The 57,671-nt window shown below is 40.1% G+C and carries 46 protein-coding genes and 2 pseudogenes (2 of these 48 only partly in view); 21 read left to right on the top strand and 27 right to left on the bottom strand.

Annotated elements, in window-relative coordinates; translation table 11 throughout:
- From argS to BP861_RS14695, 4 genes are all read right to left on the bottom strand, one after another.
- Nucleotides 1-340 carry the 5' end (the start) of an arginine--tRNA ligase gene (gene argS / locus BP861_RS14710; RefSeq protein WP_292376750.1) on the bottom strand. The gene continues 1,370 nt to the left of window position 1, outside the view, so only the first 340 of its 1,710 coding nucleotides appear in the window; the start codon lies at nucleotides 338-340; its stop codon lies beyond the left edge, outside the window.
- Between the two features lie 130 nt (nucleotides 341-470).
- Nucleotides 471-1,718: a peptide chain release factor aRF-1 gene (prf1, locus tag BP861_RS14705; RefSeq protein WP_292376749.1), complete on the bottom strand. Its 1,248-nt coding sequence runs from the start codon at nucleotides 1,716-1,718 to the stop codon at nucleotides 471-473.
- 707 nt (nucleotides 1,719-2,425) lie between these two features.
- Nucleotides 2,426-3,475, bottom strand: a complete 1,050-nt coding sequence (gene twy1 / locus BP861_RS14700; RefSeq protein ID WP_292376748.1) for a 4-demethylwyosine synthase TYW1 — start codon at nucleotides 3,473-3,475, stop codon at nucleotides 2,426-2,428.
- 713 nt (nucleotides 3,476-4,188) lie between these two features.
- Nucleotides 4,189-6,240 (bottom strand): DNA-directed DNA polymerase II small subunit, encoded by a 2,052-nt coding sequence (locus BP861_RS14695; protein WP_394339184.1) that lies wholly within the window; start codon nucleotides 6,238-6,240, stop codon nucleotides 4,189-4,191.
- Between the two features lie 615 nt (nucleotides 6,241-6,855).
- Between BP861_RS14695 and BP861_RS14690 the strand changes: the two genes are divergently transcribed.
- From BP861_RS14690 to porB, 6 genes are all read left to right on the top strand, one after another.
- Nucleotides 6,856-7,413 carry a signal peptidase I gene (locus BP861_RS14690; RefSeq protein ID WP_292376747.1) on the top strand — a complete coding sequence of 186 codons (558 nt, stop codon included), beginning with the start codon at nucleotides 6,856-6,858 and terminating at the stop codon, nucleotides 7,411-7,413.
- 296 nt (nucleotides 7,414-7,709) lie between these two features.
- Nucleotides 7,710-8,669: a tRNA dihydrouridine synthase DusB gene (gene dusB / locus BP861_RS14685; protein ID WP_292376746.1), complete on the top strand. Its 960-nt coding sequence runs from the start codon at nucleotides 7,710-7,712 to the stop codon at nucleotides 8,667-8,669.
- 570 nt (nucleotides 8,670-9,239) lie between these two features.
- A complete protein-coding gene (locus BP861_RS14680) occupies nucleotides 9,240-9,788 on the top strand; it encodes a pyruvate ferredoxin oxidoreductase subunit gamma (protein WP_292376745.1) in 549 nt (182 codons plus the stop codon).
- 41 nt (nucleotides 9,789-9,829) lie between these two features.
- Nucleotides 9,830-10,117 carry a pyruvate synthase subunit PorD gene (porD, locus tag BP861_RS14675; protein WP_292376802.1) on the top strand — a complete coding sequence of 96 codons (288 nt, stop codon included), beginning with the start codon at nucleotides 9,830-9,832 and terminating at the stop codon, nucleotides 10,115-10,117.
- Nucleotides 10,117-11,325: a pyruvate synthase subunit PorA gene (gene porA / locus BP861_RS14670; protein WP_292376744.1), complete on the top strand. Its 1,209-nt coding sequence runs from the start codon at nucleotides 10,117-10,119 to the stop codon at nucleotides 11,323-11,325. Before porD ends, porA begins: the two co-directional genes overlap by 1 nt.
- Nucleotides 11,322-12,212: a pyruvate synthase subunit PorB gene (porB, locus tag BP861_RS14665; protein ID WP_292376743.1), complete on the top strand. Its 891-nt coding sequence runs from the start codon at nucleotides 11,322-11,324 to the stop codon at nucleotides 12,210-12,212. The genes porA and porB overlap by 4 nt, the downstream gene beginning before the upstream one ends.
- An 811-nt stretch (nucleotides 12,213-13,023) precedes the next feature.
- Here the strand turns inward: porB and BP861_RS14660 are convergent.
- The 9 genes from BP861_RS14660 to BP861_RS14620 form a co-directional block, all read right to left on the bottom strand.
- Nucleotides 13,024-13,479 (bottom strand): hypothetical protein, encoded by a 456-nt coding sequence (locus BP861_RS14660; RefSeq protein ID WP_292376801.1) that lies wholly within the window; start codon nucleotides 13,477-13,479, stop codon nucleotides 13,024-13,026.
- Nucleotides 13,480-13,993: 514 nt separating this feature from the next.
- Nucleotides 13,994-14,818, bottom strand: a complete 825-nt coding sequence (locus BP861_RS14655; RefSeq protein ID WP_292376742.1) for a metal ABC transporter permease — start codon at nucleotides 14,816-14,818, stop codon at nucleotides 13,994-13,996.
- Nucleotides 14,819-14,856: 38 nt separating this feature from the next.
- Entirely contained in the window at nucleotides 14,857-15,621 is a 765-nt protein-coding gene (locus BP861_RS14650) for a metal ABC transporter ATP-binding protein (RefSeq protein WP_292376741.1), read from the bottom strand.
- A gap of 112 nt (nucleotides 15,622-15,733) precedes the next feature.
- On the bottom strand, nucleotides 15,734-16,738 hold the full coding sequence (locus BP861_RS14645; protein ID WP_292376740.1) for a metal ABC transporter solute-binding protein, Zn/Mn family: 1,005 nt from the start codon (nucleotides 16,736-16,738) through the stop codon (nucleotides 15,734-15,736).
- Nucleotides 16,739-17,107: 369 nt separating this feature from the next.
- Entirely contained in the window at nucleotides 17,108-17,569 is a 462-nt protein-coding gene (locus tag BP861_RS14640) for a metal-dependent transcriptional regulator (RefSeq protein WP_292376739.1), read from the bottom strand.
- Between the two features lie 162 nt (nucleotides 17,570-17,731).
- Nucleotides 17,732-19,048 (bottom strand): GntP family permease, encoded by a 1,317-nt coding sequence (locus tag BP861_RS14635; protein ID WP_292376738.1) that lies wholly within the window; start codon nucleotides 19,046-19,048, stop codon nucleotides 17,732-17,734.
- Between the two features lie 243 nt (nucleotides 19,049-19,291).
- Entirely contained in the window at nucleotides 19,292-19,813 is a 522-nt protein-coding gene (locus BP861_RS14630; protein ID WP_292376737.1) for a chemotaxis protein CheW, read from the bottom strand.
- A gap of 28 nt (nucleotides 19,814-19,841) precedes the next feature.
- Nucleotides 19,842-21,911, bottom strand: a complete 2,070-nt coding sequence (locus BP861_RS14625; protein WP_292376736.1) for a methyl-accepting chemotaxis protein — start codon at nucleotides 21,909-21,911, stop codon at nucleotides 19,842-19,844.
- A 303-nt stretch (nucleotides 21,912-22,214) separates the two neighbouring features.
- Nucleotides 22,215-22,589 carry a response regulator gene (locus BP861_RS14620; protein WP_292376735.1) on the bottom strand — a complete coding sequence of 125 codons (375 nt, stop codon included), beginning with the start codon at nucleotides 22,587-22,589 and terminating at the stop codon, nucleotides 22,215-22,217.
- An 889-nt stretch (nucleotides 22,590-23,478) separates the two neighbouring features.
- Between BP861_RS14620 and BP861_RS14615 the strand changes: the two genes are divergently transcribed.
- The 3 genes from BP861_RS14615 to BP861_RS14605 all read left to right on the top strand — a co-directional run bounded on the left by BP861_RS14615 (nucleotide 23,479) and on the right by BP861_RS14605 (nucleotide 26,942).
- The gene (locus tag BP861_RS14615; RefSeq protein ID WP_292376734.1) at nucleotides 23,479-23,844 is read left to right on the top strand and encodes a response regulator; all 366 of its coding nucleotides are present in this window, start codon (nucleotides 23,479-23,481) and stop codon (nucleotides 23,842-23,844) included.
- Nucleotides 23,845-24,183: 339 nt separating this feature from the next.
- On the top strand, nucleotides 24,184-25,917 hold the full coding sequence (locus tag BP861_RS14610; RefSeq protein ID WP_292376733.1) for a chemotaxis protein CheA: 1,734 nt from the start codon (nucleotides 24,184-24,186) through the stop codon (nucleotides 25,915-25,917).
- 59 nt (nucleotides 25,918-25,976) lie between these two features.
- A complete protein-coding gene (locus BP861_RS14605) occupies nucleotides 25,977-26,942 on the top strand; it encodes a CheR family methyltransferase (RefSeq protein WP_292376732.1) in 966 nt (321 codons plus the stop codon).
- A 661-nt stretch (nucleotides 26,943-27,603) separates the two neighbouring features.
- Here the strand turns inward: BP861_RS14605 and BP861_RS14600 are convergent.
- Nucleotides 27,604-27,794 (bottom strand): annotated as a pseudogene (locus tag BP861_RS14600) (IS630 family transposase); the annotation flags it as partial.
- Between the two features lie 253 nt (nucleotides 27,795-28,047).
- Entirely contained in the window at nucleotides 28,048-29,694 is a 1,647-nt protein-coding gene (thsB, locus tag BP861_RS14595; RefSeq protein WP_292376731.1) for a thermosome subunit beta, read from the bottom strand.
- A gap of 615 nt (nucleotides 29,695-30,309) precedes the next feature.
- Here thsB and BP861_RS14590 point away from each other — a divergent pair.
- A pseudogene (locus BP861_RS14590) lies at nucleotides 30,310-30,492 on the top strand (IS5/IS1182 family transposase); the annotation flags it as partial.
- Between the two features lie 178 nt (nucleotides 30,493-30,670).
- Entirely contained in the window at nucleotides 30,671-31,693 is a 1,023-nt protein-coding gene (locus BP861_RS14585; protein WP_292376730.1) for a serine hydrolase domain-containing protein, read from the top strand.
- A gap of 143 nt (nucleotides 31,694-31,836) precedes the next feature.
- On the opposite strand, the gene BP861_RS14580 is transcribed toward BP861_RS14585, so the two are convergent.
- The 4 genes from BP861_RS14580 to BP861_RS14565 form a co-directional block, all read right to left on the bottom strand.
- Nucleotides 31,837-32,580: a DUF169 domain-containing protein gene (locus BP861_RS14580; protein ID WP_292376729.1), complete on the bottom strand. Its 744-nt coding sequence runs from the start codon at nucleotides 32,578-32,580 to the stop codon at nucleotides 31,837-31,839.
- Between the two features lie 27 nt (nucleotides 32,581-32,607).
- On the bottom strand, nucleotides 32,608-34,227 hold the full coding sequence (gene sepS, locus BP861_RS14575) for an O-phosphoserine--tRNA ligase (protein WP_292376728.1): 1,620 nt from the start codon (nucleotides 34,225-34,227) through the stop codon (nucleotides 32,608-32,610).
- 352 nt (nucleotides 34,228-34,579) lie between these two features.
- Nucleotides 34,580-35,215 carry a haloacid dehalogenase gene (locus BP861_RS14570; RefSeq protein ID WP_292376727.1) on the bottom strand — a complete coding sequence of 212 codons (636 nt, stop codon included), beginning with the start codon at nucleotides 35,213-35,215 and terminating at the stop codon, nucleotides 34,580-34,582.
- Nucleotides 35,216-35,852: 637 nt separating this feature from the next.
- Nucleotides 35,853-36,134 (bottom strand): UPF0147 family protein, encoded by a 282-nt coding sequence (locus tag BP861_RS14565; protein ID WP_229396491.1) that lies wholly within the window; start codon nucleotides 36,132-36,134, stop codon nucleotides 35,853-35,855.
- 256 nt (nucleotides 36,135-36,390) lie between these two features.
- On the opposite strand from BP861_RS14565, the gene BP861_RS14560 reads away from it, so the two are divergent.
- A complete protein-coding gene (locus BP861_RS14560; RefSeq protein WP_292376726.1) occupies nucleotides 36,391-37,020 on the top strand; it encodes an Sjogren's syndrome/scleroderma autoantigen 1 family protein in 630 nt (209 codons plus the stop codon).
- 182 nt (nucleotides 37,021-37,202) lie between these two features.
- On the opposite strand, the gene BP861_RS14555 is transcribed toward BP861_RS14560, so the two are convergent.
- Together BP861_RS14555 and glyS are read right to left on the bottom strand one after the other, a co-directional pair.
- Nucleotides 37,203-39,791 (bottom strand): DEAD/DEAH box helicase, encoded by a 2,589-nt coding sequence (locus BP861_RS14555; protein WP_292376725.1) that lies wholly within the window; start codon nucleotides 39,789-39,791, stop codon nucleotides 37,203-37,205.
- A 178-nt stretch (nucleotides 39,792-39,969) separates the two neighbouring features.
- The gene (glyS, locus tag BP861_RS14550) at nucleotides 39,970-41,775 is read right to left on the bottom strand and encodes a glycine--tRNA ligase (RefSeq protein ID WP_292376724.1); all 1,806 of its coding nucleotides are present in this window, start codon (nucleotides 41,773-41,775) and stop codon (nucleotides 39,970-39,972) included.
- 264 nt (nucleotides 41,776-42,039) lie between these two features.
- Here glyS and BP861_RS14545 point away from each other — a divergent pair, with 264 nt between their 5' ends.
- From BP861_RS14545 to surE, 4 genes are all read left to right on the top strand, one after another.
- Entirely contained in the window at nucleotides 42,040-43,449 is a 1,410-nt protein-coding gene (locus BP861_RS14545) for a pentapeptide repeat-containing protein (protein ID WP_292376723.1), read from the top strand.
- A complete protein-coding gene (locus BP861_RS14540) occupies nucleotides 43,392-43,910 on the top strand; it encodes a nucleotidyltransferase substrate binding protein (protein WP_292376722.1) in 519 nt (172 codons plus the stop codon). Before BP861_RS14545 ends, BP861_RS14540 begins: the two co-directional genes overlap by 58 nt.
- A gap of 557 nt (nucleotides 43,911-44,467) precedes the next feature.
- Complete coding sequence (locus tag BP861_RS14535) at nucleotides 44,468-44,656, top strand: hypothetical protein (protein ID WP_292376721.1); 189 nt, start codon at nucleotides 44,468-44,470, stop codon at nucleotides 44,654-44,656.
- A 902-nt stretch (nucleotides 44,657-45,558) separates the two neighbouring features.
- Nucleotides 45,559-46,362 carry a 5'/3'-nucleotidase SurE gene (surE, locus tag BP861_RS14530; protein ID WP_292376720.1) on the top strand — a complete coding sequence of 268 codons (804 nt, stop codon included), beginning with the start codon at nucleotides 45,559-45,561 and terminating at the stop codon, nucleotides 46,360-46,362.
- A gap of 122 nt (nucleotides 46,363-46,484) precedes the next feature.
- Here surE and BP861_RS14525 read toward each other — a convergent pair whose 3' ends face one another.
- Both BP861_RS14525 and moaA read right to left on the bottom strand, forming a co-directional pair.
- Nucleotides 46,485-46,652 (bottom strand): hypothetical protein, encoded by a 168-nt coding sequence (locus tag BP861_RS14525; RefSeq protein WP_292376719.1) that lies wholly within the window; start codon nucleotides 46,650-46,652, stop codon nucleotides 46,485-46,487.
- 91 nt (nucleotides 46,653-46,743) lie between these two features.
- Nucleotides 46,744-47,742, bottom strand: a complete 999-nt coding sequence (gene moaA / locus BP861_RS14520; protein WP_292376718.1) for a GTP 3',8-cyclase MoaA — start codon at nucleotides 47,740-47,742, stop codon at nucleotides 46,744-46,746.
- A gap of 655 nt (nucleotides 47,743-48,397) precedes the next feature.
- On the opposite strand from moaA, the gene BP861_RS14515 reads away from it, so the two are divergent.
- The 3 genes from BP861_RS14515 (at nucleotide 48,398) to BP861_RS14505 (ending at nucleotide 52,761) form a co-directional block, all read left to right on the top strand.
- A complete protein-coding gene (locus BP861_RS14515) occupies nucleotides 48,398-49,717 on the top strand; it encodes a cobyrinate a,c-diamide synthase (RefSeq protein WP_292376717.1) in 1,320 nt (439 codons plus the stop codon).
- A 455-nt stretch (nucleotides 49,718-50,172) separates the two neighbouring features.
- Nucleotides 50,173-50,637 carry a glyoxalase/bleomycin resistance/dioxygenase family protein gene (locus tag BP861_RS14510; protein WP_292376716.1) on the top strand — a complete coding sequence of 155 codons (465 nt, stop codon included), beginning with the start codon at nucleotides 50,173-50,175 and terminating at the stop codon, nucleotides 50,635-50,637.
- 690 nt (nucleotides 50,638-51,327) lie between these two features.
- Complete coding sequence (locus BP861_RS14505; protein ID WP_292376715.1) at nucleotides 51,328-52,761, top strand: methanogenesis marker 14 protein; 1,434 nt, start codon at nucleotides 51,328-51,330, stop codon at nucleotides 52,759-52,761.
- An 88-nt stretch (nucleotides 52,762-52,849) separates the two neighbouring features.
- Here BP861_RS14505 and BP861_RS14500 read toward each other — a convergent pair whose 3' ends face one another.
- Nucleotides 52,850-53,176: a DUF2098 domain-containing protein gene (locus tag BP861_RS14500; protein ID WP_292376714.1), complete on the bottom strand. Its 327-nt coding sequence runs from the start codon at nucleotides 53,174-53,176 to the stop codon at nucleotides 52,850-52,852.
- A gap of 278 nt (nucleotides 53,177-53,454) precedes the next feature.
- Nucleotides 53,455-54,414, bottom strand: a complete 960-nt coding sequence (mptA, locus tag BP861_RS14495; protein ID WP_292376713.1) for a GTP cyclohydrolase MptA — start codon at nucleotides 54,412-54,414, stop codon at nucleotides 53,455-53,457.
- A gap of 403 nt (nucleotides 54,415-54,817) precedes the next feature.
- Here mptA and BP861_RS14490 point away from each other — a divergent pair, with 403 nt between their 5' ends.
- The gene (locus BP861_RS14490; RefSeq protein ID WP_292376712.1) at nucleotides 54,818-55,102 is read left to right on the top strand and encodes a non-histone chromosomal MC1 family protein; all 285 of its coding nucleotides are present in this window, start codon (nucleotides 54,818-54,820) and stop codon (nucleotides 55,100-55,102) included.
- Between the two features lie 235 nt (nucleotides 55,103-55,337).
- Entirely contained in the window at nucleotides 55,338-56,237 is a 900-nt protein-coding gene (gene argB / locus BP861_RS14485) for an acetylglutamate kinase (protein WP_292376711.1), read from the top strand.
- A 60-nt stretch (nucleotides 56,238-56,297) separates the two neighbouring features.
- On the opposite strand, the gene BP861_RS14480 is transcribed toward argB, so the two are convergent.
- Entirely contained in the window at nucleotides 56,298-57,338 is a 1,041-nt protein-coding gene (locus tag BP861_RS14480; protein WP_292376710.1) for an archaeosine biosynthesis radical SAM protein RaSEA, read from the bottom strand.
- A 117-nt stretch (nucleotides 57,339-57,455) separates the two neighbouring features.
- On the bottom strand, nucleotides 57,456-57,671 hold the final stretch of the coding sequence (gene guaA, locus BP861_RS14475) for a glutamine-hydrolyzing GMP synthase (RefSeq protein WP_292376709.1). 702 nt of this gene lie beyond the right edge of the window; 216 of the gene's 918 nt are visible here — the last part of the coding sequence; its start codon lies beyond the right edge, outside the window; the stop codon is at nucleotides 57,456-57,458.

Below are 57,671 nucleotides of genomic sequence, written 5' to 3'. Positions count from 1 at the left end.
CCTTTGGGGCTCCGCAGCCAAATTTCTCCTTTTCTTCAAGAACTGCAGTAACTGTCCTATCCAGATAGTGCCTTCCTGCATGGAAGTTAATGTAAGGGCCAGAAGCACTTACCTCTCCTATGTATGAATTATCCGGAATTTCGATTGCAGAAACAATGCGGGTTGCAAGTTCTTTCGGGTTTTGCTTGTACAGACTTGCCAGCCTGAAAGCGGCCCTGCTTGCAAGGTCAGCGTAAGAAGAGGTTTCGAAATAAAGTTCGGAATCTTCAATTTCAAGTCCGACCTTTTGGATAGCGTCTTTTAAGATTGATGTAGCCTGAGCTTTTAATTCCAGGAACAAGATAAATCACCTGTAAAAACTACGAAAACAATGTGATAACTTTAATTTACTAATTTTGATTCAGTGATCTAAGGACAGTCTGATTAAAAAAGTATTGGATAAAAAATATTGGATAGGAGTCCGGATGAGATTAGACTCCAGTACTATACCTTAGAATTGCAGCAATGCCTCCGAAAGCGTTCATGAGTTGTGACCCTTCATCAAAGTCGGTAGACACGAAAACAACTTTTGCATTGCTTTTGTCAGCAAGGGCTGAGAACTCGTCAACGATATCGGTAACGTCCGTGACTTCAAGGGAAGCTCCACAGTTTGGACAATTCCCGGCTGTCGGGGCAGATTCTCCAGGTTTCCAGCGCCGTGTCCACTTATTTTCATATCCGCAAACACTGCACTTCGTGGTTACCCTTTCAGCCCGCAGATCTTCGGAAAGCAGGAGCACATCCACAGCGTTGATTTCAAGGTTTGCTCGTACCTGGGTCTCCCCATAGGCTACTTTACCTGAGTCGGAAATAAGTTCTTTGAAGAAGGCCCTGACAGCGTTCTTCTGCCCCATGAGTTCAAGATCCTGAAGCTTATCTGCGGCAGCATTCACGAGTTCCGAGAGCCCTGATTCGTCAGTATAAGCCGTATCAAAGAGCCCAAGGATCTTTCTCATAAGCTCGTGGTGCAGAAACTCTCCGGCATAGAACTCTTCCTTCGTAGGAGAAGGGCCTCCTATCAGGATACCTTTGAGATCTTTAGGCTCAACTGCTAGGAAAATATCATTTGCGGCGTCTCCTATCCTCTTATAGAATTCATGGATGGCAATTAGCCTGAGCTGCTGGAAACGATGAGAACTCTGACCACCTTTCCTCTGTTTTCCCGGAACTGTTGAGGTAAGGTTGCGAAAGGCCTCGATCCTTTTTCCGACCAGAAGCCCTACTGTGGCTTCCCTGCGGTCAAGCACCAGAAGCCCAAACGTGCCCTTATCCTTGAGCATATCCTCAAGAGGCTCAAGATAGAAAGAGGAGTCACAGTGATACTTATAAACAGTAATGGGTTCAGGAGGGACAATTACTTCGCTCTCCATACTCGTCTTGTTAGCTCCGATATCCACGGCCCCTGTGAAATAAACTATTCCGTTTTCAGGAACCTTGTCTAAATATCTGAGCCTTGAAAGGAGAGATTCAATGGCCCCCTGTACATTAGTCCTGGTAAGCTTAGACTTAATATTTGCAGCCTGCCCGTGTTCGTCTTTCAACTGGTTTGTAACGTCAAAAATCTGCTTGTCAGGAGGAATATAAAGCGAGATTAGCTCGGTACTTCTTCCTTTCTTATCCCTCAGGCTTTCAAGCTTCTTTTTAAATTCGTATTTTTCGTGTGCAGATTGTTCAGTCATTTTAAAAGTTCCCCATGAAGATAGCAAAATTCTGATATTTATGGTAAATTTGAAATTGAATCCGTTATTGAATTTGAGATTACTTTTTCGATTGAGATTGATAAATGTAAGGCAGATTAACTGGACTAGTGAATAAGTTTGAACTTTCAATTAATTTGAACTCAAATCGTCTTGAGCTTAGAATCAATTTGAACTACGGAATTTGAAAATACATTTAAGAATCTCACTTTTAACATTTTAAATATGAATCTTGGTAATTTTTGTTATTCAGTCCATCATTCGTTTAGCTTTTCGGTTAGCTCAACAAGGGTGATGAAAGATTTGATAACGACAAATCAACACAGAGAGTTCAGTCCCGACCGAAAGCTGAATGTAAAAACCGCTTTGAACATGAAAAACTGAAAGTAAGAGTACGCTGTCAGAAAAACCGACATTCCGAAATTTCGGAAAAAAGCCAGTGCCTATAAGGCGTAAACTTGTTCGTTTTCATGTTCTGTTGATATCACTAGATGTGAGACATAATTTTACTCAAACTGTATATGACTATAAAACTGGATTAATCCATGCTGGAACTATATCCTAATTGAAACATGAGTTTATATTTGTTTCTATCCCCCGACTTAGATTATATATTTATAGATATATAAGAATCATTCTGTATACTCTGAGGTTAATTATTATTAGTACTAATGGTAGAAAACTTGAGTTTAATCAAGATAGGAAACCCTTTTGACAGAAGATTTATTTCTGTTGACAGGGGACTTTTTCCCATCCTTTGATAACAGGACTACCCTGCTAATTTCAGATTCGTCTGCGATTTCATACCCAAGATGTTTTGCAAGTTCCTTTGAAAACTCTAAGACCTCTTCGTGAGTAGGCATTGCAGATCGGTCAAGCCTGAGCCTTGAAAAACCCAGATGCATATACGCTTTTATCTCCACAAAATCAGGAGAGGCTTTTTCCATTAGCTTGGCATAAGCCTCAGGCTTGAACAGGTTTTCACCTTTTACCAGGGTGGTTCTGATAACTGTCCTTGATTCTTTCTGTTTCATTAGGGACAGAGATTCATTGATCTTTTCCCATAGGGCAGGCGATCTGGGCTGGCAGACCTTAAGATAAGTCTCAAGATCCGGAGCATCGAGGCTCATGTAGAGCTGGGAAGGGGAAACTTTTGCAAGCATGTCGGGAACTGTGCCGTTTGTGACAAGAAATGTCGTAAAACCTCTTTTTTCGTACTCCTCGATAAGTTCAGGGAGATAAGGATAAAAGGTTGGTTCACCTGACAGGGAGATTGCAACATTGTTTGGTTCATTGCCCTCAAGCCAGCGTTCCTTAAGTGCATTAGGAGAACCGCCAAAGCCTGTAATTAACTTACGCTGGCAGACAATACTTTCTTCCACTATCTTCTCAGGTGAATCCCACTCCTCGGGCGCAGGAACAGGAACCTCAGTCGGGCGCCAGCAGAAAAGGCAACGTTGATTGCACATAAGCGTCGGAGTCATCTGAAGGCATCGATGAGACTGAACTCCATAAAACTTCGATTTATAGCAGAACCCCTGGTCATTCATAGCGTGTCTGAGCCAGAGACAGGTCTTAACGGCCGAGTGGCGGCCTGCCAAAGCATAGCCCTGCTTTTTCAGGAGAGTTTTGAAATCAGGAATGTCAAATGGAAGAACAGTAGATTCTCCTTCCAGATTTTCTTCCTGAATTTCCGGGAAATCTTTCCCGGCGTTTTCCTTTTTTTCTTCTAGCGGCATTTTTCGAATATTAAATCTTTGAGGTATATATAAGGATCGGAAAATAATTTTGGAGAGATTCAGAACTCTATACAAACCAACTGTAACCTGTAATAATTTAGATCTTACCAGAGGCTAAAAAAGTTCGACTCTCGATTAAAACTCAACTGAATCTTAATCAGTTGAATACAATTAATCTCAGATCTTGTCCGTGAGTTGTTGATTTTATTTGGAAAATCGGGCACATTCCCCACTTTGTGGAAAATGTATAGATATTCTTAAGCTTATGGTTTTCAATAACTTACGGACATGACCAGAAAAGAATTGTGTTTCTTTTCCAAAGTTGCTACAATATTCACATATTTTTGATAGATAGATGACGTTAATAAGCATTAACTAATATTTACGTAAAGTTATCCATATACTTTAATATTAGACTCCTCAAAAGATGATCAGTTTTTGAACATATATTAAGCCTTATTTACCTAATTAAACATAGCTTCAGTCCCTTCCCAATTAAATGTACTTTAATTGGACAAATAAGGTTTAATATCCCTTAAAAAACTCATCATTTTTCAAGGGGTCTAATATATAATAGTGTCCCTTCTGCAAAGATATATGCTATGATAAGCAAAATCATAACCTTAACACAAATATCTTTCAGTTCTGCATATTTATTAGACTACCTTAATAACTGATTTAGGGTAAGCTGAATAAACAAAATCCAATCAAAATCAGTCAAAAGCAAGAATTTTTACGTCAAAATTCTCTAAATCTACAATTGGGACTCTTGCAGGAACAGGCACCAGATTTACACGTTTTTGGAACTCTGTTTGGCCCTGCCAAGTTCCAGAATTGACCAGAAGGACGTTTTTATAACGTTGGACTCCAAGGGTGTGGACATGGCCTGTATGAATGATATCGGGCACAGGATCGATTATGAAATAATCCTTTTTCTCAGGAGATATGGAAACCCTGCTCCCATAGGTAGGAGCAAGGTGCCTGCGTTTTAGCATCTCAAGAACTGCACCCGCAGGTTCCTGATATGAGACTCCGGGGATGCTCGCCACAAGATCGTCAATCGACCTGCCGTGGTAGATAAGAATACGGACACCGTCAAGCTCCAGAAAAGCAGGATTACCAACAAAAACAATATTCTGAGGGAAATAAGCCTGAATATTTTCCGGCAGAGCGGGCTGGGGTTCTGCCTGGCGGACAGCATCATGATTTCCAGGGCTTATGATTACGCGAATGTGCTCGGGAATTTCCCTGAAATACTCGGCAGCTTTCCTATACTGTTCATAGACATCTAGAATTTCCAGTTCCATTTCTTGGTCAGGATAGATCCCTATTCCGTCAACAATGTCTCCTGCAACAACAAGATAACGAATACTGGCTGCAAGCTCTCGCATGCTTTCTGAGTCCGATTCTCCTTTCAAAAAATCCAGGAAATCAAGCCAGGCATCTTCCATAAACTGGGAACTACCCACGTGCACATCCGAAATCAGTACAGCTTTACCGTGGCTTCCGGTTCTGCGCTGGACATTATTCGGGATATCGGGTTGTATTAGCTTTGTGGCGAGCATGAGGCTTCCGTCATTTGTTACCGAACCCGTTACACCTATGATCTCATCGAGGAGAATTCTTGATGCAAATTCAAAAAGTTCTTTATCTGAATTCCGAATAAGAACTGGAAAAGAACCTGTCGGATCCTCTAACGAAAGAATTTTATGTCCATTTGTTGTGCTGCTGATGTCCGAAACCATGCCTATAATCGAGATTTCCTCAGAACCTCCGTCTCCTCCTCCTCGGCGAAAGCTTCTTCTTTTTAAGCTTTCGATGGGACGTGCATTGATCCTTCCCCGAATAATCTCTGAAAGCCTGCTGTATCTATCCCTGAAATACTGCACAAATTGCATGTATTCCCCTACACAGGTGGAATGCCCTGTTATATCGGAAAATACAGTCACAGGATTTCTGCCTGGATAGTGCTTGTATTCCTCGTTCTTAGAACCAGAAAGAAATCCGATTCCAGAAAAGGAGGAAGTTGACTCTTTCCTGAAAATTCTATTTGAAGGAGAGGGGGGAAGAGAGTTCCCTTGCCCAAAAAAAGAAGAAGATGACCTATTTATAGCCTGAGAGGGGAGAGAGGAGAAAGGCGGAGGCGCTGCCTTTACTGAAGAAAGGGAGGCAGAGGCAAGATGGGAGGCAGAAGCTTCGTCAGATGAAACCACATTTGATTGAGTATCCGGAGTATTCAGAATATCCGGAGCTGGTTCATAAGCCATATCTGGAACCATATCCGGAACTGAAATAGAATCAGGAACAGATTCTTGAAGTGATTTTATAATCGGCTCAGGAGCTGTAATAATAACATCAGGCTCTGAGGAAAGAATGGACTCTGAAAGAGAATTGGGCACTAAAAAAGAGTCAGATTCAGACGGTGGATTACTTGGTATGGAAGAAATTATGGGAGCTCCCGAAAGAATTTTCTTTTTCTCTGTATCAAGGGCATTTATTTTGTCCGAGGGGAACTTCCCTGTTAAAGTTTTGAAATCAGGTTTTCTTTCATATTCTGTGTCATCAGGGTTTTTTTCTTTCTTTGTAGAATTCAGCGTTGAAACCTTTCCGTAAGCGGCAAAGCCTTCAAGATCTATATGTTCAGTTCCTATGACAATAACAGAGTCATCTACAGTTGAGAGGATATATTTGAGCAGGTCTTCAGGAGAGTTACTGGAATAGATGAGCTCCACGGCTTCAGGGCTGATCTGATACTCTTTTTCCATAATAGCCCTTATAATATCCTTTCTTTCCATAATTCCAACCTGACCTTTCGAACTCATCTGAGCTCTTTCAAATCTTCGTGCCTGATCTGGCACTGTAACCGATCTCACTCAAGACTCGCAGAGACTAAAGCAAAAGCTGCTTAAAATATAAAAATTAATAAGATACGAAACTAATTTACTAAATTTACTTTGCTACCATAATAGAAGATTTTATGAAGCCTTTGTATTCTCGATAGAATACTTATAGTTATTAATTCCTATCTATTGTAGAATGAGTATTAGTTCCTATTAATATAGAATGAATCTGTTCATTATTTGTTTAAAAATTATAAAAGAATCAATTCAAAAGAGTCAGTTCAAAACTAATATAGATAAAGATAAGGTCTTCAATAAATTTAATTAAAAGGCTTAACAAATCAATTTTTGACTAATTTATATAAGTCAGAAAAGTAGAATGTATGACTGAAATAGTTCTGCGGCTGCATATAGTCTTAAAATCATATTAATCCTTGGGTCATAATAAATTCAATTAGATAAGATTCGGACAGAATAGGATAGAATATAACGCAGCACCTAGCACCTAAAAGAATAAAATCAAAAGAATAAAGGCTTAACATGAGCGAGATTAATAAGGAAAACAGTGTCCAGGAACAGGAAAAACCCTGGGTTTCCCTTGGGAAGGATTTGCTGTCTGTTGTAGCTGTCGTGATCATTTTCATGGTCCTTTCCAAGCTGGCATTCGGACTCTGGACTCCTATGGTTGCGGTGGAGTCGGGGAGTATGGAACCGCATATGCAAGTAGGAGATATTATCTTCATCAAAAGCGCCGACAGAGTGGACATTACCACAAATGAGGAAGGAAAAAATACAGACTATAAGTCTTTTTCAGATTACGGAGATGTGATTCTTTACCGCCCATATGGAGAGGAAGGAGTGACTCCAATAATTCATAGGGCCATGTACAGAGTAGAAGCGGGAGAGCCTATGTGGGAGAATGGCCCAGTTGCTCCGTATTCCGGTTATATTACCAAAGGAGACAATGTTATAACCAACACTCACTATGACCAAGAAGGACAGATAAGCTATAATATGCCTGTAAAAGACGAATGGATTATAGGAACCGCACAGTACAGGATTCCTTATCTGGGATATGTCAGACTGATCTTCTCATGAGCAAGGTCTATATCCACAACTTATCTTTTTAAGCTCTGAGCCAGTTTGTAAAGAAACTGGTTCAGACACTTGTTCTTTTAAAGCTTTGATTTCCTAGTTTATCCTTTTTATTTCTGGTTGATGCTTTTAACCATAAAAGACTTCAAGAAATTACAGGAAATATCACAATAAGACTACAGTCTTTGAAAGCAAAACAATTCCAAAACAGATAAATAAAGGTAAGAAATGAAAAAACCGTTAGAATAATAATTAAGAAACAATAAAAACAGAAAAATCAATAAAAAACATTCGGAAAAATGAAACTGAATAAATTAAAAATCGGCAAAACCGAAACCCCTGGAAATCTTCTTCTTGCACCTATGGCAGATGTGACAAATCTGGCTTTTAGGCTGCTCTGCAGGCAGAATGGAGCTGACCTTACCTATACCGAGATGATCAGCGCAGATGCCTTGCTCAACGAAAACCGAAAATCTCTTCTCAAAGGTATCTGTTCCCCTAAAGACCGACCTTTCGGAGTTCAGCTTGTAGGAAGTTCTCCTGAGAAATTGAGGGAAGCTGCACTCTTTATTGAAGAGGAGTACAGTCCTGAGATTATCGACGTGAATATGGGCTGCCCTGCGCAGCGCATTACGGGAACAGGATGTGGCTCGGCTCTTCTCAATTCCCAGAAACTTGTATACGAAATAATCTCAGAGCTAACCGATGTGCTGAAGACTCCTGTAACTGTAAAGATCCGAATTCTGAAGAGGGATGAAAAAACCCTTGAGATTGCGCGCCTGATCGAAAAAGCTGGAGCTTCGGCCTTGACCGTACATGGCAGGAGAGCAGAGCAGATGTACTCCGGAAGTTCGAACCTTACAGTGATCCGAGCCGTCAAACATGAAATTTCCATTCCAGTGATTGCAAACGGGGATATAAGGGATGAGGAGTCTGCCGAAGCTACCCTTGATTTTACAGGCTGTGACGGGCTTATGATAGGGCGCGCAGCAATGGGAAATCCCTTTATTTTTAAAAGGATAAGGCACTATCTGGAAACCGGGGAAAAGCTGGAATTTGACAGGCAGGCACGGCAGTTGAAGAACTTTGAGAACTATATCGCCTTACTTGAAGAATATAATCTTTACACATCTACAAATCTAAGAATGCACGCTCACTGGTTTACAAAAGGGCTGCGTGGCTCGCGGCAGATTAGGGAAAAGATTAATAATCTGAAAGATGGAAAGGCGATGATTGAGTTAATAAAGGATTCCTATTAGGAGAAATATTAAAATATTCCATATTTTTTAAAAGATCTTTGTTTACGGCCAATGTGTGACAAAACGTGAACAAGAGACAGGTTAACCTGGAAAATAACAAATATAATACGTTTAAAAAAAAAATTAGAGATTAGAAATATATATAATAATTTCTTTTAATTCACCGAAAGCCTAATAATATTCTACACTATTATCCATGAACTATCAGGCACAAAACAGCGTGAACCCAGAATTGAAAATAAATCTTTCGATATTAATTATAACTCAATGGTATGAAAGAGATCCAGGTTAACATTTGCCATTTAGGTTTTGGATCCCTGAAGTACATATACATTTTATATTTATTTTATATCGTAGTAGTGCCTGAAGAAAGAGTCAGACGCTGATTGATACCTATTATGTCTGACAAATTAGTAAATTGGATAACATTAGGTTGATTCGATTAGTATTCGATTAATAGCAGTGTGCCAGACAGCTAATTAAGACTTGCCAAACAGACTGCCGAGAACAGCAAAAATACAGAAAAATTAGAAAAACGATAGATAAAATCTCATTAAAAGGAGAATCCAGATGAAGGAAATCAGAATACACGGTCGAGGAGGCCAGGGTTCTGTTACCGCGGCTGAATTGCTTTCAGTTGCAGCTTTTGAAGATGGAAAGTTCAGCCAGGCCTTTCCCGCTTTTGGGGTAGAGCGTAGAGGTGCCCCAGTCCAGGCATTCACGAGGATTAGCAATAATCCTATAAGGCTACGAAGCCAGATTTACACTCCGGATTATGTTATCGTCCAGGATGCAACCCTGCTCGAAACTGTTGACGTTGCAAGCGGGATAAAGGATGATGGGATAATTATTGTTAACACAACTGAAAAGCCGGAAAGCCTGAAACTAGATACAAAAGCTAAGGTCATGACCGTGGATGCTACGAAGGTGGCAATGGATATTATAGGAGTTCCCATTGTAAACACCGTCCTTCTTGGTGCCTTTGCGGGTGCAACCGGAGAAATCAATGTTGAGTCAATCCAGCATGCAATAAAGGCTCGTTTTCCAGGAAAGGTTGGAGAAAAGAATGCAAATGCAATTCAGAAGGCCTACAAGCTTATAAAGGGGGAAGAAGCGTGAGTAACGGATCCGAACAAGACCGCAAGATACGACCCGAAGTTCTGAAAAATGAAGAGGAAGAGGAAGGTTTAAACATTTCACGCTGCAGAGTTTGTAAACCTGGGTCTACCCTTAAAAACAAAACCGGAGGCTGGAGAAACTTCCGTCCTGTTTATATTTACGAAAAATGTACCAAGTGCGGCATCTGCGAAATTGTCTGCCCTGATATGTCTGTCAAACCCAGGGAAGACGGCTTTTTTGAATATGATTATGATTACTGCAAAGGCTGCGGAATTTGTGCAAATGAGTGCCCTGCAGATGCAATTGAAATGATTCTGGAGGAGAAATAATGATTAATCCAGCTTACAAGAAAAAAATGGTCGTTGTAGAAGGTTCCTATGCTGTGGCCCATGCTGCAAAGGTCTGCCGTCCAAATGTTATTTCAGCCTATCCGATTACTCCCCAGACACATATTGTTGAAGACCTGTCACAGTTTATAGCAGACGGGGAAATCCCTAACTGTGAGTATATTAATGTGGAAGCCGAGTTCTCGGCAATTTCTGCCCTCATAGGAGCATCAGCAGTAGGCGCAAGAACCTACTCAGCCACAACTTCTCAGGGACTTCTGCTCATGCATGAAGCACTTTTTAACACTTCAGGCATGAGGCTTCCGGTTGTAATGACAGTGGCAAATAGAGCAATTAGTGCTCCAATCAACATCTGGAATGATCACCAGGATGCGATTGCGCAGAGGGATACAGGCTGGATCCAGCTCTATGTAGAGGATGTTCAGGAAGCATGTGACACTCTACCCCAACTCTATAAAATCGCAGAAGACAATGAGATAATGGTTCCAGGTATGGTCTGCATGGATGGTTTTATCCTGTCTCATGTTTACGAGCCTGTTGTCCTACTTGAACAGGAATTAACTGACAATTTCCTTCCGCCTTTCCAGCCCAATGATATTCTCGACCCTGAAGATCCCAAGACCTTCGGAGCCTTTGCAGCCCCAGATACTTATGAAGAGTTCAGATATCTCCATGAGCAGGCAATGCAGAAAGCTCTTCCGAAAATCGAGGCCGTTGCAAAGGAGTTTGAAGAAATCTTTGGTAGATATCACGGAGGACTTATTGATGGATATATGCTTGATGATGCCGAGATTATTATCATGTCTATGGGCTCTATTCTGGGCACTGTCAAGGATGTTGTTGACGAGTACAGAGCAAAAGGAGAAAAGATCGGTGTCTTAAAGGTCAGATCCTTCAGGCCTTTCCCGAAGGAACAGATCTGCGAAGCTGTTAAGAATGCTCATGCCGTCGTCGTACTCGATAAGAACATTTCCATAGGGACAAACGAAGGAGCGCTCTTTACAGAAACCAAGTCCTGCCTCTACAATAGTAAAGTCCGTGTACCTGTGATTGGCTATACTATAGGGCACGGAGGCCGTGACATTCGTGTGGAAAGTATTGCAAAGGTTATAGAAGAAACCAAAAAAGTTGCAAAGTCCGGAATCACGGTTGAAAGCCAGTTTCTGGATCTTAAGGAGGAGTTGCTATGAGTAAAACTGCACCAAAAACATATATCACATCCGGGCACAGCGGCTGTGCAGGTTGCTGTGATGCCTTTGCTGCAAAATTCACACTCATGGGCGCAGGCCCAAATACAATTGTAGTTAATCCGACAGGCTGCCTTGAAGTTATGTCCACACCTTTCCCGTATTCCTCCTGGCAGGTTCCCTGGATCCACTCCCTCTTTGAAAACGCAGGTGCAGTGGCTTCAGGTGTGGAAGCTGCTTTGAAGGCTCTTGGCAAAAAGGATGATATCAAGATTGTGGCAATCGGAGGAGATGGTTCTACTATGGATATAGGACTCGGTTCCCTTTCGGGCGCATTCGAGAGAGGCCACGACTTCACATATGTCTGTATGGACAACGAAGCTTATATGAATACCGGAATCCAACGCAGCAGTGGAACTCCTTTCGATGCAAGCACAACTACCACTCCACCCGGAAAAGTCTCCTTTGGAAACCCACGCCCCAAGAAGAACATGCCTGCTATTATGGCAGCTCATGGTTCTCCTTATGTTGCAACAACTTCAATAGGCTTCCCAAGAGATATGATGCGTAAGGTCAAGAAAGCCACCGAAATCGTGGGCCCAACTTATATACACTCTCACTGTCCCTGTACAACAGGCTGGGGCTTTGACACCTCCAAGACCCTAGAAATCGCCAAACTCGCAGTCGAAACCTGCCTCTGGCCAATGTACGAAATGGAAAACGGGGAAATTACCCAGGTCAGGAAGGTTAAGGACCCCAAGCCAGTTGAGGAATACCTGAGGACCCAGAAAAGGTTCAAACACCTCTTCACCATGGAAGGCGGTGAAGAAGAAATCAAGAAGATCCAGGCTACTGCAGACTGGAACATAAAGCACTTTGGACTTCAGTAAAAACTGAAGCTCTGCTTTTTTATTTTACTTTTATTTTTTAGTGAGTTCATCCCAAAATCCATTTTCATTCTCAATTATCAGAATTATCCTGGATTACTTTCATGATTTGAAGCTCGATTGATCACTTAAAATGTGGAAACCGAAGAAGCAAATTTTAGGTTTTGGGATAGGCTCGAAAACTAAAGTGAAAAGTAGCAAAATTAGAGTCTAAAGCTGGCTATGTGCATTAACATAGATTATATAAAAGTTCTCTGAATAAATTGAAATTTTACTGTGGATATTATATAGTCAACTTAGCGCCTTAAAAACTGAAAAAGCAATTTATGCAAAATAAGAAAGAATAAGACTATGAATAGGCTTCTCATTAAGTGTGATTAGGCATCTGTTTTTAATGCCGTTTTTTAAGAACTGTTTTTTAAGAACTGTTTTTTAAGAACCGTTTTTTAAGAACTGTTTTTTAAGAACTGTTTTTTAAGAACCGTTTTTCAAAGACACCGTTTTTCAAAGACACCGTTTTTCACAGATGCCTGGCAATTCAGATATCTTTTGATTATATAAAATTACGGATGTACTGAAAATTAAATATAAAATTCTGGAAGTACCGTAATATATAAAATAAGTTTATATATAAACAAGGAAAGAAAATTTTCTTTTCTATATTTGATTGAGCCTGGAAGTATCCTTGATTTTCAAATTGTTAGAATTACTCGAATTAGAATTATCGAGATATTAAAAAGACATAAGAATGGAATCCTGGATTTAAATCCGAATTAAAAAAAAATTTTATTGAAAAAAGTAAGTTACTGAATGATTACAGATCAACTAACGGCAACTGTCTTCTCAGGTCAGGCAAATAGCCTTCTCTGTGCAGAGCTATTTTATAATCACTTATTGTTCTGCATAATTTGTTAGTATATTTTATACAGTCTGTACCAACATTTCCCTTGAACAGCACCTTTTCAGTTTTCTCAATAAATTCGGGGTAGGTAAATAACAGTTCTTCTTTAGTGTGCAGGAACAGAGCTGTAAAGTCCCTGTGAATGCCCATGCTTCTTTTCAGCAATTCAACATTCAGGTGGTCCTCAGACAGAAAGGGGTTGAATTTCACAAAGGTGTGAAAATCTGCAATATTCTGATTTAATGAGTTCAGGATTGAATACAGAACATTATCGGTCTCCGGAAGGGGGATATCCGGAAGATCGAGGTATTCTCCAGCGAAAGTTTCATTTTCTTTTATATTTTGATCCCGGGTTGTATCACGGTTCATTTTTATCATCCTGATTGCGGTATTTATTTTAATAAGTACAGTGGCTTCCATTTCATATGACGGGTTCAGTCACTTGCTTTTATGTGGCTTTCAGATACACTTATGGATTGGCTTAGGATAGCTCCCAATAAATACTTAGTTGCCAGCGTATCCGTTGCTTCCCCACTCGAAGCGGTTATACGCACATGGGTTAGATGCTTCAGACTCCGTTTTTCTTTATAAACCCAGCCTGAGAGATTTAGTCCTGGGATTCTATAAAATATAATAAATTAAACGATTAGGCTCTTGCATCTCACCATATATAAAATTATGTCTTAATAAAACCGAATAAATATAATTATAATTAATTACTATTCAATTTCACAAAAAAATATTTGAATAGTAATTAAAATAATGTTCAGAAGAGTTTTAGATAATTCTTGAGCGAGTGCAGGATGAATACTGAATTATTTCGGAAAAACTCCTGATAAGCCCGTGAAATATTTTCTATCTGTAAAAGAAGCTCAGGGTTCTTTTAAGCCCCGGAATTTCTTCTACTCTCGAGTATTTCCATCCCAAAAACTGCAAATCCGTACACAAGGCTCAATACTAAAATGATCGTTGCACCGGATGGGACATCCAGAGCATATGAAAGACCTATTCCAGTTACACTGATCACAGTTCCGAAAACTATGGAAATTAGCATCATCTTCTTCAGGTTATGGGTGAATTTGCGGCTCAGAGAAGCAGGAATGGTAAGAAGAGCGATTACAAGGATGATACCCACGACCTTGATGAGCACTACGATTGTCAGAGCAATGATACAGAGAAGGAAAAGGTAAAGCTTCTCAGTAGGAAGACCCTGCACGGTTGTGAATTCTTCGTCAAAACAGAGAGCAAGAAATTCCTTGTAAAAAAGATAAACTGCGCCTAATATTATTATATCAAGAACCAACATAAAGTAAAGATCAGAACGAGGAACTGTTAAAATATTCCCAAATAGATAGGTCATAAGATCAGGAGCATAACCAGGAGTCAGATAGACAAAAATTATTCCAAGTGCCATTCCAAGAGACCAGAGTATACCTATAGCACTGTCTTCCGGGATTTTAGACTTCTTGCTAACAGTTCCCATAACAAGGGCCGAAAGCAGGCTGAAAGGAAGAATTCCGAACATGGGGTTGATTCCGAGGTAATAGCCCAAGCCAACACCTCCAAAGGAAGCGTGCGCTATCCCTCCACTTATAAAGACTATTTTTTTAACTACAACGTAGACTCCTATAATCCCGCAGGCTATGCTTGCAAGAACAGCGGCTGCCAGAGCATTCTGAATAAAACTGTATTGCAGAAAATCAAACATTTTTATTTCTCCATCTGTTTTTTAAACCAACCTTGAGTTCAGGAATTTTCCTCATGATTTTCCAGCACCCTGTGAGGGATTCCATGAGCAATTAGTTCAACAGGACACTGATAGGTAGCTTCCAGATCTTCAACCGGGATTTCTCTGGAGTTATGGTAATGAAAAGTGCGGTTTAGGCAGGCTATTTTGTCTACATAAACGGAAACTGCACTGAGGTCGTGAGTAACCATGACAACTGCCATTTCCTGCTTGAGCCTGTTCAACAGGCGATAAAGTTCATCCTGCATATGCGGATCAAGCCCGGAATTAGGTTCGTCTAAAAGCAGAAGTTTGGGATTCGTAGCAAGAGCTCGTGCAATAAAGACTCTCTGACGCTGCCCGCCCGAAAGCTGCCCGATCTGCCGATCTTTGTACTGGAACATTTCTACGGTCTTAAGGGCTTCTTCTGCAGCCTTTTTGTCTTCTTCTCTGTACTTTTTCAGAAAGCCCGTATGGCTGATCCTGCCTGTAAGCACAACTTCCCAAACACTAATAGGAAAGTCAAAATCAAAACCTCTGTATTGAGGGACATATCCTACAAGCTCTCTGCTTTTCTCTGGAGATTTCCCAAAAAGCTTCACATTTCCCCTGTAAGGCTTCAGAAGCCCAAGAAGCACCTTGAGAAATGTAGTCTTTCCTCCCCCATTAGGTCCGATAATCCCAAGGAGTCCATTGGGCTCCTTTAATTCAAAATTGATTGCTTCAAGAATAGTCTGGGTTCCGTAACGAACCCAGACATCTTTCAGTTCTATAACCTTCTCCATTGCCTTCCCTTCAGAATATCGTTTTTATTTTTCGAGTTACGATCTTTTCGATATTTAGATGCAAAACTTGAGTAGTTGACTTATCAGGACTCGAATGCTAATTTTACTGACTTCATACAAGGTTTCTGGCAAAAATATCGGATACATTATTCATATTTCCAATGTAATCCTTTGCAAGTGGGTCTACAGCTACAACTTCACCGCCTATTTCTTCAGCTACGGATTGAGCACTTCGCGTGCTGAACTGGGGCTGGATAAAGATTACTTTAACCTGTTTCTCTTTTGAAAGGTCTATAAGCTTCGCCAGATCCTGAGCACTTGGTTCTTTTCCTTCAATTTCTACTGGAATCATTGTAAGGTTGTAATCCGCTGCGAAATAACCCCAGGAAGGATGATAGACCATGAAGCTCCTTTCCGTTTTTCCCTCAAGCTTTTCCCGAATCCTGGCATCCAAAGCGTCCAGCTCTTCAAGGTAAGCGTCCCTGTTCTGAGTATAGTACTCTTTGTTTTCAGGATCGATTTTTACAAGTCCTTCGCAAATATTCTCGACCATTATCTTTGCATTTGCAGGAGATGTCCAGATATGGGAATCAAGCTCTTCGTGAATGCCGGTCTGAGTACTGTTATCAGATTTATTCTCATCCTCTTCAAGCTCTGCTGCGTGTTCTTCTGCTCCCTCTCCTTCACTATGGTCGTGGGCAGTAAGTTCTTTAAGCTGAATTCCGTCAGAAGAATTTACTATGAGAGTTCCACTGTTGATAGATTCGAATCTATCGATCCAGACTTTCTCAAAGGGCATATCAACGCCGACCGTAACATACATACGAGCTTCACTCACTTTTCCCATCTCTTTAGGAGAGGGCTCATAAGTGTGAGGGTCTGCTCCCGGAGGGATTATAAGAACGGTTTTCACTTTGTCTCCCCCCACTTTTTCTACAAACTCAGCCTGAGGAAGCACACTTACAGCTACGATTATAGGCTCATTCGGCCCTGCTACTTCAACTTTCTGTCCTGTATTTTCATTATTTTGGGAGTTACTTGGACCTGTACAGCCGCTGGCAAAAAGGCTCAGACCAACAGTCAAGAGCACTAATAGAGGTAGAATTTTCAGATTCATAATTGAGATCCCGCTTTCTTCACTTTCACTTTTTCTTGGCTCACGAATATATTTCTGAATGAGATAAGACCGATACCAAGGAGAATAAATTTGGTGTATACCCAAATTTTTGAATGATTCAGGGAATTTTTTGGCGTAAGTCCAAATTTATCTCGAAGCTCATTTCGGGCTTTATGCAATATTGATTTTCACTTAGTATTTCACTAGCGCCTCGTCAATATCTTGTTAGTACTTGATAGCGCTTGATTAGCGTCTCAGTTGGAACTTGATTAGCATTTTAGTTCTTTTTTGGTATTTCGTTTAGTATTCCGTTTAGTATTTCGTTTAATGCTTCACTTATGCTTCACTTATGCTTCACTTATGCTTCACTTATTCCGGCAATCGATGATGTGTTTCTTCATGCAGGCATTTTCCATGACTTATTTCTCCGCATACACCGAACATCGGGTGACCCATTGAGCTGCAGATTTTATCAACCGCATCCCTGGAAACAAAAGCCTCAAAGCGCGAAACTTCATCACAGGCTTCCTCCGACGAAAGACCATAATGGGTTAAAAGAAGACTGAGAATCCTGTGCCTTCGGATAAGAAATTGCGTATATGCCTTACCCAATTCCGTCAGATCCACTCCCCTGTAAGGAACGTGGTTTAGGTAGCCTGCATTTGCAAGCTCGTTTAAGGTCTTGCTTGTAGTTGAAGGGTCTACCTGCAGGCCTGAAGAGATCTCTGTAGTTCTTACAGTTCCTCCTTTTTCAAGAATGAACTTAAGATAATCTACCTTTCTCGGAGAGAGTTCAAGGCCTGTAAATTCAGGATAACTTTGCTCATTCATATATAGAAATATAAAAAACCGGTATTTATTGTTTGCCATATACCAAATTATAGGGTTATAATTTTACTGTAGCAAAACTAGAAAAACAGAGGAAGAGCAGGAAAAATCTTGGAAATAACAGTTAAAACTCTCAGTAAGAGAAAAAATCAGTAAAGAAGAAACTCAGTAAAAGAAGATATGCACAGCAGATACCAGCAGAAAACTCACGATACCCATCAAGGCGCTCCCAAGGGTATTTGACCTGAAGACCTCAGAGGGTTCCAGTTCTGCAAGCTCTCCAAAAATCCAGAAGAAAGGATCATTGACATGGGAAATCAGAAAAGTGCCTGAAGCCATTGAAAGGATAACGATTTCCGGAGGAAGCCCCAGTTCAGGAATCAGAGGCAGTAAGAGAGAAGGTGCAATGAGCATGGTCACAATCCTTGATCCCTGTACGGTTTGAAGAGCTGCAGCAACGAGAAAAGGCACAAGGATATGAGGGAGGCTCAACTGCAAGAAAAACCTGCCAAGAGCCTCTCCTGCTCCTGTCATGGCAAGAGTAGCCCCAAGAGCGCCGCCTCCGCAGAGATCGAGAAGTACAACCCCACTTCTTCTTACAGCTTTTTCGACCAGCGTTCTCAGTACCAGAGATCCGAGCTTTCTGCCGGAAAAGATGGAGAGAAGAACTCCTATAAGGAGCGCAATGTTCGGATTTCCCAGAAACGTGAGCATAGGATGAGGATGTTCAAAGCTTGCCTGAAGGAGAATAAGAAGTAAAGGGATAAAAATTGGAGAATAAGCTTCGATTCTCCGGGGTTTTTCGGCAGGGTTATTATATATTTCTGAAGCTTTTTCCTGAACTTCGGCTGTCTTTTCTTTTATTCTATCCGAAAGGCCTGTAGTTTTAGACTTTTTTAAATTCCTAGAGTAGAGGTAACCTGCAAAGGAAGTGGGAACTGCGATAAGAAGCCCCAGAATAAAAAGCCTGTCCATATTAGCTGATAGCTCTTCTGCTGCCGAGATGACGACAGGAGAAGGATAGACAAGATTAAATGAAGCAACAGCTCCTAGTGCAAGAGCTGTTGCAGTGGAAATAGAGGGGTTATCAAGTCTGGCAGCCAACTCTTTAGCTATTGGAACAAAGATAACATAGGCAAGAATGTAACACATTAGAGGAACAGAAAAAAGAAAGCCAAGGACATTAAGGGCAAGTAGAGGATTTCTGGAAAAACGTATAATATCAGAGGCTATTAAGGACATTCCTCCAGTTCCCTGGAGCAAAAGTCCGATAACACTTCCACAAGTAATAATAATAGCAAAACGAGAAAACACGCTGCCCAATCCCCCGGTTATTGCTTCGACCGTAGCCAGGGGCTCTCCTGCAAGGATTCCTGTAAAAACGGATACAAGGACAAGGCTGAGAAAAGGGTGCAACCTGAGTCTGGTTGTAAAAAATAAAATGCAGAGAAGGGCGAAAAGGAATATAACTACAGGATGCATACTTAAAACCTGATCGTGAGTTTTTAAATATTTGCTTCAACAGAGAATAACTGTTCAAGATTAAATATTTTTTTAAATATTCTTTTCGGGAGAAAACAGTTTAACGATTAAGCATTTTTTAGGGATAAGAAAATCCAGTAAGTTTAAACATTCTCTTTTGTAGAGGATAGTGCATTCAGTTAAATATCCTCTCCATTATTCTAGCTCCTTCCCTGCTCACTTCCAATTTTTGTGGAGGACAGTTTACTCAGTAAAAACATTCTCTTCAGGAGAAGATAACTCACTGAGTTCTTCGATTTCTTCTTCTCCAAGTACTCTTACAAGATTTAGTAGAATAAGAAGCCTGTTCCCTACTTTTCCTACGCCTGTTAAATATTCCGCATTTATTTTCGACTTGATCATCTCAGGGGGCGCTTGAATTGAAGAAAGGGGCAGGTTAATGACCTCCTTTACGGAATTTACAAGCATTCCAATAACTGTATCTTTGACTTCTACTATGATGATTCTGGATAGGCTGTCGGTCTCTTTCGAATTGAACTCAAGCCGCTTGTTAAGATCTATCACCACGAGGATCTTTCCCCGCAGGTTAATGAGCCCTTTTACACATTCCGGAGCCTGAGGAATACGGGTGATCCTAGGAACCGGAATAACTTCGGAGACCTGCATGATATCTACTCCGAACTCTTCACCTGAAAGCTCAAAGGTCACTAAACGTAAATTTTCTTCAGAAAGTCTTGAACCCTCATCTAATGTTTCTTCAAACATTTGAATTCCTCAAACTAACTCAGAGATTTTAACTTAAAGTGTTTTCTGATCCTTCTTTTGAGTCACCAAGTTTGAACTTCTCGGTTGCTTTTCTCATCCTTTCCCCAATTAAAGAAAGGTCACTTGCCATATTGGCAAGTTCTGACATTGAAGCACTCTGCTCTTCGAGAGATGCAGCCGTTTCCTGGGTTCCTGCGGCGGATTGTTCCGAAATTAAAGAAATATCCTCCAGAGTTGAAGTGATCTCTTCAATGGATGCAGACTGTTCTTCTGTAGCGGCTGCAACATCTTCTATCATATTTGTTATTTCATTGATTGTAGAAACAATCCCTGCAACCATTTCAACCGCGTTATTAACAGACAATGAACCGGCCTGCACATCTTTTCTACTGGCCTCTATACTTTCCACGGTTTCACTGATACTCCCTCTTATTTCATTGATTAGACTGGAAATATTATTAGCAGCATGACCGGATTCATCGGCAAGTTTTCGGACTTCATCAGCTACAACAGAGAAACCTCGACCATGTTCGCCAGCCCGAGCAGCCTCAATTGCAGCATTCAGCGCAAGCATATTTGTCTGGTCTGCAATCTTGGTAATAAGATTCACAATTTCATTAATTTGTTGAGATTTGGAATCCAGCTCCATAATTACTTTCTCAGTCTCATCAACGGAAGAACGAATAAGGTCCATTTTTAACAGAATCTCTCTTGAAGCATTTCCAATGCTATTGACATTACTATTAACAAGACTTGTGTTCTTAGAAACCTTCTGGGTATTCTCCGCAATTTCCTGGATATTATGTGTCATGTCCTGCATTGCGTGAGTGATATCCACTATCTTTGTACTCTGCACTTCGGTCCCGTTTGAAATTTCAGCCGCAGTGTCAGAAATTTTCCTTGAAGCAGAAGCCACTTCCTCAGAAGAAGCAGACATTTCTTCTGAAAGTGTAGAAAGGTGAACCGAACTTTCCTGAATTCCTTTTATAAGGCTACGAAGGTTTTCAACCATTAATTTAAAAGCTTGTGAGAGTTGAGAAATTTCGCTTCTTGAATTTCCTTTAATCTCAACATTAAGATCTCCTTTCGAAATTTTATCGGCTGCTTGGAGCAGTTCGTAGATGGGCTTTCTGTAGAGGTTCAGAATCACAAAAACAAGTAAGGCCCCAATAAGTATCGAAAGAAAGGTAACGAGAAAGATCTTATTTACAGAATTTTCTATCAAGATATCGAGCTGCTCTTTCTGGTCGGTACTGGCGGCTTCAGCATCTCCTTTAACCTTTGCAGCTATGGTTGCCATATTTTTCACATCAACCGCCTGTTTCTCTTTAAGACTTTTCAGGCGATCAAAGTCCCTCTGAATTTCTTTGGCGTTGGAGATTATTTCATTTCCGCGCTCAATGTTTTCAGGTTTCACTATCTGTTTATTTAAATTCTCAGTAACTATAATTATATTTTCCATAGACTGATCGAATTTTTCCGCATATTGACCATCAGGAGTGATTATATAATTTTGATATTCGCTTTGAGCTTCCATTGCAAGTATGCTAATTTTCTGAGCTTCCTGAGCATTGGATAACTTCTGCTGGAGAACTTCACCTGAAGAACCATTTTTTACATATTGTTGGTACTGAAGCATCTGGTCTTGATACATCTCATCTGCTTTCTGCAAAATAAGTTCACCGTTTGTGATAATATTGTTTCTCAGGGCAATCTCTTCATCGTTTGCTTTAACATAGCTGTCAAAACTTTCCTTGAATTCGTCAGAAGTTTCCAGAATAGAATCCATCCGATCCTGATTTACAGGATCAAGGTAGACAAGATATATTCCTTTGGATATAGCTGCTTGTGTGGGCACAAGATCAAGATGTTTATAAGTATCGTTTTTATAGACAGAATCACCATGAATAACGTAACTTTCCTGAGCTTCCAGGGCCCCCTGCATGTTATTCATGATAAAGGTCATATTTTGAATGGCTCGGCTTTTCTTTTCAACATCGTTCATTCCCTGATAGCCTGTATACCCAACAAAGAAAATCAAAACTAGAAGAAGAGCAAAGCCTATCATTACATGTCCTATTTTTGTATTTTTATACATCTTTTTCACCCTTGCCTCTAGCTTCTCCGTCTCTATACCTCTTCTATATGTATGGATTGTAACCTGTCAGTGGTACCCGCGAAGGAAAGTAGATTGGAGGAAACATTTCTATGGAGATTGCTTGATCTTCCCAACCAATAATTCAATACAGACTATTTAAGAGTTGATAAATTTTTTGATTTATTAAAAATAAGAAACTCAATAAAAAAAATTACACCCTGTATTTTTACTCTATAGTTTTCACCAGTCTCATTAGATATTTCTTTAATCAACTACCTTTTTGTCTCCACATATACTGTATCTTCAAGATTCCGCGGTTGTAAGAAAATTCTCGATATATGAGCCAAAATCTCCAAAGTTTATGGGTTTGGCAAGAACAGCATAACATCCGGCCTTAAGGAACTTTTCTTTACTTTCAGGATCAGAGTAACCTGTAACTGCGACTACCTTTATACTCCGGGTTTCAGGGTTAAGTTTGATTTTTTGAAGCAATTCAAGACCGTGCATTTTCGGAAGTTCCATATCAAGCAATATAAGATCAATATTTGTTTTATTGAGAATCTCTAGGGCTTCAAAACCGTTTTTCGCTTTCTTTGGATCATATCCAAAGGATTTAAGTAAGTCCATTTCGATTGTCAGATTAAGTAAATTATCTTCAACAATTAGAATTTCAGGCACTCAAATCTACTCCTAGGAGGCTGCTTGAAGATTTGTAAACAATATTTTTGTAAGCAGGATTCTGTCAAAGAAGTATTGAATAGCCAATCTTCTTGGGAAGATCTGAAATAGGAAAAACATAAAACAATTCCTTATTTTATTTTCAATCTTCAGCAAGTACATCTTAGATCTTCCTAAAACCAGGATCAAGAAGTCCTGAAAGCACTATTTTGTCTTTAACAAATGCCCCTACACCTACAAATTGTTCCAAGGTTAACTTTTCAATTTATTGAATAATATATGAAATTCGAGAGAATATAAATTTATTTGCTAAATTTAGAATAAGATTTTCAATATATAAATAACAGTAACAATAATTTATTTAAGTATGTGTGTCATTTTAGGTATTATTATCAGGAAAACTTGAAACTATTACCATAGAACACTAAAGCAAATAGAAAAACATTTTATACATTATTCAAATATTTATTACTGTTCTCCTCAAGTTTACAGATAAAATTAGAAATCGGCTGCAGAATGGGAAAGTGCTCAAAACTTTTGTAGATAATTTGTTAACGTCCCAGTTAGCAAGAACATTTAAATAAATATCTTGAACTCATAATTTTATAAAGGCAATTAAAAAATTTAATATAGAAAGCCCCGTATATATTTTTCTACATTATTGGGATATATTTGTCTCAACAAAAAACTTGCGCTGTTTACTTTTGTTAACCTTTAATGGCTTTCAAATTGAAGTCTTTTTATTCATATCATGAGTTTATGAAGAATACATAGGCAAGAGGCGAGATTCGGCATAGGTAGGAATAAGGTGTCGGAACATTCCAAAAAAGCTGGAGTGAAAATATTATCCGATATTGTCGCTTGTTCAAGAACGAAAGAAGGGAAATGCATGGCCAGAGTTATGATCGTGGACGATGTCGAATTTATGCGGATGATAATTAGAGATATTCTTCTGATGCACGGACATGAAGTGGTTGCTGAGGTCAGTGATGGAGAAGAGGCAATTCAGACATATATCGAAGTAAAGCCCGATATTGTGTTAATGGATATAATTATGCCAGACATGGACGGAAAAGAGGCACTGCAAAAACTTCTTATTATGGATCCTGAGGCAAAGATAGTAATGTGTTCTTCCCTTGGTCAGCAGGCTTTAATAACCGAATCAATGAAGATAGGCGCAATGGGCTTTATAGTAAAGCCTTTTGAACCTGATGGAATGCTTGATGTAATAAGAAAAATTGCTGAGCCAAATTAGACCGATTGAAATCTACCGATAATTCAAGCCACTGCTAAATCAAACTGTGCTAAGTGAAGCTAATTAAATCAAACTATATCACATCATATTCTGTTAATAAAGTATTATTAGATAAACCATTAGACAATCCCATTAAAATAAATTATACATCTAACAAACTGAGCTACTTTTTTGAACTAAAGAGGAAGTCTGATTTTAAAGCTAAAGGTTAACTCTTCGTACCGATCTCTGTATTTAATTAGAGATTGAGTCGGCATTAAACCAGAAGTATTGTGATTAAATCATAAGTCGGGATTTAACCAAATATCGGGACTAAACTAAAGAAAGGCAGGGAAAATCATGGATATGTCAAAATATATGGGCATTTTCAGGGCAGAGTCTGAGAAATACATCAAAGAGTTGAGCGATTCCCTGCTAGCGCTTGAGAATGATCCTGAAAATACGGAACAGATGAACACGTTATTTCGTGCAGCTCATACATTCAAAGGCATGGCTGCAACTATGGGGTTTAAACAGATTGTAGAGTTAACGCATGAAATGGAGAGTTTGATAGACAGGCTGCGCACACGGCAAATTGTACTTAATTCTTCTTTGATCGACGTTCTTTTCGTATGTGTGGATACCCTTGAGGGGCTTGTAGAAAGTGCCTGTGAGGGAGAGGGAAATGAGCCCGGGAAAAGAGAAAAAGACGCATCTAATAAATACAAATCCTATCCTGACGTCAGTGAAGTGCTAAAAACCTTAAGGAAAGTAAATGAATCTCCTGAAAAAGCATCCATTAAAAAAGTTGAAGATAACTGCCTGTCTGCAAAAAGTGAAATGGAAGATAAAGAAATTAATAGAATAAATAAAGCCACGAAAGAAGTTTATCGGCCAGAAAAAGAAGAAAAAACCCTAGTACCTCCAAAACCGGTCCCTAAAGTAAAAACTATTCAGAGCTCAAGAATCAGTAATGAACAGCTGGATAAATTGATGAATCTTGTGGGTGAGATCGTAATCAACCGAAGTAGAATAAATGAGCTTACCTGCAACCTGAAATCCAAGGAACTTGAGGCTGCACTTTCAGATTTATATAAACTAACAAGAGAACTGCAAAATGAAGTGATAGAGGCAAGAATGGTGCCTCTGGACCATATCACCTATGTTTATCCAAGAATGGTAAGAGATCTTGCACGCGTACAAAATAAAAAAATTGATTTTATAATCAAAGGAAAAGAAATCAAGCTTGATAGAACTATTCTTGAAGAAATCAGTGATTCCCTGGTACACTTGTTAAGAAATGCAGTAGATCACGGAATCGAAACTCCGGAGAGGCGTGTGGAACTTGGAAAAAAAGAGAATGGCACTGTACTGGTTACAGCTTCAAGACAGGAAAATTTTGCCCTTATAAAAATAGAAGATGACGGATGTGGAATAGATACTAACGAAATCCGAAAAGTTGCATTAAAGAAAGGAATTATCTCAAGAGAAAGTGCAGAGCAACTCCAGGAAATGGAGGCAATGCAGCTGATTTTTGCTCTCGGTCTCAGTACCTCTGACAGCATTACCGATATATCCGGAAGGGGAATCGGAATGAATGTCGTAAAAAACATAGTTGAGCGCCTTGGAGGATCTATAAAAGTTGAGTCAAAGCCCGGATTTGGCTCCATTTTCGAATTGAAACTGCCCCTAACCATTGCGGTTTATCAGTCCATGCTGATAAGAGTAGGAAATGAAAAATATGCAATTCCTTTTACAAGCATAGTTAAAAATATAGAAGTCAGCTCGCAGGAAATCAAGCATATTAAGGGGCAGGAAGTCGTTTTAATAGATAATAAAATTCTTCCGCTTTTTAGATTGAGAAGGCAGTTTCAGCTATCTGATCAGGGCGACGAGAACAATAATTTTGTAGTCGTAGTTGAAAAATATAACCAATATATTGGAATAGTTGTGGATGAACTGCTTGGAAAACAAGAAGTAATAGTAAAAAGCTTCAAAAGCAAGCTTCTTGATAATACCAGAGGATTTGCAGGAGCGACAATTCTGGGTGATGGAAACGTTATATTAATTATTGATGTTAACTCCCTGATTTAAAATACTTAAAAAGCTTTAATGGTGGTAAAAATCCTTAATAAAGTGCTTGCGGTGAAGAAATGGGTAACGATCCAGTTAGAAAAGCAAGCGATAATGGAAAAAATAAAGATGCGAATAGAAAAATAGAAAAATATATAGATAAAGAAACAAAAAAAAGTCGAAATCTGGAGGAAGATCCGGACTTTGAGCTGTTAAAGAGAGTTATTAGTGGAAACACTGGCTTTAACTGTGAACATTATAAGGAAGCCCATTTCAAGCGTAGAATTAACATACGAGTTCGAGCTACTAATTCCGAGAGCTATGGAGCATACTTAAAACTTCTGAAGAAAGACCCGCAGGAATATGAATTTCTTATTGACAACCTTACTGTAAATGTTAGTGAATTTTTCCGAAATCCCGAAACCTTCAGGACAATTGAAAAAGAAGTCATTCCTTCTATTGTTAAATACAGATCAGGATCATTAATCCGATCAATTCGCATATGGAGTGCGGGTTGTGCAGCAGGAGAAGAGGCCTATTCCCTTGCTATCCTTCTCCATAGAACCCTTAAAACCGATTTTAATAAGTATAGAGTAAGAATTATAGGTACGGATATTGATGTTCAAAGTCTGGAAAAAGCCAGAAAAGCCATTTACAATGAAAATTCACTTAAAAATCTTGATCCAGGTACAAAAGAGCGTTATTTCTTGAAACAGGGAGATAAATATCAGGTAATAGACGAGTTGAAGGGCATAGCTCAATTTAAACATCAGGACCTGATTTCGAGCTCGAAAATCGAGTTTTTTGATCTTATTGTCTGTCGAAACGTAATGATATATTTTAAAAAGGATATTCAGGAACAATTACAACTTAATTTCTACAAAGCTCTCGAAAAAGGAGGATATTTTATAATAGGAAAGTCCGAAACAGTTCTTGGGGCTGCATCAAATCTTTTCAGACCTTACAATACAAGAGAGCGTCTGTACATAAAAGAAAGCTCAAGGGATACTTATGGAAAAGATCAAGAACCTAAGCGATTTAAGTGAATACGAATATGGGGGCTTTGAAAGAGCTCGAAAAAAATCGGAATAGGGAATTCAGCAATCTCCCTCTATAAGTATAGGGTCCTCAAAAAATAATTCCTTTTTCAAGGGTTAATAAGCTTTATCTCGTGAATTGTATGTGGTGTTAGTGCTCCCCCAATAAAATTACAGATGATAAAAAGTTTATTTCCCATTAAAGAAATTAAATATCCTTAACTTCCATCTTAAGGTTTTCTTAGCCCTTATTTTCAACATTTAATTTTGTAAAACGGAAAACGGAGTCTATTGCCACAATTTCAAAAAATATGATTTGTCAAAAAATAAAGCTCTAATCCCATCCATCTATTATTTTTAAAGTTTAATCGGGTGTATTTTCCTCTAAATTGGATTTTAAGAATGTACTTTTATTGGGGGAACCCTGGTTATATCTATTATCTAAAATAAGCATTCTGAATCCTCAGTTTACACACTGATTTTGGAGGACCCTATATAAGTACGAATAGCGAAACCCATGCAATAATACTAAAGAATGTATATTGTACTCCCCACGAGTATTGCTCAAATACCATACCAATTGAATGAAGTATCATAAACCAACTCAACATCAATAATATAAAGAACGAAATAGGAAGCGTATAGTCTGTAAACATAGCGTAACCTATAGTCACCATTTTAAATAATGCGACATTTTGTGTGTAAACTTTTGCTTCTCCCAAAATTCCTTCAGTTCTTCCTTTAATACTTTAATATTTTTGAATGATTTTATTGACGTTAAATCTTCTCTTTTATCGTTTTCCAACAATATTCTGTTGGGTTCCTATCTGGAGTAGCTGGAGGGAAAAATAGTAAATCGAGACGCTAGGTTTAGGAAATACAAGTTGGTTAGAAAACTCAAATAGATTTCATTTGTATTCGGTTAAGGGACAAGATGCTTAAGTTCGCTAACCGAATGCAAATAAAATAGATTTAGGAAATTCAAATAGATTTTGGGGCTAAGTCAGAAAAAGTTTCTCAGGTTTGATTTCTCAAGGACAAAAAGCTAAAAGCACAGTTTAAAAGCTGTGCCTTTTCCTGATTAGTCGAATTAATCTTTAACTTCTTTTTGGGATTACATCATTGGAGGCATTCCGCCCGGCATTCCACCCATTCCTGGGGGCATTCCACCCATTTCTTCTGGGCCTGGGGCTGCACGGGTAGAAGCTATGATATCATCGATCCTGAGAATCATAACTGCAGACTCGGTAGCTGCATTGATAACCTGGGTCTTGACTCTGAGAGGTTCAACTACAAAGTCTTCCCACATGTCAACAACCTTGCCTTCGAACACATTAAGCCCTGCGGTCTTTACGCCTTTCTCGTGCTGGGAACGTAGCTCCATGAGCATGTCGATTGGGTCAAGACCTGCGTTTTCTGCAAGAGTTCTCGGAATGATTTCAAGAGCTTCGGCATAGGCTTTAACTGCAAGCTGTTCTCTGCCTTCGAGGGTTGCTGCGTATTCCTGTAGCCTGAGTGCAACCTCAACTTCAGGGGAACCGCCGCCTGCAACGAGCTTTTCATCCTCGATTGCAACTCCAACCACACGCAGGGCATCTTCAAGAGCACTGTCAATACTATCAACAACATGCTCTGTGCCGCCGCGTAGCAGGATTGTTACAGCCTTGGGGTTGTCGCAGCCTGTGACAAAAGTCATGCTGTCGCCACCAACCTTCTTCTCTTCCACGAGGCCTGCATATCCTAGGTCTTCGGGAGTGATTTCGTCCATGTTGGTGATGAGTTTGCCGCCGGTTGCTCTTGCAAGCTTTTCCATGTCGCTCTTTTTAACTCTGCGCACAGCAAAGATACCTGCTTTTGCAAGGTAGTGTTGAGCAAGATCTTCAATTCCCTTCTGGCAGAAGACAGCATTTGCTCCGCTGCTGATAACCTTCTGGACAATCTTCTTGAGCATCTGCTCTTCCTGGTCAAGGAAGGACTGGAGCTGGTCAGGAGAGGTTATAGAGATTTCCGCATCTACTTCGGTATCCTTCAGTTCGATTGCGCTGTTGAGAAGAATGATTTTTGCATCCTTAACTTTTTCAGGCATGTTGGGGTGGATTCTTTCCTTATCAATGATCATGCCCCGGATAAGCTCGGAATCCTCTACTTTCCCGCCTACCTTCTTAACAACATTGATGTTGTCTCTGTCAACAGTATTCTTTCCGTTTGTGTCTACAACGCTTGATACAGCATCTACGGCAATCTCTGAGAGGAGCTTTTTGGAGGACTCAGCACCCTTTCCAGTCATTGCAGTTTCAGCAATGCTGACCAGCAGGTCACGGTTGGACAGTTCTACTGTCATTGCAAGAGAGTTCAGGACTTCTACGGCTTTATCGGCTGCAAGCCTGTACCCTGATGCGATAATTGTCGGGTGGATTTCCTGCTCGATTAAATCCTCAGCTTTACTTAATAGCTGGCCTGCAACCACAGCTGCACTGGTAGTGCCGTCTCCGACTTCCTCATCCTGGGTCTTGGCTACTTCCACTACCATCTTTGCTGCAGGGTGTTCGATGTCCATTTCTTTAAGGATGGTTGCTCCATCGTTTGTAATAACTACATCACCCATGGAGTCCACGAGCATTTTGTCCATGCCCTTGGGACCAAGGGTTGTTCTTACGGCTTCGGCTACTGCCTTTGCAGCCATGATATTGTTACTCTGGGCATCTCTGCCTCTGGTTCGCTTACTTCCTTCTTTTAAAATGAATATTGGCTGTCCTGCCATGATTTAATCCTCCATTAGTATGAGTTTGAAATATCTCTGCAATTAAAATCGCATTTTACATGTTTGTACTTCTATATAAACTCATCCCGCTGGTGATTCTAGATCCCACAATCCGCAGTATTTTTTCAAAAATCAATACTTTTTCTTGATAGCGTTTTTGGAGCAGATTAAAGTAATTTATGTCTGTAGTGACATTTGGTGAGAATTGATTATACCGTTTCAAAAACGTAGACACTCAACTTGTCTACGATTTAAGCACCTGTTTCTTTCGATCTATGAGTAATTCTACAGGCTGAAAAAGGCTACGACAAAAACTGCAGTTTTCCTTAATGTTCGCCAAACAAAATAAAAAACATTTCCGGGAACTAAAATAATTTGAAATTAAAAACAAATTGGTGCTTTATTCTGCAAAATACCCTATATTGAGTTTCATATCCAAAAAATATGTGTAATTTTTATTTAAAAATTTATTTAACTCAATTTAAAACCGTAAAATTTATCTAGGGATATTTATACTTCTTCTTTGGTAAATACTTGTGAAACCTTCGCTTATTCCATTGAGTGAAGATTTCAAACGAAAATTATTTTCGAGATATCAGATGTTTTTGATTTCGCTCTGAAGATGAAGTCTATAACATTATGAGCAGTTTTGATCTGGAGCAGTTTATCGATTTCGTTGCTGGATTACTTAATGATGTTTGTTTTTGTCGGAAAGGAGGTTTAAGCCAAATCATAATCGATAGTACGGTCATAGATCTTGATCTTAATTGGTTTAAGAAGAAAATTAGCAAAAAGGTATGCAATACGGAGAATTTACACTGCTATACGATGCTTTAGGTAAGATATTACTGTTTTTTTGACTTTATTTTCGATAAAAACGATTATTGCTGTCTTTTCTAGTGATAAAAAGGTATTAGAACGCTTAAATGAGAGTCAAGAAAAAAGACCATAAAATGTCTTTTAGGAGGTATCTATAATGCAAAGAAACTACTGGCCAACTACAGAATGGCAAGCCATAGACTCAGCAACCTTGAGAATGGATTCAGAAAAGCTTTCAGAGCTTGAACTTATGATAAAATCCGAGTACAGTAATATAAACGGTATTGTTGTTGTGAGAAATGGATATATCACTTATGAAAGATACTATAATGGCTATGGCCAGGATGATACACACCATGTGGCATCTGTAACGAAAAGCATAATATCTGCCCTCATTGGTATTGCCATAGATGCAAAATATATTAAAAATGTAGATCAGAAAGTGCTTGATTTTTTCCCCGAATATGTTCCCAATGCTGCTGATAGGCAGAAACGAGAAATCACCATACGCCATCTTCTCACTATGACGGCTCCCTATCCGTTTGAGGACTGGCACGAACCGCTGGACAAGATGTGTATGCAATCTGACTGGGTAAAGTATATTCTGGATATGCTGGGCCAAAAAGGAAGTATTGGAACTTTCAAGTATTCCACCTCGGGGGCGCACCTGCTTTCAACCATCATCACTCGTAGCACAGGAAAAAGTGCCCGTGAATTTGCCAACGAACGCTTATTTAGACCCATTGGCATGAAAGAAATCCCGGATCATGAAATGAAATCATTTGGGTTTGAGGATTTATTCGGGAAAAATGTGAAAAGATGGGTTAAAGATCCAAACGGTAACTCTACAGGAGGATGGGGACTTACGCTAAATCCCCGTGATATGGCACGTTTTGGTTTTTTATATCTGAACCGTGGCATTTGGGATGGTAATCAGATTATTCCAAGGACATGGATTGACGAATCAACAACAACGAACCCCAATAATTACGGTTATTTATGGTGGTTACGCGAAGAGGATGGAGTTTTTGCATACTTAGCACTGGGCGATGGTGGTAATGTCATTTGTTGTATCCCAGAAAAAGACCTGATCGTAGCAATTGCATCAGAATTCATTATTAATCCTCTTGACAGGTGGAAATTGATTAAAGAATGTATTATCCCGGCTGTAATGGAATGAAATTTATTACCACCAAGTCTGGCAAAGATATTTTACTGTATTAAATGTCGACCTCTGGCAGATTCTCAAGTATACAGAAGCACATATAATTTCAATAATTTTTTATTTGCTTTTGGAAAACAGAGAATGTTTTAATTAACTTTTTATTCTCGTGTTTCCGGAAGTTTTGAAAGAACTTCTACTATCTCTACCGCTTTCTCAAAAGAAAGGCCAAGGGGGACTTCAAAATCTCCATACCCGCTGTGTTTCCTTGATCCCTTGCACCCGAAAGACAGGCCCATACCCTGCCTGTATGCAAGTACGGTACAGTCTCCACAGATTGAAGCTGCACCCAACGTATCCAGTACTGCCCTTTTTCCTTCGGAATAGGCACTGGCCTGAACAATGCGCATAGCTTTTTCGGGCTTCAGGAAAAGGATAAGCACATCAAAAATACCTTTATTCAGGGAAAGGGGCTCGATTTTTATAAAGGAATATCTTTTTCTTAATCTTGGAAGCGATAAGGCTGCATTTTTCGCAGCATGTGCGTCCTTATATCTTTTGGAGTTCAGGTAGTATGCAGCAGGACTTTCTTCTGACAAGCCCAGCACATAATCTCCCGGAGAGCAGCCTTGCCCCGAAATCAGGAATCCTTCTCCCATACGGGCTTTCTGTACAAGTTCGCAAAAAAGAAAACAGGATTTTTCAGGAAATTTTTCGTTTCCTGTATCAGCTACTCTCTTCTCAGTTTTCTCCTCGATATCCTTTTCAATTTCGCACCCGACTTTTCGCCCTACTTTGCACCTGATTTCATGCCCTGTTTCAAAGGTTACACAGACAGGCTCGCCGGTTTCCATCAGCTGGCTGAGTTCTGAATACTTTGAAAAAGGGCTTTGGTCTGTGTGCATGTAGTTTGCTCCTGTTTTTTCTGGCCTTCACACAAATTCTGCTTTTACGGATGTGAAAACAGGGCCTCTCATGTCTATTTTTTTCTTTTTACCTGTGATATAACGCTGAGCGACAGGGCCGATTTTCAGGTTGATTTCCGAAGGAACTTTGGCAATTCTTACCCTAACTATGTGCTCATTTGCTCCTGACAGAGCAGCTTCTTCAATTTCCCTGGCAGCCTGGGCTGCAAATGCTTCTATAAAGCGAATGCCTGCCCTTGCAGAATGGTTTTCAAACGCTTTTTGCCACTTCTTGTTATTCGGAATTCCCATGATGTCTCCCTGATAAGCTACGACCTCATTAAAAGCTGCAGGCCCGCAAAGCTTTGTATTTTCTTCGGGTTCGATTACGGAGACCTTTACTTTTCGGCCGCAGATTTCTCCTTCCCAGGCAGGGAATTCACAGGGACTGGGTTCTTCCCCATACAGCTCGCACTGGGAAACAATGGATGTTGCAATCTCACGTCCTTCAGGAGTCTCAGGTACCTTATCTACGAAAACCTGTTTTGCAAGTTCACCATCTGACATTTCCCATTCAGTATATTGCGGAATCTGCGGGTATGTCAGAGAACGGACATCCGGAGCATCGTGAAGGATCATTGCGAGCCTTTCCACTCCGAGCCCGAGGTTCATGACAGGATACGGAATCTCATATTGGGCAAGGGCTGTTGGGGAATATATCCCAAAAGTTGCGACCTCGATCCAGCCGTCTGAGTACTTTGAGTTCGAGCCCACAAGTTTCGGATGGAAAGCAAATACCTCAGTCTGCGTGTCAGGAATGTAATATTTGCTGCGTTTCTCATCTGGCCTGAAAAGGAATTTTTCAAAGCCGAACTGGGAAAGAAGGCCTTCTGCAACAGCTTTCCCGTGATCCACAGTCACATCTTCATCCATAATTACGCAGGAAGCCGAATAATAGGTCATGAGTCTTGAGGCATCTTCCTGCTGTTCTCGCCTGAAGCAGCGGTCTATAGAGAAAAAGTGAAAAGGAGGCTCTTGTCTTTCAAGGAGAGCACCAAGAGAAATAAACCAGCCGCTGGTCATGTGACTGCGGAGTGTCTTTGTGCTTGCTTGGGGCACAAGCTCTTTAAACTCCGGGAAAACCTTATCGAGCATATCGGCAACAAGAGCGTCCGAAACTCCAAGTAACGCTGAAATCTCGGGCACAAGGTCGTCTCCTTCAATTTTTCCTTTTTTGTAAGAATGGAGAACCTGCCTGATCTTGTCTATTCCTTCGTCGCCTATATCCCCGAGAATCCCTTTTACCTGTGAAATACGCTCATCGGAAATTCCAACGTTCGGCCTTGGCAGGCCTGCAAGATAAAAACAGCGATCCAGAACTGCAAGAGCTTCGCTTCCAAACTGTTTGTGTACCTCTTTATCATCCACTATTAGAGGGTTCATCATCTCTTCAAAGCCCATTCTTAAATAGGCTTCTCTGAGTTTTTGAATAGTATCATAAACGGGATGGGCTTTTCCATATTTCAGAGTGGTCCTGGGATAACGTTCGTTTAGGGTAGGGGTCCTGACTAGTTTTTTGCCTTCGTTCCAAGCAAGGTCGAAGTTCTCTTTAGCGTCTCTTTTTACTTTTTCTGGATCGAATTTCATGCATATCCTCTTGTAATAAATTATTGGAATTCTAAATCATGTTGAAATTTTAAGTCTTATTGGGATTTTAATATTGGAATTCTAGGTCTTTCTACTAAAATTCTAAACCTATTAATTGTAATTCTAACTCTGTCAACTGTAATTCCAAATTGATCAACTTGGATACTCCGAATCCTAAAATTTAAACAGTTGAACTGCCAGACGACTAGATAATTGTTAAAATAATAAGCTGTTTAATAGTTATCGGGTAAGCTTCTATATTAATGAGTTTTGATTTTATGACTAACTTTAACTTTTAGGTTCAAAAAGGCTAATTTGCTTGATGCTTTAAGCATTATTCTATCTACGACTTCTAAAGTTTGGATTCCAGATTTCGCATTGCAGTCTCAAGCTTTTTCTGACCAATTGCATTGACAACGTCACCACGTGTCTTTTCTATTAAGGAGCGAGATACGTCAGTTTTTCGCCTTAATCCTCTGGTTATGGCATCAGGGTAGTCAAAGTCCATAAGCGTTGCATGGATATTTTCCATGATACCTAAAAACACTTCGGCTTTCTCAAAAGATTCTTTCCTTATAAGGTCCAGAACATGCCTTCTAAGCTCCCCGACAACATCCCCAAGCCCGTTAAGGTAAGCCCCATATTCGACTCTTAATTCTTCAGGGGAGGGAAACTTCTCTCCTTCTTCCTTCAGTAGGCTGCTGAGAATTGAAACCTCCGAATATTCCTGCTGGGCATGTTCTAGAAAGCCTGCATGATAAATGTCAGAATGCCCTTCGAAAAGAACTTCGAGTTTCTCAAGTGCTTGCCCCGCGGCTTTGATACTTTTATCTGCTTTTTCAAAGTCCTGGCCGTGCAGAGCAAATGAGGCAGTCCTGCATTCTCTCACAACTTCGCGAGAAATTTTTAATCCTTCTTCCCTTATATTGTCCTTGGCCTCAAAATTTTCCCTTATTCGGGCTGAAATTTCTTCAAGCACGATTTTCATACCCCTTTAATGCTTCTCAGACTTTTGAACAATTGGCTATCTGTTTAAAAACTAACTTTTTGCTTAATAACTAAAATAATTTTTATACTCATTTTATATAATTCCTATATCTTTTCCAGAATTCTAAAATTTCATCTGAGAAATTCTATCCAATATCTGGCGTTTATCAATAAAATTTTTTCCTCTGTATGGCATGAAGTTAGAATCCCTTTAATTTACCCCTTTATAATCTGAGCTACACCTGAGTTTGAAATCCCTTAATTTATCCTTTTTCTACTTTTTTCGTTTTATCTCTTTACATCCTTTTCTGTTTGATCCTCTTATATTCTTAAATCAACTTCTGATCTGATTTTAAGATCCAGAGTTTTAATCCTGTTTCCGGAAAAAGATATAAAAAAGAAGGAAAAAGGCTTTTTCCTTGTCAATATCCTCTAACTTCCAGGAGACAATCCCAATATCAGCTAGAGGTAGCTAATAGAATAGTAAGGTTGTTACCTTTCGGTTCTTTTTTTAGAATTAGTCGGAGTTCGGGATTTTTTAACAGGATCATCTCAAGAAAGGTTTTCTTGGGGTTTGTCTGTTCTCAGCCTGTGCTCCCGCGCAAATTCTGTTTTTTATTTTAAAAATCTATTTTGTATTATTCATCTACAGGAATGGTCTCGAGCTGGCTTGAGAGGTTCCATATCAAAGTTCTTGTGTGCAGAGGAAGGTTAGGATCATTGCTTATATCTTCGAGAATGGAAATGCTTGATGCCGCTCTAAGAAAGAGAGGTTCAGATTCGTTGTTCAGTATGTCCATAATTTCATTTACGGAACGCCTGATATTTCTAGGAACTGAAGAGTCACTGGTTATACTTTCTAGGACCTGAAGACATTGTTTTATAACTTCTGCTGAATCATTTGATGACACTCGAATCACCTTCGCAGTCAATTATGATATATGAAAATTAGAGCTAATATAGATTAGTCTAAGACAGGCTTGTTATATAAAATAGTATCGGTGATTTTTAAAGTTGCATGCTTCAGAGTCTACTCGTTACGATTCTGTATTGATCTCATTTTTTGAATCTACACGGAACAAATTAGCCCCACAAATAGCGAGCTACAGGAAAAATTTTATAAAATAAGTGAGAAGCAAATGCATAAGAAGCTGTGAACAAAGGAAGGTCAGATCTATGGATTCTGAAAAAGACAAAAAAGTAAAGCGAATAGCCCGTTTCCTTGAACTAGGAGGCACAATGCTTGCTGAACATTGTAAAGTCTGCGGGGCCCCAAAATTCCGCTATCAAGGTACAGTAATCTGCCCTATATGTGATGTCCAGGAAGAAAAAGAAACTTCGGAACCAGCCGCAGAAGTCCAGGCTCCTGAGCCCAAGTCATCTACAGAAAAAGACAAGTCTTCTTTTGAGACTAAGAAGAGAGTCCAGGCACACAGGCAAAAATCCAGGTTCGGGCTGAAAAACTCTGAAACTGCAGACGAAGAGGAAAAAGCTCTCGAGCCGATAGAAGAAGAGATTCTCGTATTGCCTTCCGAAAAAGAAGAAGTTAAAAGAAGAGCCTCTGCTGCTCATAGAACTCCTACAGTTCCTGTAATCCAGGCCGCAGGAAGAACAGAAAAACCAACAACAGTATCAAAAGTATCCGGGATCCATGGGGACAAGAAAGTACTGGAAGACCTTCTCTTTAGAAAGATGGTCAATATTGCAGATTCTTTTCAGGATGAAACCGATCCGCGTAGGATTGCCGAAGATTTAGAACTAATTGGAAAAGGGCTTGGCCTTGTGGAGCGTCTGAGGCAGTTATAAAAGTTAGAGTGAGAGGAAACGAAAGAAAAGATGAAAAGAAAGCAAAAAATAACAAAATAAAGGAAAAAGAAGGTAAAAATTACGAAACAAGAGAATGTATCTGTAAGGAATAGATGAAAATAAGAAAGTGAATAAAAGGGAAGTCTAAAGAATTTGACTTTTCTCATTACTTTTTCCATCAATTATCCTTTATAGGGAGCCTCGATGAGCTCTCTAATCTTTGTTGCTCTTTTTGGCCCTACTAATTTTACCTTTTTGAGTTCTTTGATATTAGCTTTCATAATAGCCTCTACTGAGCCGAAGTGCAAAAGAAGATTTCTTGCGGCTTTCGGCCCGATGTCTGCAATCGAGGAGACCAGGTATTCCTGCTGCTCGGCAAGGGTACTTGTTGACTTTTTCCCATGAGGATTGACTTCGCGTTTATTTTCCATCTGCTCACGCTTTGCAAGCATTTTTAAAATTGCAGCAGTCTCTTCTTCGTCTCTTGAATATAGTAGTGAAACTCCAAAATCAATCGCAATGGATACAAGGGAACCGTAGATAGCATTAGGATTGATTTGCCTTGAAGTAAAAAGTTCTGTTCCTTCAATGATAAGAACAGGTTTTTCATATACTCTTGTAAGATCAGATAATTGCGCAAAGAGATTGCGCTTTCCATCAACAAGAGAATTTACAAAATCATCCGTGCGCTTTCTCTCCACGGCAAGGCGGTCGCTTACAACGTAATCGCCAATTTCAAGCGTGGTAAAAATAACTTCCACTCCAAGCTTATCGAGAACATTTGCAACCCCACTTTTTGCTTCCCTGAAGTCCACTACTATTTTCAGGGATTCGGGGTTGATTCCTGTTTCGGATACCTCTGCGGCAGTTTCAGGTGCGGACTCAGGTTTCTTTCCAGAAAGAGTTTCAAAATAAACAAAGGTTTTTTGTCTTTCTTTTAAGTTTTCTTCTCTGCTTTTTCCTTCAATTTCTTCATTAGCCCTGTCGCAGTCTGAGCTTGCAGCCGTGTCCATGCCTTCTGTGGTCTTATTCCTGCTGTCTACAGTCAAATCACTGGTTCTCTGCATTGAGCCTTGGTTTTGATGCATTATGTTGGCATTTTCTGCTCTATTCTTTATTTCTGCATCATTCTCAGCTTCATTCTCTAAGCAATTCGGAATGAAAGCTTCGGATTCAAAATCAGAAAGTTTCAAACTCTGTTTTGAGTCTTTGGGTCCCAGAAGAGCTTCAAGCCCTTGCATGCTATTTAGCATCCTTTTTTCCTTGTTCTTGCTGCTCCAGTAATAGGCTTCGTCGCGCGTACCCTTTGTCACTAGTATAACGACTCTACCTTTATGCTGCCTACCGGTCCTGCCTTTACGCTGGATGCTCCGAATTTCCGAGGGAATGGGTTCGTAGAATAATACCAGGTCTGTGGAAGGGATATCAAGCCCCTCTTCAGCAACTGAGGTAGCTACAAGTACGTTATATTCTCCTGCCCTAAATTTATCGAGAACTTCCACCTGTTGTTTTTGTGTAAGCCCTTTGTCCTTACGGCGCGAAGCCTGCCCTACAAAACGGATAGGGACAATTCCTGGAACGGTTGAAAGGGCATTTACCACTATCTCTGCTGTGTCCCTGTAATTCGTAAAAACAATTACTCTGGATTCCGGACTTCCTTTTAACTGTTCGGATACGATTCTCCGTGCAAGCTCGAGTTTAGGATGTTCAACCTCACATTCCTTTGCCCTGTAAAGGGCTTTTCTCATATAGAGATCGTCCATCAATCTTCTTGAAGCCTTGCTTGCACTGCTCGAAGAGGCTTCGGCATCAAGCTTCTCCAGATACTTCCTAAGAGGTTCAAGTCCCTGTGTCTCAACCATTTCCACAGCATGGTTTACCTTTACCATTTCGGCAAGCACAGAAATGGCAGTAAAAACCGCAGGATCGCCCCCCACACGAATTTCTCCCTGCAGTTTCTTTTGGAGAAGCAAAAGGTCTTTTTTGGAAATATACTTCCCGCTGCCTGGAGAAAAACCCAGGTTTCTTATGTTTCCGAGCCGATCATCAAAGATTTTTTCCAGATAGCCCCGTATTTCTACCATTTCTGAAGGGAGCTGGACCTGAAGCCATTCTATCTCCTTTTCCTGCACATAGGGGCGGACATCCCTGTCTTTTTCGGTTTTTACTGAGACATTTTCAACGTGTAAAGCCTGGCAGACCTCGGAGATTTTCTCGTCCGAACTGCCCGGACTTGCAGTAATTCCGAGCACATGGGGATTTTTTGCGCTCTCGAAGTACTTTTCCGCAATAAAGGTGTAAGCGTAATTTCCGACTGCCCTGTGGGCTTCATCAAAGGTTATGTGGGTTACATCCTCAAGGCTGATTCTTTTTGTCAGAAGGTCGTTTTCAATTACTTGAGGAGTGGAAACTATCAATTTTCCCTGAGCCCAGAGCTTTTCCCGCTCTACAGGCGCAATACTGCCCGTAAAAGTCAGAACCTCTTCTTCGGGAAGAGCCATCACATTTTTGAAGAAAGCCGCATGCTGCTCCACAAGCGGTTTTGTTGGGGAAAGAATCAGGGCTTTTCCCCCGAAACGCTGAAGCCTGGAAACAATCACAAAAAGAGCTATAATGGTTTTTCCAAGTCCAGTAGGCAGCACAACAAGGCTTGAGCCTTCGAGGGCTTTTCCTGCAAGATTCAACTGATAAAGCCTCTGCTCAACCGTATCGGGTTTTATCAATGGGTGCTTCATGAACTCTGGTTTCTCAGGAAAAAGACTCTCTTTCATTCTACTTCAGGATCGTTTATTTCAGATTAATTTATTCCAGATCTGATTAATTTATCTTAGATTAATCTATCCGAGGCTATTTTATTTCATAGTTTTAAATCAATCGAGTAAACATAAAAACTAAAAACTTTGCTGCAGGCTTTTTAGCCCACAGCTAAGGAATTTTCGTTACTTAACTTTAGAAGTTAAATGGCTTGCCTGCAGATCCGAAAGCCCTACCTCTGTAAATAAGTTCGTAGAGTACGTTTTCGATCCCTTTGACCGGAGCCCGGATCTGGCGCATGGAATCTCTGTCCCTGATAGTTACGGTCCCGTCTTCGAGAGTATCGTAATCTACAGTAACACAATAAGGCGTTCCGATTTCGTCGTTTCTTCTGTAGCGGCGCCCGATAGTCCCGGAATCGTCGTAGTGGACAAGCAGGGCCTTTTCCCTGAGTTTTGCAATGATATCCTTTGCAGGATCTGCAAGCTCTTTACGGGTCAGGAGTGGGAGAACTGCAACCTGTATCGGGGCAACTGCGCTTGATAAATGCATAACAAGTCTGGCTTCCTCTTCTCCTTCAGCCTCACCTTCATCTTTTCCAGCTTCTTCTGTGCCTTTAAGCCCGGATTCCGCGGCTTTCTGAGCCACATTTTCTTCTTCATAGGCATGCTCCATGATACCATAGAAGATCCTGTCGATTCCGTAGGAAGGCTCGATTACATGAGGGATGACATTCTCTCCACTGACTTTAACAGTCTCTTCCGCAAAGTCTACTGCATCCGAACTGACTGTCAACTCTTCCCCATCCACGGTAACTTTGATATCATCCTTTGAGAGCTCTTCTTCGGAGAGTTGTTTTAAGGCATCTGCGACAGCTTTTGCCTTGCCCTTAAAGATAGGGCCGAGCTTGCCCATATTCGGCTTTACAACAAAGCGAGTCACCATTTTCGGCTCGTCGTATTCTACATATACGTAGAGCTCGGTCTTGCTGACTCTTGCATGGGCTTTAAGGTCATAATCCGTCCGGTCAGCAATTCCTACAATCTCTACCCAGCCAAACCGATCAGTCTCGATCTCGGCATCCCAACAGTCGATTGCGTAATGCGCCATCTCATCTTTCAGGTGCTGCCTGAACCTGAGTTTTGAAGGATCGATACCAACCTTTGTCAGGAATTCGTTGGTAAGTGCAATGTTGTAGCCCAGTACTTCGTGTGCAATGACTCCAGCGTCTACAGCTTCGCGCACAGTCATCCTAAAGGATTCGCCTTTCTGCTGGGCCTCCTGCGAATAAAGTACAAGTTCCCTGTCTGCAAAACGCTCGAAGTTGGGGTGTTTCTTGTTCCGTGGGTCAACAAAAATTTCACATTCTGCCTGTGTAAATTCCCTGAGCCGGATAACTCCCTGTCTGGGCGCGATCTCGTTCCTGTAGGATTTACCGATCTGCACGGCTCCAAAAGGCAGCTTATCCCTATAGAAGCGAGACAGCCTCTGGAAGTCCACAAACATACCCTGCGCCGTTTCCGGCCTGAGATACCCCTGCCTTCCAGTGCCTGGCCCAATCGTGGTTTTGAACATCAAGTTAAATTCGTAGGCTTCCCCGAATTCTCCACCGCATTCAGGGCATCGGATTCCATTTTCCTTTATAACTTTAGTGAGGTCTTCTGCACTCAGGGTCCCTGCGGCTTCCATTATGTCTTCTACAAGGTGATCGGCCCGGAATGCCTCTTTACAGTTCATGCATTCGCACAAGGGATCAGAAAAGCCTCCAACGTGCCCGGACGCGATAAACACTTCCTCAATCCCGATTGTCGGGCACTCAATCTCCATAAATCCTTCTTGGATAACATAAAATTCTCTCCAGGTCTGCTCAATCCGTCTCTTCAACGTGCTCCCAAGAGGTCCATAATCATAAAATCCGCGGCTTCCGCCATACAGCTCAAAAGAGTTCCACAAGAACCCCCGGCGTTTAGCCAGCTCGAATACCTTTTCGTATTTGTCCATATTATAAATCCTCGTAAAATTGATTGGGGGATATCAGATAATTGTAAATTTTGATTTATAGGAAATAATAGATGGATAACGGTATCATTATATTAAATTTACACTGCTCTGGGGCAGGTTAGGATTTATAGATGATTATAGGTACAGACCAAGAAATCAATAATACTGCAAAAAGCCGAGACAAAAATTTTTCCATAATTCTTGAAATTTCAATATGAGTAATTTCACAAAATTTAATAGGTAAAATACCAAAAAATGCGTTAAATGAAATGCCAAAAATTGTTTTTCTGGGCTTCGTTATCATTTTTCGTGCTCACTTCCATGCCAGTAGTCTGTCTGGCAGATGAATATAGAGAAATCCAGGCAAGTGAAATTTTAAATCAAATTGAAAAAGGAGAAGATGTAAACCTTACAAATTGCCGCATAATTGGAGAACTCAATTTAAATGAAATTAAGCTTGAAAATATTCCGAATCCAAAGTATAATGAATCGTTGAAATCTGGATACTACTACAGTGAAGGGTATTTGGAATCTCACGGAGTAAATATAAAGATTATTAAAAGCAACATCGTAATCCGTAACTCAATTTTTGAAAATAATCTAGATTTCTCAAATTGTCTATTTACTAAATCCTTCTCCTTTGTTTTTTGGGAATGTACTTTTGGTAGTTTTGCAGATTTCTCTTTTACTACTTTTGGTGATTCTGCCAATTTTTGGAATTCTATTTTTGGTGATTCTGCCTCTTTTAAGGGATGTACTTTTGGCGATTCTGCCTCTTTTTCGGGATGTACTTTTGACGATTCTGCCAATTTTATGAAATCTACCTTTGGTGATTATGCCGACTTTACGGACTCTACTTTTGGCGATTCTGCCGCTTTCGTTTTTGCTACTTTCGGCGATTATGCCGATTTTCGGTATTCTACTTTTGGCGATTCTGCCTTTTTTGAGGAAGTTAGTTTTAGCAATACTTCCTACTTTCAATGGGCAAATTTTGATGACGCTGTCGATTTCTCAGGCACTCTATTTAATGAAGTTACATTAAATGGTACTGAATTCAAAGAAATGCGGGTTAGTTGGAATTCGCTTGAGAACTCACTTGTTTTTGATGGACCAACCTATGTAAAGTTAATACAAAACTTCCGAAGCCTTGAACAGTTCGAAGATGCAGACGCTGCCTACTACCAATATAGAAAACACTGCCAAGCAGAAAAATCATGGACTCCTTTTTCTAAAGAAGGTTCAAAATGGTGCGATATACTAATGTGGTTTACCTGTGGATATGGTGTAAAACCATTTCGTGCGTTTTACTTAGGTGGTTTAATCGTTTTGTTATTCTCTTTTATTTACCTAGGTTTTCCTACTGCTTCTTGGCGTAATAGAGAAAATGCGGAGAGCGCTCAAAAATCGATAATTAAAACTCTATTAAGCTTGATTCCTAAAATTGATTGGTCAAATCCTGGTATTTCTAGATTATCGGACAATAATGATTCGAACCAAAAAGTAACCTTCTGGGATAGCTTTTATTTCAGTATGGTAACCTTTACTACAGTTGGATATGGTGACTGGTATCCTAAAGATAATTTCAGAAAATGGGTTATGTTTGAAGGGTTTTTAGGTTGGGTGACTCTAGGTTTATTCTTGGTAACTTTAACGAATGTAATGATGAGACCTTAATTTCAGGAGGTTCAGTTACTTTTAAGGAAACGAACAATAAAGAATTGTTAATGCAAAACCTGAATCTCAAACTTGAATTCTCAACGAAATGCCTCATCTCTCTCCAAGAAATACTCTCCGAGCCCTACTCCCCAATAATCCGCGATGCCACCTTATTCAGATTCAAGCGCAGCGTAGAGATTTTTTGGAAACTCATTAAAAATTACCTCTTTGTCCATGAAGGATTTGTCTGCGAGTCACCAAAGTCCTGCATGAAAATGGCTTTCAAGGTCGGGCTCATAGATGAAGAAGAAACTGTCAAAGCTCTTGAGATGATTGGTTTCAGGCTCAAAAATGAACATGCCTGCCAGGAAGAAGATTTAGAGGAAATCTACCGGCAAGTCGGAAATTATTGGGAACTTATGGACGAGGTTTGCAGGCGGATAGTTAAAAAAGTTGAATTGGATTTTCGGGGTCGGTAGGCAGAAAAATAAAAATGAAGTTGTAAAAACCGGTTGAAATCCGTTTCAGCTCTGAACGATGCCATTGAGTTTTTTTTTCGCTTTTTTGGAATTTTCATGTGCTTATTTGTTTTGCGGGGCACAGGAAATTAACTGATGAATACTTTTTGTTGCCATATTTTTTCGATCTCTGGCTTATATGCTCTACTCTGAACTTCTAGCTTGGTTCTTTTTGCTATCAATGTTCAGCTTCTTCCTCATGTCCATCGACTGAAACGTTAATCAGGGCATCTGAATCTTATCTACGTGCTCATATAAAATTCTTTCATACAGGGTCAACAACCTTTAATATAACAAGCTTCTAAAGCTAGAGTCGGTGGGGTAAATAATGCATTTTCGATATGAAGATGCCTCCTTGAGATAACGTCGGATAGTGTATGCTATGCAAGGCACTTTCGAACATAAAGCGCCTGTTTGAGATCTCGTTGGATTTTATAGGGTACATATTCAGAGCACTTTCTAACAGGAAATGCTTTGACAATACCAGATAGATACATTATGAGTGGGGTTTTGATAAAATGATGTTAAAGAGTTTAAAAGTGATCACAAGATCCGTGAAGGAGAAAAGAATTTTACATTCGGAAAAGTTTATAGAAACGACTCACTGGCTCCATAATCTGGAGTTTCTGGTTGTAAGAGTGATGCTGTTTGCCATAGGTGTTCACCACCTCTATGTGTATACCATAAAAACCATGTTCGGAGTTTGAATCTTAACTCCTCTGCACGAGTAAACTCGTTCCTTTCGGATAAGAAAAACTACTTGCCACTAAAAAACAGTTTCCGGGTCAAAATTGGGGAGGTCCCGGTTGGGAGGTGGCAGTGATTAGCTAAAATTAGGAAGAAGACTGCCAGTGTTTAAAACAATCGGGATTTATGCTACAAAGAAACCAACCTGAAGCCAAAAGACGTGAAAGTGCAGTACTTTCCTAAATTTGGATTATTCAGTTTGCTTCTTAGTTGCATGAGACATATCCTGAAAGAAAGAGGATAGTATTAATCCTCCAGCTACATCCAAATATATGATGACTTACTCAGTGCCCTTATTTGATACCTCACCGTTTCAAAATGTCATCATCGATTAAGGAATTAATATCAGGTCATAATGAGTCCTTTAAAATTTAAAATGTAGTGTTTGGACTAATAGCACTTCTGAACCAGCAATATGGTTTGGAAGAGTAATGGAGACTAATAATTTCCTCTCCAGATACGATTTTAAAGGAAACTCTCTTCAATCAAAAAATGGGGTTCGGTGAATGCCAAAAACAGCCCCGAAATTAACTTTCCTTTTATGACATTGTTCCTTTCTTTTTTGTCATCTTATTTATCAACCTTTTTCGCACGTTGTTTTATTTTTTATTGTACTTTACTTATTAATATTAATCATGAATCTCGATGAAATATCTTGATGAAATTTCTTTTGTAGTAATATACACAGTTAATGATGAAAAACAGTAACATAAAACTCGAAAATTTAGAGCATGATTTCTTAAATCTATATTTTTTATTTTAATTATTTAGTATACCCACAAATACAATATAATGGAATTGTTATATTATAGTGTACAAAAATTCCTAATCTTTCCATTAATTTTAAATTATTCGGCAACTTATGGGAAAACTCATGGCTCCAAAAATTCTTGTTACCAACGATGATGGTGTTTATTCTACAGGTTTGAAAGCAGCTTTTGATAGTGTTTCGGACCTGGGAGAAGTTACGATTTCTGCTCCTGCTGTCCAGCAGAGCGGAGTCGGACGTTCGATTTCTATCTTTGAGCCCCTTCGAATCACGAAAACGAATGCAGGAGGCATACCTGCATATTCTGTGGGAGGAACTCCTACGGATGCTGTTATTCTGGGCATCTTTACGATCCTTAAGGAAATGCCTGACCTGGTGCTTTCCGGCTTTAACATCGGAGAGAATATAAGCACGGATACTATCACCACCTCAGGGACCATCGGAGGAGCCCTTGAAGCTGCCAGCTATGGTGTGCCTGCAATTGCCGCCTCAATGCAGGTGCTTGATGAAGGACAGAAATTCGATGATCCCAGGAACTATCATAGAGAGCGTTTCGAAGTCGGGATAAAAGTAGTAAACAGAATTGCTCGAAATGTCCTCAGGCATGGTATGCCGGAAAATGTAGATCTTCTGAATATTAATATTCCCTACCACGCTGACGAAGATACTCCTATAGAGATAACTCGCCTTGCACGAAAAATCTTTAAAACAGATGTCGAGGAAAGGCGCGATCCAAGGGGCAGGCCCTATTACTGGATTGCAGGCGATCTGATCAGGGAAGAAGAAGAAGGGACAGATGTGCACGCCATCATGCAGAAAGGACACATCTCAATAACCCCGATTTCCCTGGACTCAACTGCCAGAATAGAGTTTTCGGAAATTGAAAAGTATCTCTAAATGTCCTCAAGTTACAAAATTAATCTGAGTTATGATTGAGTTGTGAATCTTTCTGGAAAAGAAAATCTAGGCCCCGGAAAACTCAAGCTCTTTCTTTTATCCCGAAAACTTGTTTTCTCTTTTTATTCTTCTTTTTCTTCGCCTTTTTCGATATGAATTGAAATCTCCTTCCATCCACTATCTATAGTATGCAACGTTTCTACCATTGCTTTAATAACATTCACTACGATTTTCTGGACAAAATCATTCATCGGGATTTTTCTCCCGTCTACTAAAAGTTCTATCTTCATTTTCTCCCTCCTCATTATCGTATCAACTTATGCTTATGCTTCTGTTTTTCAAATTATTGATTGTTTTAACTTATGCATCTATTTTTTCTCTTCAATCCTTTTTCCCTTTCTCAAGGACACTCACAGGAACACAATATGGTTTCCTCCGGCTTACTGCAAGCTTGAGCAAATCTTCGATCTCTTCGGAACTTTTTGCTTCCCTGACATCCACAAGATTGTTGTTTACCAGCAGGCAGGGCTTGAACTTCCCATCTGCTGTGACCCTGAGCCTGCTGCAATGGGCACAGAATTCCGAGTTATCCATGGGACGAACGAACTCAACCTCCACCCCATTAATAATGTACTTTTTTCGGTGGTGTAAGTGACGCACCTTTATTTCGCTTGCCCTCTCAGCCAGACTTTTTTCAAGAGCTTTCGAATCAATCGTGTACTTCGACAGCCTGGGGTCAATATTCATAAGTTCGATGAGTTGCAGGATAACCATTCCTTTATAAGGTCGGACAAACTCCATCATAGAATCAATTTCGTCGTCGTTTATGCCTTTCAGGAGTACCATATTCAGTTTCACAGGGGTAAGTCCGGCTTCAACTGCACTATTAATACCCCTGATAACCTTCTCAAGAGAGCCAGGGGGCGCTCCGGTAATTGCTTCATATTTTTCAGGAACAAGGGAATCAAGGCTTACGTTTACCCTGTCCAGGCCCGCAGCTTTAAGGGATTTTGCACGTTTTTCAAGCAGGATGCCATTAGTGGTTGCAGAGACTTCTTTTAATGGAGGAAGGCATTTAAGGATTTCTTCGAAATCCTTCCGAAAAAGAGGTTCCCCTCCTGAGAATTTTACTTTATTGACCCCGAATTTTGCAGCCTCCCTTACAATTCCACAGATTAGCTCTGGTTTCATTTCTTTTCCTTCAGGGCCGCAGGTACAACACTCTGCACCTTCATTATGACAGTACATGCATGAAAGGTTACACTTATCAGTTATTGATATCCTGAGTCCTGTTACCTTTCGTCCGTAAGGATCCTCCAGGGTTTGTTTTGGATTTTCTTCTGCAACGTCAGGAGTTCTTTCCGGGTTTTTCTGCTTCATGGCTAGTTAAACTCCCATTTTAAATTTTAGCATGCAACTTTTACTATTTTCAGGCCCTAAACTTTTTTTGTCACTTGAGGGACAAGCGGGACAAATATCTCATACTGGAAATATCTCCATACTAACCCTTACTCCAACTGAATTGGCACTTCTGACAAAGAACCTGAATGTACTAATGATTTTGAGTTGATTGAGTGTACATTGACTGAATAAGTATACTGATACGAATTGAATGCTTGTAGTGATATGAATTCAATGTGTACTAGTAATGATATATGAATATATGATTACCAGAAACAGGAATTAATTATATAACTAAAATTAATTATATAAACAAATTATCTAACTATATAAATATTTCATTCTGCTTATAAAGCAGAAGTCTCCTTCCTCGATATTTTCCTGATATTCTAGCTGTTCTTTCCTCAGGACTAGTATAATCTTTTACTTAAGGTTAATGTGAACGGCTGCAAATACCAAAATTTCCAGAATTTTTCAAAAAAGTAATTATTAGGCATAAATTAGTTATGCTTACTCAAGTGACTTAGCAAAACTTATTCCGAGTCTGTATGATTCTTCTTGAAAACGGTCATAAAAAGCTTATGCAGCCGGATTAATAGATTTAATATATTTTAACGGCAACAATATCCAGCAGATGACAAAAGGAATACTTATTGCAGGAACCCACAGCGGGGTCGGAAAAACGACAGTTTCCATGGGTATCATGGCTGCTCTTAAACACAGACAGCTAAAAGTTCAGCCTTACAAGGTAGGGCCTGACTATATCGATCCTTCGCATCACACTGCAATTTGCGGGCGCCCCTCAAGGAATCTTGACACATATATAATGGGCACGGACGGAGTCGGGCAGACGGTAGCCCGGACAGCAACCGATGCAGATATTGTTGTAGTCGAAGGAGTTATGGGACTCTTTGACGGAATTGACTCTACAGAAATCGCAAGTTCCGCACATGTTGCAAAAACCCTTGACCTACCAGTAATCCTGGTAATCAATGTGCACGGTATGTCCAGAAGTACAGCAGCCCTCCTTAAGGGGTATTCTGAATTCGATCCTGAAGTCAGGGTTGCAGGCATTATCCTGAATCAGGTAGGCAGCCCAAGGCATGTGGAACTCATAAGAAACTCGCTTCCGGGCAACATTCCTATTGTAGGTACGATCCCGAGAAAGAAGGATATCGAGGTTCCTTCCAGACATCTCGGGCTTTATATGGCTCATGAAAAGGACTACAATACTGAGGAAATGGCAGCTTTCATTGAGGAAAACGTTGACCTTGACGCAATACTTGAACTTGCCGAGCCCTGTTCGGTTCCAGAGATCATAAATATCCAGAGACCTGAAGCAGATCTCAGGATTGGAATTGCCATGGACCCAGCTTTTTGTTTCTATTACCCGGATATGTTCGACGCCTTCAGAGATTGCGGAGCTGAAGTCGAATTTTTCAGCCCAATGGCAGGAGAGATTCCGGATGTGGACGGTATTTATCTCGGAGGCGGCTACCCTGAACTTTACGCAGAAACCCTTGAGAAATCAGAAACAACCCGGAAGCTTAAGGGTCTTGCAGCTGATGGTTTGCCCATCTATGCCGAATGCGGTGGCCTTCTTTATCTCTGCGGCACATATGAGATAGAGAACAGGACTTATAAACTCGCAGATGTCGTGCCTGCAAATACACGCATGACAAATCGGCTTAAAGCCCTTGGGTATACTGAAGCCTACCCTCTGGATAAAAACTTCTCTTCTCACAACATCAGGGGCCACGAATTCCACTACTCTCTCACAGAATGCGATCGCGATGCAAAATTTGCATACGAAATGCTGCGCGGAAAAGGTATACAGGACGGTTTTGACGGCCTTATCGAGCACAACACCTTGGCAGGCTATATGCACTCTCATCCTGCTACCTTTCCAGTAAAAAAATTCGTGGAAAAATGCAGGGAATATAGGAGAAGATAAATATTCGTAAGGTAAATATTTTAAAAAAAAATTTTTTAGGTAAGTATTTAAGGATTTTGTCTAGATTCAGGATTAGTGCAGTTACTTGCTTTGCGAGTAACTTTTAATTTTCATATTTTTACTGAGGTGCGTTCTGGCGACTTAATTGAAGTTTTTAATTTTATACAATATTTCTTTTTAATTCATTTCTTTTTAATTCTATAATATTATTTTTCTTTTTGTATCTGAAATTTCAACTTTGTCTGGCATTTTACCTAATACTTTATCAAAAATACTTTCAACCTGTTAGGCTATAATTAATAATGTATAAAATAATTTATAATTGCCAGAGTAATTTTTGGAGTGAAGGAGAATAGACTAGAAGAGAACATATTCGGAAAGAGTACAACAAAAGAGAACCCAGTATAGGAGAAACCCCAGAAGAGAACATATTATTTACAAAAGGAGATAATAAAATGAGATTTATATGTCCACTTATTGTTGTTAATAATATCGAGGCTTCTAGAAGCTTCTATGAAAACGTCCTTAATCAAAAGGTACAGTGTGATTTCGGTGAGAACGTGTCATTTGAAGGCGGTTTCGCTATACACTTGAAATCACATTTTTCAGATTTAATTAACGTAAACGAGAATAATATTGTTCAAAAATCAAATAATTCTGAACTGTATTTTGAAGAAAATGATTTAGATAATTTCCTTCAAAAGCTGAAAGATGTGGATTCCATCAAATATGTACACGAATTAAAAGAGCAGCCATGGGGACAGAGGGTCGTCAGATTTTACGATCCTGATATGCACATTGTTGAGGTTGGTGAACCCATGGAAAGCGTAGTTAAAAGGTTCTTAAGTAAAGGATTATCAATTGAAGAAACCGTAAAACGCACTTTAATGCCAGAGGAATTTGTCAGACAATGTTTATAGATAAGGTGAGACTTAATAAAAACTAGTTTAGAAATTACAAAAGTGATTTCTGGAATTGCTTAGATTATCTACTTCATTTAAGCTTTAGTGAACACTTTTGAGATCTAAGTTATGGATTGGTAGTGTAGAATACTGATTTTAGTAACATATAGTAAAGATAACAGGAACAAATGGCTCTCTAGCAGGAGTCTGAGAAATAATTTAATATTTGTGTATAAAGTTTCAGCAAAATAGAGTTTCATTCTCAACTATGTAATCAGAGTCCCAAGAAACTTTATTTTACAAAGAAGTGACGGTACAGATATTTAAATGAAAACAAAAAGAGAAATGGTTTACTTCAATCCCAACCTGAAGGATAGGGTATTCGCGACCCTTCACGCTCCCGATGTAATAATTACTAATTTACAGTACTTAGCAAAAGTTATTATAGGTTTTAATGAATACCTTCTTTAAACCTTTAACAATCCACTCCTGTTGATCTTTTTATAAAGTTGGAGAAGTACTACTTTTTCCGATTAATCTGAATTCAAATACTGGCTTTCTAATATTAAAAACATAAGTTTTATCCTGACTGACTTTAATTAGGTTTGAATAATCTTCAAAATGAGTCTATATTGTTTTTAGATTAAGTTCGCACGATGATTTGTACTAAATCGAGTTTATGTACAGGTTTTTAGGAAGGAATTAAAAATGGCTCTGAAACCCAGAATTACAGAATCCCCTCAAGTTCGTTTGATTGACCTTAAGTCAAAACCTTTCTTTATTGTAGCTTCCGTAGAGGTTGGAAACACTACAACCAAATGTATTCTTACAGCTACTAATATGGATACCGGAAGGACTCATATTATAAATAAGGTTGTGCGGATGACCAGAGATGTCCGTCCCCCCAAACCCGGAGAAGTCGTATTCGGGAAGACTCTCACAGGTGTGGAACTTACTCGTGAATCCGTTGCAGAACTGGTACGTGGCACCCTGACCGAATCAATGGCAGAAGCAAATCTGGATATAAAAACCGATCTGGACTTCGTAGTTCGTTCCACTGGTGTTGTTGCAGGTTTCGACTCCCCTGAAGAAGTGGGCGAATTTATTAAGGCTCTGGCAGATGGATGCCTGATGGCAGGAGTTCCCCCAAAAAATATGACACCACCAATGTCCATCTCAAATATCTCCAAAAAGTTCCAAAAGTACAGTAAACTTGAAAAGGTAATCTTTGATGGGGCTGTAGCCGGAGTATTGCCTCCTATAGGTTCTACAGGCGTTGAGATCGTTGCAAACGAGATGGAAGGGGAGCTTGCAACTGCAGGAATTAAGGAGGCAGCTAAACTTACAGATGTTGATTTCAGGAATCCCTGTATATCAATTGACTTCGGTACAACTCTTGATGGCAGGATCACAAATTCAGACCAACCATATGCAAAAACAGTGGGCAACTTCTGCGGCTATGCCGGGGCGATTCCTGACGCAATTATCCGGGGTTCAAAGATTGTGGACTCTAAAGTAGGAACTGCCCTTGAGGTTTTTGAAAAAGAGAAACCGCCTTCTTTCCTTACTTTAAAGATGAAGGGTAAGGCGATTGAGGCGTATGCAAAGCGTATTCAGGAACTGATTATTATCGAAAAAGTTCCAAGAGATAGAACGAGATATGGAAGCGTGCCTGTAAGTCCTGATGCAGCTGAGCAGATCGGCGTAACACTTATAGGGTGCGATGTAGGAGTAAACGGTTCCGATATGGGCAAGCTTAGTGCGATAGGCATGGAAATCTGTAAGACTCATGGACTTCAGGTTGTTTATGCTGTCATTGATGAGGTTATGGCAGACGTGGTTTGCAGGTTGGTCAAGGTTGCAAAAGAATCCAGGCTTGTTTTTGAGGATACAACTATAGGAATCACTGGCAGGGCAGGGATTACTGGGAACAAACCTAAGTTGATCCTGAAACGTCTGGAGGAGCTGAATCTTGCTCCAAAAATCGATGAGAGAGTAGTCTTCGTGGATGACGGACTTGCCAGAGGCGCAGCCGTAATGGCTCGATGCATGAATTCTCTAGGCTCCCCGCAAAACCCCCTTGGCGGCAAGCATGGTGGGAAATGTATTCTTGCACAGAGGATAAAATTGCAGGATAAATGATACTGAAAAATCGGAAATACTGAAAACATTTAATATGCAAAGAACTTGAAACATTAAAAGAGAAAATTTTAAAATGCAGCAAGAGGAATTAACCTCCTGCACCTCCTCCTCCTGCTTTTCCGAGGTCGAAGGCTTGCATTGTTTCTCTTTCTTTTCTAAATCTTTCTTTCAGTTCTTCGGTAGTGAATTCCCTTTCTTCTTTCTTTTCTTTTACTTTAATGTCAGTTGGCTCCAGAGTTTCCTCCCTGTACCAAAGATCTGTATTTTCAAGCAAAACCCATACCTTTCCCTGCTCGTCTTTTTTAATCTCAGTTACGCGGCTGACCGTATCACTGTTTACGTATTTTACGGCATCTCCCGCTTTGATGGGTTTTTTATTTCGCCCTACTGCTGTGATTACTTCAGCATCAGCCATGCTCTCACCTCAAAGGCTTCCAGGACGCTGCATTTCAGGCCCTGCAAAAGTCCCTTCCTGTAATTTTACTACTTATAGGTTGTCCAGGCCCTCTAATAAAGTTTATGTGGGTTAAGCCCTGGGAGCCTCCATAGCACTTTTTAAAAAGTTGTATTAAAAACTATGTAGAAATTGTTTTGATTGACCTTTTTGGAAGTCTCTGCGGAGCAGAGCTTTTTCAGAGACTTCTAGGGTTCAAAAAAAATATAGAATTAGTCTATTCGTACTCTTCTTTTTCTTTAGCATTGATTAATTTCTTTTCTGAGATCTCCCATCAGAGCAACTCTTTCTGCATAGGCATTGTGCCTGTGAATGCTTTCCTCATTGGTTTGCTTGATAGTGATTACTGCATTATCAGGAAGGTTCGGGAACTCTTTTACTATATTGTCTGCCATAGTTCTTACACAGTCTTCCACAAATTTCGGGTTCGTATGTGCAGTTTCCACAACGACCTTTTCGTCTGAGCGTTTCAGGACCTCATACACGCTTGAACTCATAGAAGTATCAATAATATTGATGATATTTTCAAGGGAAACATCGAAATCATGTGCGACCTTGATTGAGATAATGCCTCTTCCCCGCTGGTTATGAGTAGCCATAGGGACCTTCTCCAGGAATTTTATAATCGTATCCCTATCAACTCCAAGCTCGGAAAGCTCATTTGCAGCTTTATCTCGCATAATCTCCTGAGCGCAGGGACAAGCTGTCATTCCTACAACTTCAGCACCTATTAACTTCTTTACATCAAAATAATCATCGTTGCCCTGTCCCCTTACAGCCGATGCTTCAGCAAAAATGTTTACGACTTCCTGGCATTTGATTCCGGTGGCTGGGGAAGCACGCCTGATCATATATTCGCTTGTCATCCTAACTTCGGCCTGGTTGGCATATTCATGCCTACCAAGCAAGTTATGTGCGATATCACTGCAAAGCTGCTCAATTTCGTATACGGGCATGCTGAGTATTTTTTCCAGTACTTCATCTACAGCTTCAAAGTTCCTTGAGAGATTTGCTCCCTTCCGATCGGATGGCAGGTCAACAAAAACGTCAAAAGTTGAAATCAGTACGATAGGACGTTTGTCTTTTCTCTTGATTTCAACGAGTTTTTTTACATTTGTTACCCCTACACGGGTAAGGTTTATAGCTATGCTTGGTTTGCTGGCCTGGACGTCCGGGAGGTTGAAAGTACACTGTTCCATAATTAACCAGATCCATGAAAAGATAAATGTTTAATTTTGTAAAATGAATTTGATAATACGCAATTTTATTCCATTTGGAAAAATATAATGATCATAAGTAGTGTTATAGCATGTAAAGTTTGTGCTTTCTAGGGTCTTTTTCCAAAAGTACAATAAAGCTTAAGTTTCAAGATTACCCAAAATCCATTTCCTGAAACTTATTTTGAACTCCATTTCTAACAAAGTATAATTATTTAAATATTTCCTACTTTGCAATAATATGAAAAAAATTTAGTTTATATACCTTTTGCAAATTGAGGCTAATTTTACATAAACCAATATCCATAGGCAACATCCTGAAGAAAGATTTTATATACTTTAAAACTTAATCAGTGTCTAGCAATTCATTTGCGAGGTGACCTTTATGTCCAACACAAGAAATTTTGTTTTACGAGACGAAGAAGGCAATGAGCACGGTGTTTTCACTGGGAAACAGCCTCGGCAGGCTGCCCTGAAAGCTGCAAACCGGGGCACCGGGACTAAAGCCAAACCGGATATTATCCGCCTCAGAGAACGCGGGACAAAGAAGGTGCACGTTTTCAAGGCATGGAAGGAACTGGTCGAAGCCCCCAAAAATAGGCCTGACTGGATGCCTGAGAAAATCAGCAAGCCCTTTGTCAAGAAAGAAAAAATAGAAAAGCTCGAGTAAACCTGATAAATTAATGTTTCTCACATACCCTGAAAATAGGGTTCTTTCTTTTTCTTCAATATCTAGATACAGAATTAGCCTGGACTAGTCTTTAATTTTTAATACTATCCGGGCTGACTTATTTCTAACATTTCCTTGAAATTAATAATTTTGTCTTTATTCTTACATGCGCCTTCTCGCTTTCACCAGAACCTTTAACGATAAGTTTAAAAACAGATTTTCTGATTCCTACATCATGGAACTGAAGAGAGAGAACGTGCTCATTGAAGCCCTGCCTTATATGCAGGAGTTCTATGACTCAATCATGGTTATCAAAGTGGGCGGAAATGCAATGGTTAGTGCCCAGATCATGGAAGATATTATAAAAGATATTGTGCTCCTGCGCTATGTGGGAATTAAACCTGTTATTGTACATGGGGGCGGGCCTGAGATTACGGAAAAAATGGAGCGGATGGGCAAAAAAGCTGAGTTTTTCCAGGGCTTACGTATTACGGACGACGAGACGATGGAAATTGCCAGGATGGTGCTTGTCGGGAATATAAATACCAAAATCGTGTCTCTTATCGGGGTTTGCGGAGGAAAAGGCATTGGGCTTACCGGCCACGATGGAAGAATGATCCTTGGTCATAAACAGGCTGCAAAGAAAGTAGTAGTTAATGGTGTTGAGACTGAAGTTGATATTGGCTGGGTTGGCGAGAGTGAAGTAATTAATCCTAATATTCTCCATATAGTGCTTAATAACGGGTACATTCCTGTCATCTCTCCTATTGCTGTGGATGCGAAGGGTAATGCCCTGAATATCAATGCCGATATAGTGGCAGGCGACATTGCTGCTGCTTTGCACGCGAAAAAGCTTATCCTGATGACCGATGTCTCGGGGCTGCTTAAAAATATAAACGATCCTGACAGCCGCATCTCCCGTGTAACTCTGGATGATATCGATCCTCTGATTGCTGAAGGTATTATAAAGGGAGGTATGATACCAAAACTCAAAGGCGCAGCAGTCGCAGTTAAAAACGGGGTCGAGAGAGCCCATATAATAAATGGAAGTATTTCTCATTCCATGCTTCTTGAACTTTTTACTGACTGCGGAGTCGGAACCATGGTCTGCAAGTTGGAAAAGCCAAAAGAATAAATATGAAGAAAAATTTACTGGCGCCGATAGTTGTTTTCAGGCGCCTGTTTTTACTATTTTTTAATCCAGGATAGGGGTTCCGTAGGTAAAGTCTTCAAGTTCCAGGACTTTCCTCCAGAGTTCTTTGCATTCACAGTCTATTTTGCTGAGATCTTCCGGGTTCTGGGTGAGTGAAAAAGTCCTGAGAGAATCTGCAACATCCGAGCTGCAGATTTTGCAATTGTGGGGGCCACGTTTTGAGCCTGCCCCGACCGGATCTGACATAAGAGGAAGGTCAGGATGAGCAGCTTTTGCTCTTTGCAGGATTTCTACAATGCTCCAGAGCCAGGGAGGGCGATATTGTCCTTTTTCCCAGAGAGCTTCTACAAGGGTACCTTTCTGGACATTGCAGAGATTGATCGATATCGTGTCAGAGTAAGGGGCAGCATCATCTATGGAACGGATAATATCTTCCAGAGCCTGACGCTCAGAGAGAAAGAGAGGTTTTAGCATCAGATATGCTTTCACGGTTGCCCCATTTTTTCTTGCGATTTCTGCGGCACGGACAAAGTCCCTGAAAGTAAAACCTTTGTTAATAGAGTCCCTTCGGATCCTGTCCGAACTTGTCTCCAGCCCGAAAGCCAGCTCAAATGGCTTATTTTCCAGGATCTTGAGACACCCTTGAACGTTTTCTTCGGTTACGAAGTTAGGGCGGGTTTCCGCAAGTACCTTGACTACCCTGGAGTCGTCTGCAAGAGTTTTGAGGATTGTATCTCTTGCCTCAGAAGGGACCTCCTGCTCGTCAAGAAAACTGCCTGAGGTGAAGATTTTGACCATAAACTCAGGGAATTTTTCAGCTTTCTTCATTGCTCTTGCAAGCTGGGCCTTGTAATCCTCAAGAGATGGGGGCTCACTTGCGCAGTCATAGACATAACCGCACATAGTACATCCTCCGGCTTTTCCCCAGCGGCAGCCTGCGCTCTTGAAGATTACAGTTAAAGTCTTTACCTGAGTTCCATTTACAAGGTCGACTCCTGTCCAGCTTGCTGCAGGTTCATTGGTAGGAGAAGGTCTTACTTTAATCCGCTGGCGGATTTCCATTACTGCTTTATTCAGGGTCATGGGCGTAAAAACTCGCTTTGTGGCTTGCTTATAATTGTAAATAAGATTTTTGAAGCTGAAAAGCAGCTTCATGTTATTTTTTATTTTTACAAGTCTAATTCTTTTATGGCTTTTACTTCACTCAAACTCGATTGTTGCAGGCGGCTTGGGAGTAATATCATAAACCACTCTGGCTACTTTCGGAATTTCAGAAGTGATTCTTGATTCCAGCTTTTTGAGTACATCCCAGGGAAGTTCAAGTGCTTCCGCCGTCATTCCGTCTCTTGAGCCTACCGCCCTTACAGCTATGATCCAGCCGTAAGCCCGGATATCTCCCTTTACTCCTGTTCCTTT

It is taken from the genome of Methanosarcina sp. UBA411 (genome assembly GCF_002495725.1).
In the GTDB taxonomy this organism is placed as follows: Archaea; Halobacteriota; Methanosarcinia; order Methanosarcinales; family Methanosarcinaceae; genus Methanosarcina.
Note: the sequence above shows the minus strand (reverse complement) of the source record. Positions and strands in the feature narration are given on the sequence as shown.

Bases quoted from the DNA above. Each gene is read 5' to 3' on its own strand.
- prf1 (WP_292376749.1), bottom strand. From the start codon at position 1,718: ATGACTGAACAATCTGCACACGAAAAATACGAATTTAAAAAGAAGCTT.
- twy1 (WP_292376748.1), bottom strand. From the start codon at position 3,475: ATGCCGCTAGAAGAAAAAAAGGAAAACGCCGGGAAAGATTTCCCGGAA.
- BP861_RS14695 (WP_394339184.1), bottom strand. From the start codon at position 6,240: ATGGAAAAAGAGTATCAGATCAGCCCTGAAGCCGTGGAGCTCATCTAT.
- BP861_RS14690 (WP_292376747.1), top strand. From the start codon at position 6,856: ATGAGCGAGATTAATAAGGAAAACAGTGTCCAGGAACAGGAAAAACCC.
- dusB (WP_292376746.1), top strand. From the start codon at position 7,710: ATGAAACTGAATAAATTAAAAATCGGCAAAACCGAAACCCCTGGAAAT.
- BP861_RS14680 (WP_292376745.1), top strand. From the start codon at position 9,240: ATGAAGGAAATCAGAATACACGGTCGAGGAGGCCAGGGTTCTGTTACC.
- porA (WP_292376744.1), top strand. From the start codon at position 10,117: ATGATTAATCCAGCTTACAAGAAAAAAATGGTCGTTGTAGAAGGTTCC.
- porB (WP_292376743.1), top strand. From the start codon at position 11,322: ATGAGTAAAACTGCACCAAAAACATATATCACATCCGGGCACAGCGGC.
- BP861_RS14660 (WP_292376801.1), bottom strand. From the start codon at position 13,479: ATGAACCGTGATACAACCCGGGATCAAAATATAAAAGAAAATGAAACT.
- BP861_RS14655 (WP_292376742.1), bottom strand. From the start codon at position 14,818: ATGTTTGATTTTCTGCAATACAGTTTTATTCAGAATGCTCTGGCAGCC.
- BP861_RS14650 (WP_292376741.1), bottom strand. From the start codon at position 15,621: ATGGAGAAGGTTATAGAACTGAAAGATGTCTGGGTTCGTTACGGAACC.
- BP861_RS14645 (WP_292376740.1), bottom strand. From the start codon at position 16,738: ATGAATCTGAAAATTCTACCTCTATTAGTGCTCTTGACTGTTGGTCTG.
- BP861_RS14640 (WP_292376739.1), bottom strand. From the start codon at position 17,569: ATGAATGAGCAAAGTTATCCTGAATTTACAGGCCTTGAACTCTCTCCG.
- BP861_RS14635 (WP_292376738.1), bottom strand. From the start codon at position 19,048: ATGCATCCTGTAGTTATATTCCTTTTCGCCCTTCTCTGCATTTTATTT.
- BP861_RS14630 (WP_292376737.1), bottom strand. From the start codon at position 19,813: ATGTTTGAAGAAACATTAGATGAGGGTTCAAGACTTTCTGAAGAAAAT.
- BP861_RS14625 (WP_292376736.1), bottom strand. From the start codon at position 21,911: ATGTATAAAAATACAAAAATAGGACATGTAATGATAGGCTTTGCTCTT.
- BP861_RS14615 (WP_292376734.1), top strand. From the start codon at position 23,479: ATGGCCAGAGTTATGATCGTGGACGATGTCGAATTTATGCGGATGATA.
- BP861_RS14610 (WP_292376733.1), top strand. From the start codon at position 24,184: ATGGATATGTCAAAATATATGGGCATTTTCAGGGCAGAGTCTGAGAAA.
- BP861_RS14605 (WP_292376732.1), top strand. From the start codon at position 25,977: ATGGGTAACGATCCAGTTAGAAAAGCAAGCGATAATGGAAAAAATAAA.
- thsB (WP_292376731.1), bottom strand. From the start codon at position 29,694: ATGGCAGGACAGCCAATATTCATTTTAAAAGAAGGAAGTAAGCGAACC.
- BP861_RS14585 (WP_292376730.1), top strand. From the start codon at position 30,671: ATGCAAAGAAACTACTGGCCAACTACAGAATGGCAAGCCATAGACTCA.
- BP861_RS14580 (WP_292376729.1), bottom strand. From the start codon at position 32,580: ATGCACACAGACCAAAGCCCTTTTTCAAAGTATTCAGAACTCAGCCAG.
- sepS (WP_292376728.1), bottom strand. From the start codon at position 34,227: ATGAAATTCGATCCAGAAAAAGTAAAAAGAGACGCTAAAGAGAACTTC.
- BP861_RS14570 (WP_292376727.1), bottom strand. From the start codon at position 35,215: ATGAAAATCGTGCTTGAAGAAATTTCAGCCCGAATAAGGGAAAATTTT.
- BP861_RS14560 (WP_292376726.1), top strand. From the start codon at position 36,391: ATGGATTCTGAAAAAGACAAAAAAGTAAAGCGAATAGCCCGTTTCCTT.
- BP861_RS14555 (WP_292376725.1), bottom strand. From the start codon at position 39,791: ATGAAAGAGAGTCTTTTTCCTGAGAAACCAGAGTTCATGAAGCACCCA.
- glyS (WP_292376724.1), bottom strand. From the start codon at position 41,775: ATGGACAAATACGAAAAGGTATTCGAGCTGGCTAAACGCCGGGGGTTC.
- BP861_RS14545 (WP_292376723.1), top strand. From the start codon at position 42,040: ATGAAATGCCAAAAATTGTTTTTCTGGGCTTCGTTATCATTTTTCGTG.
- BP861_RS14535 (WP_292376721.1), top strand. From the start codon at position 44,468: ATGATGTTAAAGAGTTTAAAAGTGATCACAAGATCCGTGAAGGAGAAA.
- surE (WP_292376720.1), top strand. From the start codon at position 45,559: ATGGGAAAACTCATGGCTCCAAAAATTCTTGTTACCAACGATGATGGT.
- BP861_RS14525 (WP_292376719.1), bottom strand. From the start codon at position 46,652: ATGAAGATAGAACTTTTAGTAGACGGGAGAAAAATCCCGATGAATGAT.
- moaA (WP_292376718.1), bottom strand. From the start codon at position 47,742: ATGAAGCAGAAAAACCCGGAAAGAACTCCTGACGTTGCAGAAGAAAAT.
- BP861_RS14515 (WP_292376717.1), top strand. From the start codon at position 48,398: ATGACAAAAGGAATACTTATTGCAGGAACCCACAGCGGGGTCGGAAAA.
- BP861_RS14510 (WP_292376716.1), top strand. From the start codon at position 50,173: ATGAGATTTATATGTCCACTTATTGTTGTTAATAATATCGAGGCTTCT.
- BP861_RS14505 (WP_292376715.1), top strand. From the start codon at position 51,328: ATGGCTCTGAAACCCAGAATTACAGAATCCCCTCAAGTTCGTTTGATT.
- BP861_RS14500 (WP_292376714.1), bottom strand. From the start codon at position 53,176: ATGGCTGATGCTGAAGTAATCACAGCAGTAGGGCGAAATAAAAAACCC.
- mptA (WP_292376713.1), bottom strand. From the start codon at position 54,414: ATGGAACAGTGTACTTTCAACCTCCCGGACGTCCAGGCCAGCAAACCA.
- BP861_RS14490 (WP_292376712.1), top strand. From the start codon at position 54,818: ATGTCCAACACAAGAAATTTTGTTTTACGAGACGAAGAAGGCAATGAG.
- argB (WP_292376711.1), top strand. From the start codon at position 55,338: ATGGAACTGAAGAGAGAGAACGTGCTCATTGAAGCCCTGCCTTATATG.
- BP861_RS14480 (WP_292376710.1), bottom strand. From the start codon at position 57,338: ATGACCCTGAATAAAGCAGTAATGGAAATCCGCCAGCGGATTAAAGTA.